Here is a 57671-nt window from a genome sequence, read left to right on the forward strand (position 1 = left end):
CACCTGGCTTGGGACCAGGGGGTCGCAGGTTCGAATCCTGCTGCTCCGACCATTTTTTATTATGCGGGTGTAGCTCAATGGTAGAGCCCCAGCCTTCCAAGCTGGTTACGAGGGTTCGATTCCCTTCACCCGCTCCATTTTTTTATGTGGACTTTTTAATTGTAAGCCTAACTGTAAACTTGTTTATGTAGATTTTAATATGTTTTATGTTTTCGACGACGTTTCGATTGGTGAGGATCTCTAGCTGTAAACTTGTTTATGTAGATTTTAATATGGCCTGATAGAGAGTTTCCATTATACAAGGTAATAAATAGAAAATGGAATGTGTTAAAGAAACATAATTGCATTTATCGTATCGTGTAGTGTATAATATATACGGTGAAAATTTCAATTACATATGGTCCAGTAGCTCAGTTGGATAGAGCAACGGCCTTCTAAGCCGTGGGTCGGGAGTTCGAATCTCTCCTGGATCACCATAAAAAATAAGCAACCATGCTAGTTTTCAAAGTTGTGAAAATCAGTGTGGTTGCTTTTTTGCGTTTTAGGTACTTGTTTTAGGTATTTATTTAACAAATAGCCGAGTATATAAGTAGTAAAGTATATAGGTAATAACTAATATAAACAGTAGATTAATATTCTTCGCTTTTAAAACGTAAAGCGAATTGTTTGGATTTTGGATAGAAGTCAATGCCCTGTCTTGTACCTTTATTTAATTTGTAAGGATTAAATAGTACTTCGTATTTTTTATTCATAAGTATCAACTTCTCATATATTGAAATAATAAACTAGAATTATTTTTTGCAGTTTAGTTTTAAACAAATTATTTGTGAGCTTAGTATACTGATTAGGAAAGAAAAATACAAGTACGCAGTTTTTTCTGCTTGGTTTAGATCCTCTTCAAAGTGGAGCCGTTTATATTCTCTCTTAGCTGATTCGGAGAATACAGAGGATTCGTATTTACTATAGTCATCAAATTGGACTGTGTTAATCTTTTCTAATACAGGGCTTAAATCATCGCGAATAATACAAGTGCCATGTTCCTTATCTTTTCGTTTACAATAAAAACAACTTACACAGCCACGATAATTGAGTGGTATAGGGAAATTAACTCAGTGTCAGCGCCAGCCTGTTGAGCGCCTTTAAGAGCTCGTTCTAATAATTGAACAGTATTACCACGAGGGCGTGGACTACCATTAATTGTAATGACTTTCATTGTTCCTCCTCGATTATATACAGATATAATTGGTACCATAAAGTTAGCTTTGGTTTATATATCTAATATACGATATATGTAGATACAATATAATAAAATTATTTATGAAGGTCATCGGTTGTAGTTATAACTGTGAGACGATAAGCAAAAACTGCCTTACTTGAGGAGCGCGCTTGAGCTATTAAAAGAAATAGATTTTGATATAATAAAGGTAAATAAAAATCACATAGGAGGTATATTATGAATAGTAAAACTATAAAACTTATATTGATGTTTGCAATAGTATTGGTGAGTACTGAGGCTCATGCTGCTACCGGTACCATTACGACATACGGCGACACAGCGTATAATAGCGATGGAACGACCTATACTTCGTATGGAGATACGGCCTATGACAGTAATGGTAATTCATATACTCTCTATGGTGATACGGTGTACGGCAGTGATGGCACGACGTATACACAATATGGCGATACGATTTATGGGAGTAATGGTATAAACTATACTACTTATGGCGATACTACCTATGGATCGGATGGTAGCACCTATACTCGTTATGGCGATACTATATACTATGATGTGCCTGATGACGAGAATGATGACGAGTATGCTGATTATGATTATGAAGGCTTGGTGTATGGTGGTGGTGAGGATACTTGGTAAGCACAGTAAAACATACATAAGTAATATATGACATAAGTAATATATGCCATTAGTAATATATAACTTATCAGTAATGAATACATTGTTAGAAATAAAGGCTATGAGCTCTATCTTGAGTTCATAGCCTTTTGCTGTGTTTTATTTATATGGAGTTTAATTTTACTATATAAGGTTTAGTTTTATTTAGGCGCCATTGCACGGGTGCATTGGCGAGAGCTTAATTGCTAGGCGTGACGCAGTAGAGGTTGTTTTAGAGGGGACAATGTAATAACTAATACTATAATAACTAAACGATTAGTTAATGATAAAAACTTTCAAGAAAATCGTTGACAAAATATATCCATGGATATAAAATGTATCCATAAGGAGATCGAAATATATGAAAATAACTAAGAGTTTAGAGCAGGCCGTATTTGTGTTGTTAATACTTGCTTTACAAGCGAACCATAAGCCTGTGAAAAGCTATGTATTAAGTGAGAAGTTAGGGGTATCTGATTCCTATTTGAAGAAGATTTTAAGAAAGTTAGTAGTTCAGGATTTAATTACCTCTACTGCTAGTAAAGACGGTGGGTTTCAACTGAAACAATCGATTGAAGAAATTACTTTATATGATGTATATGAGGCTGTAGAAGAGGATACTATTTCTCAATTTCATTCTTTCATAGCCCGTAATTTATTTAGTGATGAAGCGTATGTAGAAAATAGTGAAAAAAAGATAATTCACACCATGATGAAGGCGAAGGAGACATTGAAAGAGTTGACTTTGGCTGAATTGATTCGCCCTGATAAATATACTGATGGGGCTGTTGAGTGGTCTGAAGTAGAGGGACCCGTTTGAATTGTTAGGTAGTCATAAGGAGATATAATTATGAGTGATATTAAAGTACATGTGTTGCATACGGGTAGCGTAATTATTGATGAAGCATTACCTTATCATAGACCTGAAGACCGGCCCTTTGCTTGGACTGGATTATTTAGAAGTAAAAAGCATTTAGTAGAGGCTCCTGTATCGGTATATTTGATAGAGCATCCAGAAGGACTTGTTTTATTAGATACTGGTTGGCATACGGATAATCGGGAACATCAGATAAAGAATTTAAGACATCAGTATTTTGTAAATAAAGCCGTGTTACCAGAAGGGCAGGCTGTACATGAACAATTAGCTAAGATGGGCATTTCCCCTCGTGATTTAGACTTTGTCATGCTGAGTCATTTACATTGTGACCATGCCGATGGTCTTCGTCATGTAAAAGACGCTAAGCGTATTATGGTGAGCGATTTAGAATATAAGGCAGCTAGCCGTGACCATATTCGCTACTTATCGCATGAATGGTCTGGTGTAACCCTTGATACATTTTCATTTTCTGAAAGTAAAATAGGTGCATTTGGGTATTCCTATGATATGTTTGGCGATGGCCGCATTCAATTTGTTTTAGCTAAAGGACATAGTGCAGGCTTAGCGGCTACTGTAATTCGCAATAATGATGAATATATTGTCTTATCCTCTGATGTAGCCTATGGGCGTGAATCTTTAGAACATTTGTGGGAACCTGGCGTTGTGATCAATCGTCAAGATGCTATTTATTCTCTACAATGGCTCGTTCATATGAGTAAACAAGAAGGCTGTAAGGGCATTATTTCAAACCATGATCCGGAAATAAAGCCAGGGATTATTACGATTTAGGAGATGAAGCTATGACGTGCTAGGAGATAGCGACGCTCGTAATAAATGAAAAGCAATAAAGAAAAGTGATGGAATAAAAGCGACAGAGAAAAATAAAAGAAATACAGTAAAATAAAAGAACTGCGACCAGTCTTTAAATGGAGCTTGGTTGCAGTTCTTTTTTATACTACAGTATGTATTAAATTATGTGCTATTCATATAGCAGTGTAGATACAATATAGTAATATCATATCAATGTAATATTATATCAATGTAATATTATATTATTTATGCTCTTCATTAATACGTTGTACTTCTAATGCTTCTTCACGGTTGAATTTTGTGGAGATAACAAGTTTAACGAAGTATGCAATGGTAAGGATGAAGACGCCTAGGCCAAGCCATTCAGCTGTACGAGCAAAGTCTTTACCTACCATGGCAAGTGGATCTTCGCCACCACCAGAGGTTACAGAAATAACGATAATAATAGCGATAATAACGCCGATTAAGCTTTCCCCAACAATCATACCGGATGCAAAGAGTACGCCGCGACGATTGCATTGTTCTACATCAGCATCAGCTAGTTCACCACTGCGTTCTTTAGCGCGTTTAATTAGATATTTACCAACAAAATAGCTCATGAAAGAACCAATAACGAGTGGCATTTCAAGAGTTGGTGGCAAGTAAATGCCCATGCCAATAGCCAATGGAGGTAAGGTTAAATTAGCTGTAGTGCTCTTTAGAATTAGATTTACAATAATACCAATAATACCTACGCCAACGCCAATAAGGATATAGTTCCAGTCTAGATTAGAGCTGAAAATACCTTGTGCAATTGTAGTCATCAAGGTAGCTTGTGGAGCAGAAAGGGCTGCGGATGGGTCCATTTCGGGACGAGGCAAGGCGCCGGTAAAGCCATATGCTTCATACAAGAGATTAAGTACTGGCGCAATGGCAATAGCACCAGCTACAGAACCAATCAAAAGGGCTACTTGTTGTTTCCAAGGTGTTGCACCAACGAGTTGGCCTGTTTTTAAGTCTTGTAAATTATCATTGGAAATAGCGGCAATACAAACCACTACACTGGTCATGAAGAGGGCCATGGCAGTAGCAAATTTTACACCTTCTTCAGTAGCAAATAAGTCATTGGCTGTTGCAATAGCGAAGACTACTAAAGAAGAAATAATAATCCCTAGAATGCCGATACCGGAGATAGGACTAGCAGATGTACCGATAAGGCCAGCCATATAACCGCAAGCAGCAGCTACGAAGAAGCCGATGCAAAGGGCGATAACGATACCGCAAACTACAAGAGTCCACATGAGGACAGGACTAATATCTACGGCACTTACAAAGGAATAGAAACAAATTACAAGGCCAATTAGAATGGCTAAGAATACAAGACCTACAGTAGATGGCTTCATGTCTGTGTCCATGCGATGCGTTTCACGTTCTTCGTTGGACATTTTCATATTTTTAATAGAAATGCGCATACCATCTAAGATTGGTTTGGCTAAGGTAATTAAAGTCCAAATAGCCGCAATACCGATACAACCAGCACCGATGAAGCGAACTTTTTCTTTCCAAACTGTCATAGCAAAAGCTTCTACAGATTTAGCATCACCCATAGGTAATGTATTTGTTAAATATGGAACAAAGCCACCCCAGGCAATAATCATACCTACTAAAATAGCGATACCACTGGCGATACCGATTAAGAACCCAGCGCCTAATAAAGCGGTGGAGAAGCCTAGTGGGAACTGTGTTACACCGCGGCCTACGCCAAACCAGAAACTCATTTCACCAGCCAAATAGTGGAAGCCATTGGTAAAGAGGCTGATAATACCAGCAAAAATGCCGCCACTAACGATTTCTTTCATGCCATTCGCATTGCTTTTTGCGTCGGCACCTTCACCATGAGCTTGGCTGCCAACTTTTAAGATTTCAGCTGCTGCACGTCCTTCAGGATATGGTAAATCACTATTTACTACCATGGCACGGCGTAATGGAATGGTGAATAATACACCTAAAGCGCCACCACAGGCACAGAGTAATAGGGTTTCACTATAAGGGAAACCTTGCCAATAGCCTAGCATCAATAGGCCTGGCAACACGAAAATAACGGCCGATAAGGTACCTGCCGCTGATGCTTGTGTTTGAACCATGTTGTTTTCAAGAACATTGGAGTCCTTAAAAAAGCGTAAGATGGCCATGGAAATAACAGCTGCTGGAATAGAACTTGAGAAGGTTAAACCAACTTTAAGTCCAAGATATACATTTGACGCGGTGAAAATAATGGTAATAAGTGCACCTAAGAGCATACCGCGAAATGTAAGTTCTGGCAGATGTAGCTCATGACTCATAAAATCATGCTTCATACAAATCCTCCTTAATATGAAATAAGAATACATAATATCAGTACAGGACAATTGTATCCTAAATAAAGACGAAATTCAATATTTTGTCCATGTGAATATTGTATACATACATGTGTATTATGAAAGAGTACTTTTCAGAAGGACAAAAAATATAAAATGTATATAAATTCAATTAAAATTTGATAAAATTCAAAAAATGCAAGCGTGCTTGATATATTTTAACAGCTTACCATTCTCATATAATAGAAATCAAAGCGCTGAATAGTTTACTCTGTTGAGTGAAAAATATAAAAATGCCATTTTAGATGGAGGACTATTGATTGAAGTTAACTTCAATGTGGTACAATACATTGAAAAGTAAAATAGTCCAGCATATTACAGGATATAATGAGTTAAGATAGTAGTAATGAAGATAATGGCGTTGCGGTCCTGGCGTGAGGAGAATGTTGAGGCAACAGTAATGAAGCTAAGGCCATAGCGTGTGAACAGTGTTGATAAGTCCATAGTAATGAAGATAATGATACGATTAAGGAAATGACTGCAATGAAACGTATAGAAGGTATGAATTGTATAAAGGGAATAGAAAAATTAGAAGGAATGAAAAGCAGTAAAAGCGTGAAAAGAATGAGAGGAGTGGAACGTATAGAAAACATAGGAAGCATAAAAAGGCTGAAAGCCATATATAAACGACTTTACAGCGGCACCTTTTTTCTAGTATTAGTAGCTTTATTATTAATACAGCCTTTTACAATAGCGGGGCGAACAGAAAGGGTGTCTATGAAAGGGGACCATGGGGCTCTGGCAGGCAGTATGCAGATTCCTGATGCGGTACCGACCTATCCGATGGTCATTATTATGCATGGATTTTCCTCATCAAAGGATGCTAAGCTTTTGCAACAAATTGCTGATGATTTAGAAGCGGTCGGTATAGGCTCCCTTCGCTTTGATTTTAATGGTCATGGGGACAGTGAAGGTCGGTTTCAAGATATGACTGTGCCCAATGAAATTACGGATGCCAAAGCAGTGTATTCATATTTAAGAAGTGAGGCCGAGAACCGTGAAGCCATTACATCTATTTCCTTGATAGGACATTCGCAAGGTGGTGTAGTAGCTAGCATGTTAGCTGGTGAAATTGCAAAGTCAGAAGGTAACTCAGCCATACAGAGTATTGTATTGTTAGCACCGGCAGGGAATATTAAAGATGGTTTAATTGGAAGCTCTTTTTTTGGCTTGCAATTTAATGCCGATGAATTACCGGATGTGGTAGAGCTACCTAGTGGTCTTAAAGTAGGGCATCAGTATTTCCAAACGGCCTATGATTTACCCATTTATGAAGTAGCTAAAGCTTATACCGGACCGGTAGCAATTGTACAAGGTAGCGAGGACATGGTAGTGCCAACGCGCTATAGTCGCCGATTTGATCAGATATATGAAACTAGTGAGCTTCATATATTAGATGGATATGACCATGAATTTACACAAAACCCTACTGAAGTATCGCGGCTCGTACGGGATTTTATAGTAGAACATACGAAGGAACAGGCGCAGCCCACTGGCACCATTGATTCGTGGTGGCAGCGAATTGTGAGTTGGATAAAACAAATTTGGCTTAGTTGGATTCCTTAATGGCTATTAGTAGGATTACCAGAGTATTCGTAAAGTGATAGTAAAATACCAGAAAATTGATAGTAAAGTATCAGCAAATTAATCGTAACGTGTTTGTAGATAAAAAAAGACCATTAAGTATAAGCTGTGCCTACTCAGGCGGGGGAGCCGCGTAGGTTTAACTTATTACTCAATGGTCTTTTATTAGTAAAGAGAGCCGTTAAGGCAAAATATTATTTTGATAAATCAATAGTAAGGCCTAGTGCTTTGGCAATGCCTTCACCATAAGCTGTATCACATTGATAGCAGTGTTTAGCATGACGTTCTTTAATAAAATCAGGTACGCCATTCATTGCGCGAGCTGTATTTTCGAAGAGGACTTGTTGTTGTTCTTTCGTCATTAGCCGGAAGAGTTTGCCTGGCTGTGTATAGAAGTCAGAGTCATCCTCATAGAAGTCATATTGGTAGGCAGGGCCTGTTACATCGAGTGGTGGTTCCTTAAATTCCGGTTGATTAGCCCATTCGCCAAAACTATTTGGAGCATAGCCAATGGTGCCACCATGATTGCCATCAACACGGCCAATACCATCACGATGATAACTGTTGACTGGGCATTTTGGCGCATTGACAGGAATCTGATGATAGTTCGTACCTAAGCGGTAGCGTTGCGCATCGGCATAGGAGAAGAGGCGCCCTTGTAGCATCCGGTCAGGGGAGAATCCAATACCCGGGACTATAGTAGACGGTGCAAATGCTGCTTGTTCTACATCTTGGAAATAGTTTTCAGGATTGCGATTAAGCTCCATAACACCTACTTCAATGAGTGGGAATTCATCATGATACCATACTTTGGTGAGGTCAAATGGATTGTAAGGCATTGCCTTAGCTTGCTCCTCGCTCATAACTTGAATGTAGAGCTTCCATTTTGGAAAATCCTTCCTCTCGATGGCATCAAATAAATCGCGTTGGTGACTTTCCCGATCTTGCGCTACTATAGCGGCTGCTTCTTCATCGCTTAAGTTTTCAATACCTTGTTGGCAAACCCAGTGAAATTTGACCCATACGCGTTGGTTGTCACTATTGATGAGGCTATAGGTGTGACTGCCAAAGCCATGCATGTGGCGGTAAGATTTTGGAATCCCGCGGTCGCTCATGACAATCGTCACTTGATGGATTGCTTCGGGTAAACTTGTCCAGAAATCCCAATTGGCTGTAGCGTCACGGAGATTTGTTTTAGGATTGCGTTTTACGGCACGATTGAGATCAGGGAATTGTAAGGGGTCGCGAATAAAGAAAACCGGTGTATTATTACCTACTAAATCCCAGTTGCCCTCTTCAGTGTAAAATTTTACAGCAAAACCACGAATATCCCGTTCCGCATCAGCAGCACCACGTTCACCAGCTACGGTAGAAAAGCGAACGAATACATCGGTTTTCTTGCCGACTTCCGTAAATAGTCTAGCCGCCGTGTATTGTGTGATATCGTGAGTTACTGTAAAGGTGCCAAAGGCTCCAGAGCCTTTAGCATGCATGCGCCGTTCAGGGATAACTTCACGAGCAAAATGACCTAGCTTTTCCATAAGCCATACATCTTGCATCAAAACAGGACCGCGCTTTCCGGCTGTCATAGAATTATTATTGTCTGGCACGGGCGCGCCAAAGGCGGTAGTTAATTTGCGTTTGCCTTCAGGATTTTGTTTCTTGTCACTCATGTAATCAACTCCTTCTGTACACTTAGTACTGATACACAAATATATAATAGGTTATAGTCCAGTAGGACATAATAAAAGATTTTTATTATTAATAGTGGATAATTATTATCCATTAACTAAATTATAACATTACTGTTTGAGGCATACAAATGTCTTTTTGTGGAATTAACGAAAAGAAGAAGTTTATTTACCATATAGGCTGGACACTATGAGTATGTGTTAGTTAAAGGACTAGGTCATTATTTGAGTAGTATTAGATTATTAATTGATGTATTACTAGCGTGTTAACAGTTTAGTAATGGCCCTTAGTGAAAGAGTGCTTATATATACATAGTGCGATGGTTATAAAAGATATACTGTATACATGCGCTTTTAAGTCCCGATTTTATTGTAATTCATCCGCTTTTATGCTATTGTATAGAAATACAAATGTACACTGTATGAGGTATTCGGTGTGCGTGGAGGAGGTGTTTAGGTGTCAGAACACAGGATTAGGGATTTTCCAGTGTCATTAGGGTATTTACGAACAGGACCTAAGAATTCGATTGCCGATGTGCCAGGCGTTAGAGTAGGGCATAAGACAGTCAATAAGGGGGCGATTCGAACTGGTGTTACCGTAATTATGCCAGGTGATGATAATCCATTTATTAATAAGTATACGGCGGCAGCGTTTGTGCAAAATGGCTTTGGAAAAAGTGTGGGATTAATGCAAATTGAGGAATTGGGCACCTTAGAAACACCGATTGCTTTGACTAATACACTGAATGTGGGAAAAGTTAGTGATGCTCTTAATGCGTATATTATAGAAGAGACTAAGGCAAAAGGGACTATGGCGCGTTCCATTAATCCTGTAGTGGGTGAATGTAATGATAGTGTGCTTCACGATATTCAGCAGCGCTGTATTGGTTATGACGAAGTGATGGATGCTATCAATGATGTTTCGGAAGACTTTGCTCAAGGGGATGTAGGGGCAGGGCGTAGTACGATTTGCTTTGGTTTTAAAGGGGGCATTGGATCGGCATCACGAGTCATTACAGTGGGGCAGAACGAAGGCGGCACAAGTTCTCAAAGTGAAGATGTAGAAACCTCGTATACTATTGGCGTGTTAGTGCAGAGCAATTTCGGTGCTACTAAAGACTTCGTGCTAAATGGCGAATCCTTAGGCCGTTGGTGGATGAACCAAGGTCAGGTGAATGGTGGAACACAAAGGGAAGGCCGAGGTCAGATGACTGGAACTGGGCAAAAGGCTCACCGGCAGAGCGATGACGAATGGGCTTATAGTGAAAGTGATCAAGGTTCTATTATGGTCATCGTTGCCACTGACTTACCTGTGAATAGTCGGCAGTTAAAGCGTATTATAAAGCGGGCCGGTGTAGGGATTATGCGTACTGGTGCATATGTAGGGCATGGTAGTGGTGAAGTGATGATTGGTTTTACTACTGCCAATCGTGTGCCGCATGAGGGTCCTTTATTTAATACGCAACAGATTATACGTGATAGTGCATTGAATCCCGCTTTTTTAGGCGTTGCGGAGGCAACGTATGAAGCGATTTTAAATTCCTTAGTAGCTGCTGAAGGGGCGATGACCCAAGAGGGTAAGCGCTATGAAAGTTTATGTGAGGTCCTTAATTTGTATATGTCATGTGAGACGGATACAAACATTTAAACTTAGAAGACATCATGTTTTAATGTAGCATATATGAACATTTCAACTTAAAGGACATCATGTTTAGACGTAGCATATATGAACTATTTAAGTTAGCATATATAAACTTTTTAAGTTAGCAGATACGAATATTTTGAGTTAGAGAATAGGATGTAAACAGTATAGGTAGATGTGCGGATTAGGTTATGTGCAAAGGAGATGGGTGTATGAAGACGTTTAAGTGGAAGAGCTTATGTAGTTTAGCATTAGCAGCTACGCTGTTTATGGCCGGATGCGACGGTGATTCAAATTCAGGGTCAACTACAGTTCCTGAGGGAAAATCAGTATCACAATCTAAAGATGTGGTTGCTGCGATTCCCGTAGATATTACCACTATGGACCCAATGGATACAAGCGATACACTTTCTGGCGGTATTCAACGATTGGTCATGGATGGTCTCTATAGCTTTGATGATGATATGAAATTAAAGCCCATGCTAGCCACTGGCTACACAGCTAACAAGGAAGCTACAGAATACACTTTTACTTTGCGCAAAGGTGTAAAATTTACTGATGGTACCGATTGGAATGCCGATGCGGCTATTGCGAATGTAAATAAATGGACTGATAAGAGTTTGGGCCTAAAGCGCACTAATTTTATTTCGGGCGTTATTGAAAAGGTCGAAAAAATCGATGATTATACAATTAAATTTACCCTTAATAAGCCATTTGGGGCCTTTGTAAATAATATGGCACATCCTGCCATGGTTATGATGAGTCCAAAGCAATTAGCGCAGGGAGTAGATGTTACGGCTAAGCATCCAGTAGGTACAGGTCAATATAAATTTGTAGAATGGGTACCTGGTGACCATATTAAATTAGAACTCAACAAAGATTGGTGGGGCTATAATAAAGAGGTTTCTGGTGGCGAAACTATTGTAGCTACTGATGCAGGCTTTAAATCCATTAGTTTCAAACCAGTTATTGAAAGTGCCAGCCGCGTAGCTATGCTTCAATCTGGCGATGCACAAATGGTCTTTGATGTACCAACAGAAGGATTTGCAGCACTAAAAGATGACCCTAATATTAAGGCCGAAGAAATTGAAAGTATTGTAGTACGTTATTTATTTATGAATACACAAAAACCAGCGCTTAGTGATATTCGCGTGCGTCAAGCTATCGCTCATGGCATTGATAAACAAGCTTTTTTAAATGTAGTACGCAATGGATTAGGCACTGTAGCAACTTCAGTAATTGGTCCTAATGTGCAGTTCTACAAAGGCAATGACCCTGTTCCTTATGATGTGGCAAAAGCAAAAGCCCTTCTTAAAGAAGCCGGCTATGAAAATGGTTTAACTTTAAAAATGCTTATTTTTAACACAACGTCCAGTTTAAAACAAGCTGAATTCTACAAACAACAACTGGCTGAAATAGGTATTAATGTAGAAATCGTTTCTATGGAAAGTGCGATTGTAAACCAAAAAGTACAGGGTTTTAGAGGCGAAGGCAAGGACGCTGAATACGATTTATATATTGCTGGTTGGTCTCCATCTACTGGTGATGCGGACTGGGGGATTCGTCCATTGTTAGCATCTGAATCGATTCCACCGCTTAATTATAATTTATCGTACTACCAAAATCCTGAAATGGATGGTTACATTCAAGCGGCATTAACAACGTCTGATAATGAAGCCCGCAAAGCAGCATATGAGAAAGCGCAAGATTTGTTCTGGAAAGATATCCCTATGATTGCTGTATCTAATGAACCAGCGACTTGGGCGACATCGAGTAAGATTGTAAATGTTCGTCTCTACCCAGATAATGGCATTAACATGTCTAAGGCTCGCATGGCAGAGTAAGCTTGCTTGCACATAAATCAGATAGTTTGCTTGGATATAAGTTATATGGATTGTTTATATATAAGCTATATGGGGGTGTATATAAGCTATATGGCATGCTTGTATATAAGTCATATAACTTGTTTGGACATCATGTTTACAACTTAAATGAACATAATTCATACAATTAAGAATCTATTGTAATTGGAAAAATGTTTGTTAAGGGTAGAATGTGAATTTAATGTTTGGTAAAATAAAATGGAGAAGGACCACCAGTGCGTCTGGTGGTCTACTCGTTTATAAGGGCGCTTGTTATTTGAAAGGAGAAGGTCCTATGCTTAAATATACGTCACGCCGCTTACTTGGCATGATATTGACTTTATTTTTAGTGACGACCTGCGTATTTTTCTTTGTACGATTAATACCAGGTGATCCGGCCCGATTAGTAGCTGGTGAACAAGCTACCGAGGCCGATGTATTAGCGGTGCGCGCACAATTAGGTCTTGATGAACCGGTGACGACTCAATACTTAAAATATATTACCGGCGTAGTGCAAGGTGATTTAGGGACCTCTTTACGTACGAAACGCCCTGTAGCTGAAGAAGTGGGATATCGTTATGGTAATACTTTAAAATTAACCTTCTTGAGCCTTGGTTGGGGGACTGTAGCCGGGGTATTACTAGGTGTATGGTCTGGTCGCAATCGCGGTAAATGGCAAGATTATACCGGCATGGCTACAGCTGTATCAGGTATTTCCATGCCTGCTTTTTGGATGGGGTTTTTGCTCATCATGGTGTTCAGTGTGAAGCTCCACTGGTTGCCTACCACAGGGGCGGCGGGCTTTAAGAGTTATATTTTGCCAGCCATAACCTTGGGAACTAGTATTGCCGCCATCATTGCACGGTTTACTCGTTCGTCCATTGTGGAAACTTTGAAGGAAGATTATATTCGAACGGCTCGCGCAAAGGGCTTATCTGAAAATGTAGTAGTGTGGAAGCATGCATTCCGAAACTCCATGCTCTCTGTAGTCACTGTAGTAGGGTTACAATTTGGGTTCCTATTGGGCGGGGCCGTTATTGTAGAAGCGGTGTTTGCATTCCCTGGACTCGGTTCATTATTGATTCAGTCCGTAAACTATCGTGATTACCCAGCCATTCAATCATTGATTTTGATATTCTCCGCGCAGTTTATCATTATAAATACCTTAGTAGATATGTTATATGCTACATTAAATCCTGAAATTAAATTATCCTAGGAGGTTCCGTATGAGTGAAAAATTACAAACCATTCAGCCAGGAACGCCTGGTGTGATGGATATGCATGAAGAGATCAAAAGTCCTATTAAGGTTATGACGCAGCGCTTTTTTAAACAGCGCAACGCTGTGATTGCTTTATTCTTTATTTTGTTTTTGGTGGTGCTCGCCTTTGTGGGCCCATGGATCGTGCCCTTTGATGTGAATGAATATGATTATTCAGCGATTTTACAGGGACCTAGCAGCACGCATTGGTTCGGCACAGATGAATTTGGCCGCGATTTATTCTCCCGTGTTATTTTAGGTACCCCTATTTCCTTGGCCGTAGGCTTGTCGGCAGTAACGATTGGGGCTGTAACAGGGACTGTACTAGGCCTACTTAGTGGCTATTACCGGGGCTGGATTGATGCGGTAGTAATGCGTGTTTGTGACACCTTATTTGCTTTCCCTGGTATTATTTTAGCCATTGCCATTGTAGCTATTTTAGGTAGTGGTTTATATAATGTTGTCATCGCTGTTGCCGTATTCTCTACGCCAACTTTTGCCCGTATTGTACGAAGCCGGACCATGGCCATTAAAGAATCGGTCTTTGTAAAAGCGGCTATTAATTTAGGGGCTTCTGATGCGCGTATTTTATTTAAGCATATTTTACCTGGTGCGATTCCAGATATTATCGTGCAATATACGATGTCCATTGGCACGTCCATCTTGACGGCTTCGAGTCTTAGTTTCCTTGGCATGGGGGCGCAGCCGCCTACACCGGAATGGGGCCTTTTACTATCTAATGGACGTCAATATATAGCTACCAATATTTATACGACTATCTTCCCCGGGCTAGCGATTTTCTTTACTGTATTAAGCTTTAATACCTTAGGGGATGGTCTTCGTGATGCACTAGATCCAAAATTGACGGAATAGGAGGGATGCAGGATGAGTGAAAAAAAGAAGATTTTAGAAATAAAACATCTGCATACCCACTTTTTAACTGATGATGTGGTAGTAAAGGCAGTAGATGATGTGTCCTTAGTCCTCGAAGAAGGGTCTACCCTTGGTATTGTAGGTGAATCTGGGAGTGGCAAGAGTGTAACGGCTTTGTCTGTTATGAATTTGCTGATGGGTACAAAGGGCAAAGTTGTGGAAGGGGAAATTCTCCTTGATGGTCATGACATTGTTCATATTCCAGAAGAGCAGAAACGGGACCTTCGGGGTGGCCGTATTTCCATGATTTTCCAAGAGCCTATGACGAGCTTAAATCCCGTTATGACTATTGGGGACCAGCTTATTGAATGTATTAAAAATCACGAAAGTTTATCGAAGAAAGAGGCCTATGAACGAGCCCGTAACATTTTGGAAATGACCGGTGTGCCACGGGTCGATAAAATGATGAAGGAATACCCATTCCAATTATCTGGTGGACAGCGACAACGTGTTATGATTGCTATGGCGCTCATCTGCGAACCAGAAGTGCTTATTGCTGATGAACCAACAACGGCACTTGATGTGACGATTCAGGCACAGATTTTAGACCTAATGAACCGCTTAAAGGAAAAAATTGGTACATCTATCCTCTTTATTACACATGATCTTGGCGTAGTCGCTGAAACTTGTGACCATGTAGCTGTTATGTATTGTGGCCGCGTAGTAGAAACAGCAGATGTATATTCTTTGTTTGGCAATACGGCCCATCCTTATACACAGGGGCTCTTGGCTTCCATTCCTAAATTAGGGGAAAAGGTAGATGCTCTAACAGTGATTCCTGGTAATGTGCCTAATCCGCGACATATGCCGGTGGGTTGTAAGTTTGCACCTCGTTGTCCCCATGCATTTGAGCGTTGCTTACAGGAAGAACCGGGCTTTTTTGAAGTTGCACCAGGTCATCTGAGTCGCTGTTGGCTACATGAGTCTAAACAAACGAATAAAGGCAGTATGACGGAAGAAATAGTGCAAAATCAATCAAAACATGAAGGAGGTGAGGCATAATGGAATCTCATAGTGTGCAGAAAAAGGATATACTTACCGTAGAGGATTTAAAAATCTACTATCCCTTAGCCAGTGAAAGTTTCTTTGGCAAAGGGGGCGTCGTAAAGGCTGTAGATGGGGTAAGTTTTACAATTAAAGAGAATGAAGTTTTCGGTATTGTAGGCGAATCTGGTTGTGGTAAATCTACATTAGGCCGTGGCTTATGTCGTCTCGATCCTATTACAGAAGGTCAGGTTGTGCTCGATGGACAAGATATTTCCAATTTTGACCGCAAGCAAATGCGCCCCATTCGTAAGACCATTCAGATGATTTTCCAAGACCCTTATGCCTCGTTAAATCCTCGGATGAGTGTATTTGATATTATTGCAGAACCAATTCGCATTCATAATTTGGCAAAAGATGATAAGGATTTGGAACAACGTGTAGTTAATTTGCTGCGCCGTGTAGGCCTTGATGCATATCATGCGAATCGCTATCCTCATGAGTTCTCTGGTGGACAGCGTCAACGTATTGGCATTGCCCGTGCGTTGGCGGTGGAACCAAAACTTATTATTGCTGATGAACCGGTATCGGCCCTTGATGTATCGATTCAAGCACAGGTGTTGAATCTTTTGAATGAATTGAAAAAAGATTTAAATCTTACCTACATTTTCATTGCCCATGATTTAAGCGTAGTTGAGCATATTAGTGACCGTATTGGTGTTATGTATTTGGGGAATTTTGTAGAAGCAGGTGACAAAAATAAAATTTACAAGAACCCTCTTCACCCGTATACACAGGCACTCTTGTCGGCAGTTCCTATTGCAGATCCTACAGTCAAACGAAAACGCATTATTTTAGAGGGCAGTATCCCTTCGGCCACAAATCCGCCATCAGGTTGTAAATTTCATACCCGGTGTCCTAAGCGAATGCCTATTTGTGAAACTGTGGCACCAGAGCGATATGAGCCGAGTGCGGATCATTATGTATATTGTCATTTGTACGACGATAAAATTGGAACGGCTGATTCGAATAAAGGAAAATAGGTTAGTAGTGTTTATGTCATAAGTTTAGAGCGTCATGTGATTAGGGAGTCATAGATATGAAACTATTTATTAGCGCTGATATAGAAGGTTGTGCCGGTTGGGCCTTTCGTGAAGAAGGACATGTGGGGGAATTTGGTTATGACCACATGCGTCGACAAATGACCCATGAAGTGCGTTTGGCCTGTGAGGCGGCGGAACGCGCTGGGGCCTCTCAAATTGTAGTAAAGGATGGTCATGGTGGGGCGAATAATATCGATCCTTTAGAAATGCCATCCTATGTTACTTTGATTCGTGGTAAAAGTGGGCATCCATATAATATGATGGAGGGCCTAGATGAGAGTTTTGATGCGGTCGCGTATATTGGATATCATGCGGCCGCTGGTGATGTGCGTTTTAGTGGCAGTCACACCTCAACCGGGCAGAGTTTAATGATTCGTTTAAATGGCGAAGTATTGAGCGAATGTATGCTTAACTCCTATACCGCGCTTAGTATGGGCGTGCCTCCTATTTTTATTTCTGGAGATAGGGCCATTTGTGAGGCGGCTAAAAGGCTCTTACCGCATATGGTGACAGCGGAAACTAAGCATGGCGTAGGTGGCGCGACGTATTGTGAGGCACCGGTGATTGTGGAATGACGCATTCATAAGGGGATGTCATTAGCTGTGCAAAATTGGCAAAAAGTACCGGCCCTATCATTGCCGGAGTCATTTACTTATGAAGTGACCTTTAAGGATTGGCAAAGAGCCTATAAAATGTCCTTTTATCCAGGTATGAAACAGGTGGGCGATTTTACGATTCGCTTAGTAAGTCGTAATTGGTTAGATATTGTGACAGCCCATAGTTTTGTAGTGTATTGAATTAGCTCGGAGTAAAGTTGATATAGCTTGGAGTACAGTTGATATAGGGGGAGCGTTGACCTATATAGGGCAGTCTAGTAGGTAATTAATTTTGTGGAGGAGATGGATCTATGAAGGTGGAACTAATTCGCGATTTAAGCAATGCTTTTGGTCCTAGCGGTTTTGAGGAAGAGGTAGTACGGGCGATAGCTAAACATACTAAGGGCTATGCCATTGCCCATGATGCGATGCTCAATACGTATATTAGAAAGCCTAAAAATGAAGGGCGGAGCATTGTTGTTCAATTAGATGCACATTTAGATGAATGTGGCTTTATGGTTCAGTCAGTACAAGATGATGGAACCCTATCCATTGTTACCTTAGGGGGCTTTCATCCCACTAATTTACCGGCTCATACCGTGCTAGTACGGAATCGAAAGGGTGAACTCCATCGCGGCATTATTGCAGCCAAGCCAGTTCATTTTATGACGGAGCAGGAGCGTGCGTCTCAGCAGATTGCTATTGAAACTTTACAAGTTGATGTGGGCACTACGAGCCGTGAGGAAACAGAACAGGTCTTTGGCATTGCCCCAGGGGATCCGATAGTGCCAGATGTTGTATTTGACTATAATGAACAGACTGGCGTTTGTTTTGGTAAAGCCTTTGATAATCGCGCTGGTTGTGCTTGTATTATTGATACGATGGATAAGGTTTTTGCCGAAGGTGCTGAGGAGCCACCAGTGACGGTGGTGGGCGCTTTTGCAGCTCAAGAAGAAGTTGGCATGCGCGGTGCTAAGGTAACGGCTCAGGTTGTAAAACCTGATTTGGCTATCGTATTTGAAGGCTCTCCATCAGATGATTTCTTTGTGGCTGTCTCACAAGCCCAAGGCCGTATGAAGGAAGGGGCTCAGATTCGCCTCTTTGATAAGAGTTATATTTCTAATATTGCATTTGTACATATTGCAGAACAGGTAGCACAGGAATTGCAGATTCCTATACAAAAAGCTGTGCGCCGTGGTGGTAGTACCAATGCAGGGGTGATTAGTTTGACTGAAAAAGCGGTGCCAACTTTAGTTATTGGTGTACCATCACGCTATGTACATTCCCACTATAACTATTGTGCTCTCAGTGATTTAGAAGCCGCGTCTGACCTAGCCGCTGCTGTCATTGCGGCTCTTGATGAAGAGACGGTGCGCCATATTTTACGGCAAGATATATTGGTATAATATATCTGTTAGAATATATCCGTTAGAATATATTTATAAGAATAAATCTTTTAGAATAGCCTCTTTATAATAAATCCATAGCATAAGTCATTGACACTGTCTTGCCCAAGTAAGGGCCTATTGCCATAAAATATATATTGAAATAAATCCCTAAGGTAGAGATGCTTTAGGGATTTTTTACGCATATTAAAACTTGCAATTACTTCATGCATATGGTAATTTTATAAAAGAAACAATTACTATAAAACTAGTAGGAATAGAATGTAATAGCAAATATGAAGTTGTGTGTTGTGTAGTAGTTGTAGGGTTGAGAAAGAGGAGGAACCTATGAAAAAACGTAAGCTTGCAGGTCTTATTGGCCTAGCTATGATGGCCATGGTAGCCCTCGCTGGTTGTGGCGGTGGCTCTGGCGATAATGCGGTGGTAGATATTCCAGAAGGTAAATCAGTATCACAGCAAAAAGATGTAGTAGCCGCCGTAGCGGTTGATATTACAACAATGGATCCAATGGATACGAGTGATAATTTATCTGGCGGTATTCAACGTCTTGTTATGGATGGTCTGTATGGATTTGATGATGACATGAAATTAAGACCTATGTTAGCCACTGGGTATACAGCGAATCCTGAGGCGACTGAATATACGTTTACATTGCGCAAAGGTGTTAAATTTTCTGATGGCACAGATTGGAATGCTGATGCAGCGATTGCGAATGTGAATAAATGGATGGATAAGAGCTTAGGCTTAAAGCGCACATCCTTTGTTTCCGATATTATTGCCAAAGTAGAAAAGATTGATGATTACACTATCAAATTTACGCTTAATAAACCATTTGGTGCGTTTGTAAATAACATGGCCCATCCTGCTATGGTGATGATGAGTCCTAAACAATTAGCTGCCGGCCTTGATGCAGCGGCTAAACATCCAGTAGGTACAGGGCAGTACACATTTGTTGAATGGGTACCAGGGGACCATGTAACGTTAGCACTTAATAAAAACTGGTGGAGCTATAATAAGGATATCGCTGGTGGCGAAGCGTTGGTGCCAGCTGATGCGGGCTTCAAGACTATTACATTTAAACCTGTATCTGAAAGCTCAAGCCGTGTAGCTATGCTTCAGTCTGGGGATGCGCAAATGACCTTTGATGTGCCAAGTGAAAGCTATGATGCATTGGCTCAAAGTGGCAATGTACATGTAGATAAAGTACAGGGAATTAGTGTTCGCTATTTATTTATGAATACGCAAAAACCAGCGCTTAGCGATGTGCGTGTACGTCAGGCTATTGCCATGGCCATTAACAAAGACGACTATATTAAAGTGGTCCGCAATGGGCTAGCTTCTGTGGCAACCTCTGTAGTGGGGCCTAATGTACAATATTACAAAGCAAATGAACCAATTCCATATGATGTGGAAAAAGCTAAAGCCTTGCTTAAAGAAGCCGGTTATGCCAATGGTTTGAAATTAAAACTGTTCATGTATAATACAGGGACGAATGAAAAACAATCCCAATTCTATAAACAACAACTTGCTAATATTGGTATTGATGTTGAAATCAATGGTATGGAAAGTGCCATTGTAAACCAAAAAGTACAGGGCTTTAAAGGGGAAGGTAAAGATGCAGAATATGATTTATACATGGCTGCTTGGTCACCTTCCACAGGTGATGCAGACTGGGGTATGCGTCCTATCTTAGACTCCGCGTCCATTCCACCTAAGAGCTATAATCTTTCTTACTACCAAAATCCTGAAATGGATGCTTTATTGTTAGCTGGTCTTACTACTTCTGATGATAAAGCCCGCGCTGAAGCCTATGCGAAAGCACAAGATTTGGTGTGGAAAGATTTACCAATGATTCCTATGGTAAATGATTTCAGCACTTGGGCTACAGCGAATACAATTTCTGGCGTAAGAATGTACCCAGACAATAGTATTAACTTGTCCAAGGCACGGATGGCTGAATAATTTATAAACGTTTATAACAATAAAACCGTTAAAGTTAATGATGTAGAATTTGTACAGCTTAGGCTGAATGCAAAATACATCTAACTTTAGCGGTTTTTATTTTATAATAATACATATAGGGGGATACATAGGTCAGCGCTTTTAAGTGCTAATTTTTTTAACAAAATCTACTGTCATAGGGGGATTTTTATAGGGAGATGGAGAATATTAATAGGAGTAGGATAATTTTGAAACTTAGTACGAAATTGAAAGTGTGAGTGCGATGGCTAAGGATACGGGTACATTTCATCAATTAACAGCATATAAAGCGAAGGGGCCTTCTTATTATGTCATGAAAATAGGTCTGTATCACAATGTTATTGTTGAGACCGTAGAGGGCGTTCCTGTTGATAATATTAGCGAATATATACATCATTATATTTCTGAAGAGGGTCTTGCCATTAAAGAATTAGCGACCATTAAGGATTCTAAGAATAAAATCGTCTTAGTTTATGATGCCAGGAGTACGGACCCAATTAATCCAATGGCATCTAAATTATGGGACTTAAGTTCACCAGAGGGACCTGAACAAGTAATAAATGGGCGGGCCTTTATTTGTAGTGCCACATCATGTGAAGCTGGCGCGGTACACTTAGGTCGCGAAGGAAATGAAGGCCGTGAATCGGTTGATTTAAAAAGAACCGTGCCTATTCAAGAGATTCAGCAGTCGCTACAGCAGAAAATGAAGCAGCAGCCGCTACAGCCGGAATTGAAGCAAGAGATACAACGGCATGAACCGCAGCAGAGGCAACAGCTGAAGTCACAGAAACAGATGCAGCAGCCGTTAGTGCAGCAAGAGCGGCAACGGCAGCCACTGACCTATCAACTGCAAGGGGTGAGTGAAAGGGTAAAAGATGATTTAGTTCTATCTTTAAAAAAGACCTTTGAGCCACAACGTGAATTAGACTTTACTACAGGCCGTACGGTGAGAAAGCTAAGGTTTGGCAGTCCTTTTATGACGCGTGTATTTTGCAATATTATAAAACGCCTGGCAGGTAATGACGTGGATCTACATCTAGAATATGAGTATTGTAACAAGGATTTATCACGCGTTATGTACTATCGCAGCGTTCGGGGGCTATTTTTAATTGAGTGCGCTAAGATTCCTGACACAAACCGTCTAGAAGTAACCCTGTTTCGCCGTGTAAAAGTGTTTCATCAAAACTTTCCCTCGGAAGCTTTGAAAAAAATGGAGTTTATGGAAGCCTTAGGTATTTTAAATGGCCGCTTTGTAAATAAGCGGATTGCCATGAGCAAGGCATTGGAAGGCATTGTGAAAGACTATTTGACTAAGACAGGCTATGAATATAAAAAAGCCAATCCAGACGATCCTGATTGGAAGGAAGATTATGTGAGCATTCTACCTTACAAAAAGGATTATTATGCACGCATTTGGCTCGTTGATGACACGCAGGTTCACATCGATATAGAGGTAAAGAAGAAAATTATTCATATGAAAGTGTATGAGGAACTATTGACGAAACAGTATGAGGAATTATTGCCTAAAGAGGAGGAAGAACACTAGGAATATATGGTGTAAGATTACGTTGCAAGATTATGGTGTAAGATTACGCTGCAAGATTATGCTGTAAGGTTCATAGGGCTAAAGTGTTTTAGTGCGACTGTAGTGTGCTAGGAGTGCACGTTTTGGACGGATACCGACGACGCGAGCCTTCGCCTAAGGTGTTTTAGTGCGACTGTATTGTGCTAGGAGACTAGGAGACCAGGGAGATTAGGCTATTGGGGGATATAAAGCACGGCGTAGTGTGTTAGGCAAGAAACACAAGGTTGAGTGAGTCCTAGGTTGAGTAAAGGAGTGTGTTATAGGCGATGCAGGACAAGATGACGAAGAAGCACGTATTTCATCAATTACATGTAAATCCAGCAGGGCAAGAAAAATATTTTATTATTGCGCTAGGGCTAGAAGAGTCTCATCGAATCTTGTCGGTGATGGACTATGAGCCAAGTCGTATCCGCTCTTACATTGTGCAGCGGGTTAAAAGTTATGGTCTTGCCAGCCTTCCCGCTACAGCCTTGCAGTCCATTGATTCACGCCTAGTGGTTGTATATAATCGGGTCGATGATGGGGGCTATAATGAAGTGGCTTCACAATTAACAGGGCAAGCCGTTCATGGCTATGTGTTTATCTGCTTGGAAACTGATGCGGATGGCGAATACATGGCTTTAAACGAAGAGGAAACAAATGCTGTTGTAAAAGCTATTGAGGCTCTTGATTTAGGGGAAGACGTAGAGTTTAAAATACGTGATGCAGAATGGCGCATTACCTTTGGAAGTAAGGAAATGCATCAAGCTTTTGCGTATACATTAAAACGTGTATTTGGTGTTACTGCCTTAGAAGATGTAACCATGCGTTTAGAATATCGACATTTTGATATGGAATCCACAAGGGACGCCTATTATCGGAGTCAAAGTGGTCAGTTTTTTATTTATGCTTGTGATGATGAGACCTCTTGGAAAATCAAAGTCCGTTATTTTAAACGTGTAGAAGAGCTTAATTTAGCCTTAGATGAGGAGACCATAAATGCCTTGGTCATGTTGGAGCAGTCGGGGGCAAAAACAGTAGAGTACAAGGGGGCACCACGCAATGCCAGCGATATGGTAAAGCAAATTGTGACTCAATACCTTCATGAGCGAGGGTATGAATTTGGTGATGTGCAGGCCCATTCGTATACGAATGCCGGTGGACAATATCGTGTGTTCACTTTTTTAGGCGATGAAACTTGTGTGCATATAGATTATAAACGACTTGAAGATGTAGTTCAGCTTCAGGTTTATGAAGAAGGTGCTAGACGCGATTATGGTTCAAGATAAAATAGAGCCTATATATTATGTAATGAAATTAGGCGTTCATGATAAAGTGTATAATGAAATGGTAGAAGATTTTGAGCCACAGCAGATGGGGACATATTTACAGTACTTTTTCCCTAAGGGAATGTTAGACGTTAAAACTGTGCCTCAGCTTGAAATGATGGGGGCTGATTGTGGTGTTCAGATGGTTATTGTCTGCCATAAAGATCCGCAACTCGTAGCACAGGAACAGGCTTTGAGTGATAGGGCAGAAGGGCTATTTTTAAAAATAAAGAAGGGCCTAGCAGCCGTAGCGAAGATAGCTAATAAGGTAATGTGTAGTGCACTAGCTGGCCTTTGGAGTGCAGTACGGCTCATGTTTTTTACGGCTAATCGCGTAAGTGGCGGAGGGACCCATGTAATTACCTTTCGCCATCAAGTCGTACAACTTGAGCGAAACTCTTTGGCAGATGGCGAGGTTGTGAGTACAAGATATAATACCTTAGCCTCAAAACTGGTAGGCACTGATGTTTATGGGGAGGCTTTTTTGTGCTGTGTGCCTAAGGCCGCTACTAATCTATTAATGGCATTTACTGATACGGTGCGAATTAGACTAGAAGAGGAATTAAATACAATCTTTGAGCATCAACGTATTATTGAATTTGTGCCTAGCCATACAGTGCGGCGTTTGCACATGAAGAGCAAAGAAACAGAACAGGTTTTTACGAATGCTATTCGACGCTATTTAGGTGATGAGGAGCGATTGCGGATAGAATATAATCATATTAATGCTGATGAATCTTGGGATATTCATTATCGATCTATTAGTGGTAACTATTTTATTGCCTGTAATCAAGATGCATCGAAACTGAATGTGTTGGTTAGTATTTTTAAGCGCATAGATGATGTAACTTTAGATATAAACAAAATGGCCCGCGAAAAGCTCGAATATAATGAAGCCTTGGAAATCTTGAATGGCCGTTTTGGCAATGTGCGTATTGCCACATCTAAGATGTTGGAAGAGCTTATTATAGGCTATTTAAATGAGCGGCAGTATGAATATAAAAAGGCTATACCTTTGGAAGATTTTGAAAAACCACAAGAGTATACCGTGCTTCATAGCCGTGATCATGTATATGTTACGCCCTATGGTAAGCACTACTATGCCAGTGTGGAGCTAGTAGATAATACATGGTTACATATTGATTTAATAGAAAAACGCAAGACTGTACAGTTAGTAGTATATAGAGAAGTAATGCGAAAAATATATGATGGGAGTCATATAAAGTAAGGAGTGGAGATGTGAGGGGCGGCTGAGGTAGAGAACACAATGTATCATACCATTAATTGAAGATCTGAAGTAAAACCCATACAATAAAAACTCAATATAAAGAACTCAAAATAATAAGTTCAACAGAAAAAGCAACATTTTTAGCATAAAGTTTCAAATTTTGATAAAGTGGTATCAAATTTGATGTAATTCTACAAATTTATGTCTAAATATGTTGCTTTTTGATTTCCTTAGTATTACACAATTCGTGTAAATAGCTCGAAGTGTGCACTGTGAGGGGAGTATATATAAGTTGAATAAAACTAGATTTTGTGCGGCTTAAATTAGAAATGGATTTATAAAACTAGCTAATGTTTTTTTAGAGCGGACGTTTCGAATGGAAGCGTATTATTTTTTAGTTGACCTAATCGAATAATTTCGATTAATATATAAGAGTAGTATATATGAAATTTTAATTAATCTATAAAAATTTATAAATTAATTGAAATATAAAGATGAAATAAAGCAAGAAAAATCAAGGGTTCTGTTAGGTTTGAGGATTAACTAACAAGAATACTTTATGAAATATTTAATCCTTTAATTAAAATAATATAGTTAAAAATCAAGTTGTGATGAATTATTACGATTGTATGTTGAAAGTTGATTGTTGAAAGGAGAACTTTAGTGTCTCAGAATTTAAAACAAATTAAAAAATTAGGTTTAGCATTAGCAGTTACAGCAGTAACTGGTGGATTAACAACAGGTGTGTGGGCAGTCAATAATGTGGCGGGGACAGGTAATGGTGTTGCCTTAGGAACAGGCTCGGCTGCAATTCGTGTTGCTGATCGAACATCTATCGCTATTGGTGAGGCAGCAGCTGCTGCATATAGAGACTCCATTGCTATTGGTAATGGTGCGGATTCTGATGGAAATGGTGCTATTGCATTTGGTTTGAATACGAAGACGGTAGGCATGAATGCAATTGCAATAGGGACTAACGCAACAACTGTTCAGGAAAATAATGTGGCTATTGGTACTGGTGCTGAGGCAAGCGGGGCAGAAGATGTGGCCATTGGTAGAGGCGCAAAGGCTAATGGGTATTCCGTAGTTCTTGGTAGTGGTAGTCAAGCTTTGGAAGAGAAAAGCGTTGCCATTGGTAAGAATGTAAAGGTTGAAAATCCTCAAGGTATTGCTATTGGTAGTGATATAACGGCTTCTGGTAAGAGTTCGATTGCTATTGGTGACAAAGCTAATACAACGAAGGTTGGTGAAGTATCTGTCGCTATGGGGGCACTTGCGCAGGCTACTGTGAAAGGTGGCGTTGCATTAGGCTGGGAGTCTTTGGCTGATCGAGCATCTGGTACTGCCGGTTATGATCCATTAACAGGTACGGCGTCCAAATTAACAAATGCTACCTGAAAAGGTACAAGTGGTGCTATATCCGTTGGTGATGGCACAAATGGTTTAACTCGTCAAATTATCAATGTAGCAGCTGGTACACAGGATACTGATGCAGTTAATGTGGCACAGTTAAAAAAAGTTGAAACGCTTGCTAGAGATACAAGTAATGTGAATTTAAAATTCAGTGGCAATGTAGGGACAGGGACAGTTAATTTAGCAACACAAAACTTTAGTATTACTGGTGATGGTAATGTTACAACTACTGCGGCAGCCAATGGCATGATTGTAGGTTTGTCCAAAGAAGTTAAAGCTAAAATTGATTCCATTACGCCTGTGAAATATATGTCTATTAATTCGATTAAAACTGATGCGGATTTAACTAGCAAAGAAAAAGCAGCAGGTAAAATTAGTAATGCAGACAATAATGGCGCTACCGGCTCAGATGCTATTGCTATTGGCTTGATGGCATCTGCTACTGGCTCTTCTGGGGTGGCCATTGGCAAATCCACACAAGCAGGAGAAAATGGTGTTGCTTTGGGGAATGGCGCTAATGCTCTAGAAGGATATGCTATTGCTATTGGTTATAATGCAAAAGTGGAAAATGGGCCTCGTTATAAAGATGGTGTACTTGATCCAACTGCAAAGGTAACGACTCCTGATGGTGTGGCTATAGGTCGCTCGGCACAAGCATTTGGCTTAGGTGCTACTGCACTAGGTTATGATGCACGAGCAAAAGTAGAAGGCGCAGCTGCCTTAGGCTATGCTAGCTATGCTACTAAAGTTGATAGTTTATCACTTGGTAGAAAAGCGAATGCAATGCATGACTCTGGTGTAGCGCTTGGCTCTTATGCAAAAACTGATCGTCTTGCTGGGGCAAAGCTTGGTTATGATCCTCTTACTAATGCTGATTCCACGGATGAAAGTGCTACTTGGAAATCTACCTTAGGGGTAGTATCTATTGGTGATACAGCTAGTAACAAAACACGTCAAATTGCCGGTGTTGCCGCTGGTTCATTAGATACTGATGCCGTTAACGTGGCACAGTTGAAACAAGTGGTAACATTAGCTAATAATGCAACTGCTGCAGCTGGTGATGTAACATTAAACATCGCTGGCAATGACGATACAAAGGGTTCTATAAAATTGAGCGAAAAGGAATTAGCTATTACTGGGGAAGGTCCAATTGTAGCTACTGCTAGTGATTCTGGTTTTAATGTAAAACTTGACACAGAAAAATTTGATCAATTATTGCAAAACTCTGCATCTTGGAAAATTCAAGGCAATACAGACAATCCAATTACTGTGGCCCCTAGTGATACAGTACAATTTGTAAATGGCACATATACTTCTGTTACAGTTGCAAATGATCCGGCTACTAAAACAACAAGCGTAAAAGTTGATTTAAATGGAGATACTATAAACAAAATCAATAACATTGTTGATGATAAAGGAAATTTAAAACTCAATGTTAAAGGCGAAGATGGTATCACTGTAAATACTGATAATGACGGTAATACTGTAGTGGGGCTAGACGATAAAGTAAATGTCGGTCAAGTAGCTATCGATGGTAAAGATGGTAAAGGCGAAATTACTGGTCTTACTAATACTACTTGGAATCCAGAGAATATTGTTGAGAATCGTGCAGCCACTGAAGGTCAATTACAGGGGCTAGCTCAAGATATTGCTGGTGATATTTCTGACCTTAATAATGCAATTAAAAATAATGGTAAAGAGCTAAATACTGAAAAAGCAACTATTGGTGGTAATACAACTATCGACAAAGATGGTATTACAGTAAACAATCCAAATGGAGAAGGCTCCACTAAAATTACTGGTGATTCCATTACAACTGGCACAGTTAATACTGATAAAGTCGTTGTTGGTGGCAACACTTACATTACAGACAAAGGTTTAAATGCTAATAATAAAGTAATTACTGGTGTAGCACCTGGTGTAAATGGCACTGATGCAGTTAACATGAATCAATTAAACGAAGTCGCTCAAGGTGTTAACAATGTAGGCTCTGCTGTAAATCGTTTGAGCAATCGTGTAGACAAGGTTGCAGCTGGCTCTGCGGCATTGGCAGCATTACATCCATTAGACTTTGATTCTGATGACAAATTAAGCTTCGCTGTTGGTTTTGGTGGTTACAAAGGGGAACATGCTGCCGCTCTTGGTGCGTTCTACCGTGCTAACGATGACTTAATGTTCAGCTTAGGAGCTACTGTAGGTAACTCCAATGATCAATACAACGCAGGTGTATCCTTCCGCTTTGGCGAATCTTCTCCATACACTAACATGAGCAAAGCTGATATGGCAGCTAAACTTGAAACACAAGATAAAAACATGGCTGCATTACAAGCTGATAATGAAGAATTAAAAGCACGCTTAGCTAAGTTGGAAGCGTTAGTAATAGCTAAATAAGCTTTGAAGAAATAGAAAAAAACTGAATAAACACTAATAAAACTGAATATTATAGAATAATCTATACAGCCAATACGAGTCTTTACATTTCGTAAAATACGTATTGGCTGTATTTTTTATTTTCATATGCTATTTTACCTATTTGACTTATTTTACTTATTGCGCTTGTCGTATGTATTGTATGTATTTGTTGAGTATAAATCAAACTATTACTAATGTAGTGCCTGGTCGTATTGCACCAGATAGTACTGATGCAGTAAATGGGAGTCAATTATATTTAATAATCAATACAACGCAGGCGTATCCTTCCGCTTTGGCGAATCTTCACCATATACCAATATGAGCAAAAATGAAATGGCCACTAAATTAGAAACACAAGAAAAAGCCATGACATCTTTACAAGCAGACAACAATGAATTGAAAAACAATGTATCCTCCTTACAAGCTGATAACGAAGAGTTAAAAGCACGCTTAGCTAAATTAGAATCCCTCGTTTCGGCTAATTAATAGATTCTGTACTGTTTTATAGTAGGTTTATATAACTTTTATATAACTCACCTAAAGGCGCTTTGACAAAATAAATAGCATTATCAATTTAAAGCGTCATTTCTTTCTGAGGCTAGCTATACAAACACCAAAAGCCCCCTATAAGAAATACCATTCGAGCTAGACTCGAGGTTTTCGATAGGGGGCTTTTGGTTTGTCTGCTTACTGATTGAAATTAGAATGAGCCGTTTTATTTGCCTTCTGCAATGCGATCCATAAACTGCAAGTATTCTTCTTTAGTAAATACTGCTTTATATCCGGCTTTGACTTCGTCAGCACCTTTAGCTTCGCCATAGAGCAAGTCAACAATGGTCATAGCTAGGGCTTGGGCTGTTTTAGTAAATGCTACATCGTGGTTTACGATTTCATAGTCGGCACCATGAAGAACACCTTTAATGCAGCCAACCCAAGGGTGAATAACAGGGATTAAATGGGACACATCACCCATATCTGTACTAGCTGTAATATGTTCACCTTGGAATACATTGTCCTCACCAAAGAGTGGAATGGAGTTTTCCTTTAGAAAACGATTCATTACAGCATCATTTCTCATTGGTAAATAGCCAGGTAAATCATGGATTTCACAAGTGGCGCCGAGGGCATCAGCACCAGCTTTTAAGGCACGATTAACTTTGAAATTGCCATCTACCATGGCGTCTACTGTGGCAGCTCGTACATAGCTTTCCATGGAAACATAGTCAGGTACGACATTAACAAGATCACCACCGCTATTGATGATAGGATGGAAGCGGAAGTAGTCTGCTTCTTTGAAGGTGTCACGGATAGCATTGACACCCATAATACCCATCATACAGGCTTGTAGTGCATTGATTCCTTCGTGAGGGGCACCCGCTGCGTGCGCTGCTTTACCATGGTAATCGATGAGTTTGCCAATAAAACCATTAGAAGTTGAGCCAAGGCCCATTTCGCCAGTTGGTGTTGTTGCAGGGTTTACATGCATTTGCATGGCCATATCAATATCATCGAAGGCGCCTTCGTAAATGAGCTCTTGTTTGCCTCCTAGATAGCGAATTTTACCTTCTTCACGAAGTTTATTGCGATAGTCAATTTCTACATACTCTTCCGCAGGTACAGCAAAGAGAACTACATCACCATTAAGATTGTCCATTACGCCAGGTGCTTGAAGACCAAGGGCTACAGCAATTAAGTTGGCAATTTGTACATTGTGACCGCAGCAGTGGGCCGCGCCAGTTAGCTCGTCAGCGCGAGGATGTTTGGGACAAAGGATGGCATCAAGCTCGCCAATCATAGCGACTGTATATTTGCTATCTTTCCCTTTTAAACGACCCTTTACACCCGTAAGCGCATGGCCTGTGGTAAAGGGGATTTGTAGTTCCTTAAATACTTCTTGAACAACGGCAGATGTTTTTTGTTCTTTATAGCCTAGTTCAGGAGCGGCCATAATGCGTTCGGCAATCTCCATAAGACGAGGCATATTCTCTTCAATCGCTTTACATACACGGGCTTTGACTTCAGCAATAGGAAGTTGATTGGCAATTGTACTCATTTTGATATATCCTTCTTTCAATTAGTTAGTACATAACGGAATTATCTTATTTTTAAAGTGTAAGACTTCATGCGCTTATAGTATGCGACTTCATACGATTTTATATGCTTATAGCATGCCTTCCCAATGAAGCACAATTTGGGCCACAATAGTAGCGCAAATGAATGTACCTGTGGCAACGGCTAAAGCAACAGGCACGATGCACCACGATAATTGTTTGAAGGCACCTAAGTCTTTGCCCAAGGAAAGACCTGCATAAGCGAGTACTGGGGTAGTGGTGGCTAGGAAGGTAACTTCGGCTGTTTCCTGAGTAAACCATAACGCACCAGGTACGCCTGGAATTGAGAAAATAACACCTAAAATAGATACCCAGAATACCATTGGTAATTTTTTAAAACCTGGTAAATAAGAAATTACAGCACCTAAAAAGGCAATACCGGCTAAGATAAGGCAGCCTTGTAAGCTATCACTAAAGATATGTTTGCCATCTAAAATATTGCCAATAGAAGTAATGATAGCGGCGATTAGGGCAACAACGAAGAATTTTATACATTTTTGACTGAATGAAAGTGCAGGAGCAGCTGGTTTGGCACTACCTGCATTAGGTTCATAGACTTTAGACTCAGCTGTTTTGTTTGCTGTAGATGCCGCTGTTGTAGCTTGGTTAGTACCGCCCATTTCGTGGCTACTGTGTTTTAATTTATTGGCACAGAAGGTATATAGGCGTTCCATTAATGGTAACGAAACGAATAAACTAAAGTATACACCTACAACACTAGTTAATAGATTGGCTGCGCCGGCAATACTCATGATTTCTTTTTCAAATTCAGGATGAACTGCTACGATTGATCCTGTAGCAGCGGCCATCATACTGGCACTACCGATACCGGCCCCCATGGCTAAGGCTAAAGGATGGAACCAATTGAGCTGCGAAATAATACCAGATAAAATAGAAATCCACATAGCACCAAAAAGGGTACCACAAATATACATACCCATTACGCCACGTCCTTCAGGAGAATGGAAACCATAGCGATCAATAATAATGGCTACATTGGCTTCACGGTCGATGGAGTAGCATGCACCAATGGCTTCACGGCGCATGCCCACTAGTAAGGCGATAGGAAGACCACAAATAATGGTGCCCAATAAATGGCCTAACTCTTGCATAAGCAAGGCCCAACCAGAATTCATAATGATGTGCAAGTTAGGTCCGATGCCAAGGCCTATTTTAGTCATTAAGAGCATAATGGAAATATTTAAATAATCTGTAGCTGCTTCCATTTGTTCTTCTGACATAATCTTAAGTTTAGGAATTGAAATAATAAGACCAATTACTAGTGAATACAGTAGTGGTAAGAATACAACGATACCAAATTTGATGATACCAATTCCTTCAGCTAGTAATGTAATGAGTAAACAGAGCAGATGAATTTTCCAGTTTTTTAATAGACCCATCTTAGTGTCCTCCTGTGTTATAAAAATGTATTTATCGAATTTCGATATACACATTATACTCCTATTTTTTATTATGTAAAACGATTAAAAATGCGTATTTATCATATTTGTTATGAAATAAAGTGATTATTTGTTGAGGCGGAATGTAAAACATTGATAATTATACTAAATACTGTTAAAAGGCTATAGTTTTAGTTGGAATGAAGAAAGTTCAATAAATGTATTTTGGGAAGAGACTAAGAGTGCTTTCTGTGCATATTAAATGTTTCTTGTAATAGACAAAATGCGGTATATACAGAGGTTGAAGGGAGGAAGAAAAAGGGAGAAAGTGCTAAAATCTAGACAGAACTAAATATGAAATAAATACGAAATAGATATAAAATCAATATGATGTAGTTACGAAATCAATAAGAAATTAATAGGAAGTAAACAAGATAGATAAGTAAATAAAAAAATAGGCCCTATCGAGGATAGGACCTATTTTATATGGTTACCTTCTATGTACTAGTTAAAGTTTATAGATAGGTACGTGTCATATTATTGTTGTTCCATGGGTTTTGGAGCACCGTATTTTTTGAGGCTTTCAGCTTCAACTTCAGCTTGTGTTTTGTAGCTTTGAGGCATCTTAGCGAGACGAATCCAGCTGCGAACTGCTTCAACTAATACGATTACGATCATTAAGAACATAACAGCACTGAAGGCTACAAGAGTCCATTTGCCTGCAGGAACATAGCTGTAGAATACGTTTTCAAAGTCAGCAGCTACAGCGATGATTGCCATGAAGAAGCAAGGAACACCAGTTACCCAAGCGTAGCGTTTGTGACCAAGACGCATAATAACAGTAGTACCAACTGCCAATGTCATAGTACCTAATAATTGGTTAGATACACCGAATAGAGGCCAGATAATACCAATGTTACCTTGAAGAACTAGGTAACCCCACATTAAGCAGATAAGAGCAGCACAACCATAAACACCTGGTGTCCAGTTTACATTGCCCAATGGTTTGTAGAAGCGACCTAATAATTCTTGTAATAAGTAACGACCTACACGAGTACCAGCATCGATAAGAGTCATGATGAATAAAGCTTCGAACATGATACAGAAGTGATACCAGTAACCCATCAAGTGATCCATGTTTGGAAGACGGGAGAAGATATGAGCCATACCAACTGCTAAGGATACAGCACCGCCTGGACGATGCATTAAGTCTTCACCAACCATTGCGGAAAGTGTAGGTAATTCATGAACTTGTAAGCCTAGGGCTTTGAAAGTTTCAGTAGTAGAGTTGATTGCGAAATAATCATCTGGATGAAGTGCAGTTGCTGCGATTAAAGCCATCATAGCGATGAATGCTTCAGTAAGCATAGCACCATAACCGATAGGAAGAATTTCTTTTTCATTAGTAATCATCTTAGGAGTAGTACCAGTTGCGATTACTGTATGGAAACCAGATAAAGCACCGCAAGCGATAGTAATAAAGATGAATGGGAATACAGCACCTTTAAGTACTGGACCGCCACCCCAAATGAAAGGAGTAACAGCTGGCATTTGGATAACTGGCATTACGATAATAATACCTAATGCAAGGGCACCAATTGTACCAATTTTTAAGTAAGTTGATAAGTAGTCACGAGGAGCTAGTAATAACCATACAGGTAATGCAGCAGCGAAGAAGCCATATACAGCTAACATGATTTCGATTTCATGTAAGTCGTATAAGAACCAAGAAGCGTAAGGAGAAGCAGCAACTTCTGGGCCATAAAGAATAGCTGCGAAGATAAGTGCTACACCGATGATAGTAGCTTCTTGGATTTTGCCAGGACGTAACCAACGTAAGTAAATACCAACGAAGATAGCGATTGGAATTGTCATACTTACGGAGAAGAAGCCCCAAGCAGAGCCATGAAGTGCGTTAGCAACTACTACGGCCATACCAGCTAGGGTAATAATCAACAAGAATAATGTGGACAACATTGCCCCAACACTTGCAAGATTACTAATTTCTTCTTTAGCGATATCGGCGATAGATTTGCCATCGTAACGAATGGATGCGAAGAGGATTACCATATCGTGTACGGCACCGGCTACAACAGAACCAATTAAGATCCAAAGTAAACCAGGTAAATAACCAAATTGAGCGGCAATAACTGGACCAACAAGAGGACCAGCGCCAGCGATTGCAGCAAAGTGATGACCAAATGTAACCCATTTGTTAGTTGGTACATAGTCATGACCATCGTTGTGCACTACAGCTGGTGTAGGACGATATTGGTCAAGAGTTAGTACTTTGGCTGCAATAAATGCCCCATAAAAGCGGTACGCCAGGATTAATACACAGGCGGAGGCAATTACCAAATAAAGACCATTCATTTCCACTGAAAACACCTCCAGTAAATACTCGCACTGAAAGTGGACAAATGATAAGATAAATAAATTCAAAAAAAGATATCAACTTGTCCCTCAATGCGCTCGCGGGAAATATAGAAGAAAAGTAAATAAAATCTTAGAGCCCTATCTTCGCTTAGTGCTTTGAGATTATTTTATATACTTCATATGATTACACATTCCCGGTGCAATAAGGTTGAAGATTCAATCTATTGCTAAATGTAATCATTTCTTACGTCTTATTGTACTCTAAAAGCTCTATCTGTCAATTGAAAATTATTAAAAATCATGTAAGATATGCGTAAAAGTAAAAATGCGTAAAATAAAGCACTTATGTATTACAAAAATGAATTAAAAATGAAATAGCTTATATCATATAATGAATAGACTATAGAAAATGCATTGTAAATGAGAATGAATTGATTGTAAAATTTCAGTAAAAATTATAATTAATTTATCTGAAAAAATAGCAATAATGCTTAATTGTTATAATATATATTACTAATTTCGATAAATTGCACTCAATAAAATTGACAATATGAAGTAGGGGATATTGATAATAAAATTGAGAGTTGAGACGGATTTTCTATTTCGTAAATATGTTTACGATTTTAGATACGTGATTTTAGGTAACTAAAAATATAAAATGATTAACTAGTGTTAGCGACTCATGTGGAATTGAGATAGTCTTAGCAACTCATGTAGAGTTGAGAAAATGGTAAGGGATTTTTCAATTTGATTAAATAGCAATGTGAATATAAAAAAACTATTAGTTATTTGGGCATTTTATGTTATTATATAAAGGACGTAGTTATACGGCGAAGGTATATTAAATATGATTTTATATGATAAGGCTTATAAGGATAGGCGAGGCGTATAAAATTTTGAAAAATAATTTTATAATATATCATAGTTATAGTGTTAATACTGTATATTGGTAATGACGTTAGTATTGCTTTGTGGTAAAAGTACTAGTATGGCGTTATGTTAATGGTATTACTATGAAGAGAGATGTACATAAGCTGATTCAGAAAGGAAGTGTATTATGCGTCAGTTTCGTTGTGATTCGGAGACTATGAAAAAAGGATATATGGCTTTAGCCGCTCAGGTGAGTAAGGCCATTGAAAAGGGGACTTTATCCGTGTATGATACACTGCATTTAGTCGTAATAGATGATGTAGTTGTGAATTGGTATGGCAAGGGGCCTTTTGATGGCCGTTATGTAGAAGAACCTACTGATGTATTATTACAAATGGTAGCTAGAGCGCGGTACGAGTTTGAACGGCCTTATTTTGAAGAGCATTCTACGAGTACTTTGGCGGAGTTAGCGGTGCAGCCTGTTACAAATGATGGAGCCCCTAAATCTGTAGTTAATGAAGTATTTACAGATCGGGAAGCGGCAAAACTTTGGGAAGTGGGCTTAACTGCGGTAATCAAGGCCTGTCAAGGGATTGGCACGGATACCTTTAGTGAGCAGGAGTGTCGCGATAGTGATGGCACATTTTTAGTTAGTGCGGCCGGGATGGACCGGTTATTTGGAGTGCGCTTAGCTGATGAGGACATGAGCATTGTATTTTTACATATTGGTAAAGAAGAGGCCATGTTAGTACGCTCTAAATTGCGTGAACAATATGAACAGAAAGGTATTCACCAAGTAGAAGATGCATTAAAACATCGCTTAACTGAAGTTATTACATCTTGTGTGAAGGAAATCGCCAATGGGCGCACCGCAGAGCTTCTTCGTGTTATCGAGAAGGTCGCCAGCGAAGTAGGTATTAAGTCCCGCGTAGCTGAAGTGGTGACTGATTTTAGACGATACAATCGCATTGTATGGGCCTATTTATATGCCTTAGTTGATAGTGATGAAGTAGAGGTATGGCATAATACATTACATGAAAGTTTAAACGGTCAAGCGGAGGCTGTTGGCGCTGGAAGTGATCACAATCCACTACTTGATGCATATGATGATGAATTGCTAGAAGAACATGGCTTTAAGGCTGAAGCTAGAGAGCGCAGTCAAGGCCAATGGAAGCAAGGCGCAGTGGACGAATCAGCATTAACTGAGTCCATATCCTATGAAGATCTAATGGAAAATGTATTTGATACAGATTTATCCAATTTGACCACTAAGGAAACAAAAAAATAAAGAAAGTATGATTTTATATAAAATCAATATAGACGTTAAATATAGAATTAGACATTTAATATAGAATTAGATATTTAATATAAAATTAGTACTTTAAAATGAACTAGAGTCTCCATAGGGGCTCTAGTTTTTTTAGTTTAGTCTATATATAATAAAGCCATATATTCTATTCATTTAGAAGAATAGGGTGCTTAAAGAATCTATATATTAGTTTGAGAGAAAAAGAGTGAATGCATTAGTTTAGAGAGGATGATGGGGATGAAGATTAATAAGGTAGTTCTTCGAAGGATGAGACAGCCCTTGAAACAAGGGTTTCAAACGAGTTTTGCAGACATGCATGATAAGGCCTTTACTGTAGTGGAATTGTATACTGAAGATGGTTATATGACATATAGCGAATGTTCAGCCATAGAACATCCTTGGTATAATGAAGAGACTCGCGATGGCGCCTATGAAATCATTAAACGGTATTTAATACCTGCTTTATTTGATATGAAGTGTATAGAGCATCCAGAAGAATTTTATAATGCCACGCAGTGGATTCGTCGTAATAAAATGGCCCGTGCAGCTATTGACTGTGGGCTTTGGTCCTTATATGCGCAAGAACATGCTATGAGTCTCTCGCGCGCAGTAGGTGGCACGCGGGCTACTGTGGAAGTGGGCGTTAGTTTGGGTATACAAAAGAGTCCTGATGAATTATGCCGTGTCATTGAGGGCTATTTAGAAGCTGGTTATAAGCGAATTAAATGTAAAATTAAGCCTGGTTATGATGTGGACTATATTAAAAAAGTTCGTCACGAGTTTGGCCCTATTATGCTCATGGCGGATGCTAATTCGGCGTATACTTTAGAGGATATAGAGACATTTAAAGCCTTGGATGAATATAAATTACTCATGATTGAGCAGCCTTTGGCCAGTGATGATATTGTGGACCATCGTCATTTACAGCGAGCCATTCAGACGCCTATATGTCTTGATGAATCCATCGATTCCGTAGAGGATGCTAGAAAAGCCATTGAACTAGGCAGTTGTAAAACGATTAATATAAAATTAGCCCGTGTAGGAGGGATTACAGAGGCGAAGAAGATTCATGATCTTTGTGAAGCCCATGGAATTCCTGTATGGAGTGGTGGTATGTTAGATACGGGCATTGCCCGGGCCTATAACTTGGCTATCGCGTCGTTGCCGAATTACTCCTTGCCTCATGATATTCCCGCTTCAGAGCGGTATTGGGCGGTGGATTTGGTGGACAGTGCCGTAAAAGTAGGACCTGATTCATCCCTTGTGGTACCCACAGGCGTAGGTTTAGGTGTTAATGTGGTGAGCGCGCGTTTAGATCAATTCACGGAGAGTATAGAAGAGTTTACCATTTGACTATGTTCAGTTTGATACCAATCTTTGTTATTTGATTTTGCTGAATGTTTGTTGAATGTTTGTTATTTGATGTTAGTTATTTACTATTTTAAGTTTCTTATTTTATAGTTTTTATAAATGTTGCTATAGATTTTGCCTATAGCAGGCTATTGATTTTAGTTCATTGACAGTATACATATGGCAGTGTAGAATAATCCCATCAACTAAACAGGATATCATCAAGAGCAACTGAGGGACTGGCCCAATGAAGTTGCGGCAACCATTCGTAAGAAAAGGTGCCAAGTCCAGCGAATTCTATGATTCGACAGATGATTATGTGTATATAACATCTTCGTTTCAAACGGAGATGTTTTTTTTGAGAAGGAGAGAGAGCCCATGAAATTAAAACGTATATTGTTAATAGCTTTAAGCTTGATTACAGCCCTAGCTGTTCTAGTAGGTTGTGGATCTAATACATCTGAAGGCGGTGCGTCTGGTGAAAAGAAAGAAATTACTGTGGGGGTAACACCAGGGTCTAGCGAAAAAATTATGGAACTTGTGGCTAAAGAAGCAGAAAAACAAGGACTTAAAGTTAATGTAAAAGTATTCTCCGATTACATTACGCCTGACCAAGCATTAGCTTCTGGGGACATTGATGTAAATATGTACCAACATCAGCCATTCCTTAATGCTTTCAATGCGAAGAATGGTACTGATTTAGTTAGTATCGGCAAAACCTATTTGGCACCATTAGCGGCGTATTCTCATAAATATAAGAGCTTAAAGGATATTCCAGAAGGGGCTAGCATAGGGATTCCTAATGATCCTACTAATGAAAGCCGTGCCTTAGTACTTCTTGAAAAAGAAGGTGTTATTAAATTGGACCCTAATAAGGACCCATTGAAAGTAGTACCTCAAGATGTGGTAGAAAATCCTAAGAATGTAAAATTAGTAGAACTTGATGCAGCGCAATTGCCTCGTTCATTAGATGATACAGCAGCTTCTGTAATCAATGCTGGATATGCTATTGATGCAGGCTTAAATAGTGCTCGTGATGGCATTGCGGTTGAGTCGGATACAAGTCCTTATGTAAATATTATTGCCACACGCGCTAAAGACAAGGACGATGCTACGTACCAAAAATTTGTTAAAATTTTCCAATCACAAGAAGTAAAAGATTTTATTAATAAAGAATTTGATCGTGCCATTGTACCTGTATGGTAAGAGTTCAATCGACTTATGTCCGTAAAGGCATAAGTCGATTTTTTATAGAAGGAGGTCATTTCTATGGCAGCAGTACAAGACGTTGGAAGACGCAATTCATCTAATCCCGTTTTTACGATTACAGCGGAACAGGTGGAGCGGTTTAGAAAATTAATTCAATGTGAGACGGTTACGAACTCAGACCCAAGTGAAGTGAATTGGTCTGCCTTTGATGCCTTACATACAGTGTTTAAAGCGCAGTACCCAATGATATATGAGCACTTTCATTTAACGGACATTGGTGAGGCAGGCTTACAATTTTATTACGAAGCGCCAAATCCAACAGCCGCTCCTTTATTGCTTATGAGCCACCAAGACGTAGTGGAACCAGGCGATCTGGCACAATGGGAGGAAGCACCATTTTCGGCGGTTCATAAGGAGGGCCTTATATGGGGGCGTGGCACTACTGATTGTAAACATGTAGTCTTTGCTGAGCTAGAAGCAGTTGAATCCTTGTTATTGTCGGGGTGGAGACCTACCTATGATGTATATATTTCCTTAGGCTATAGTGAGGAAGTGTATCGTATTGATGGTGCCGATGGGGGCCGCTTGTTGGCAGAGAACCTAGAGGCGCAGGGGATTACATTGGGGTGCCTCATAGATGAGGGCGGTCGAATTGAGAAGACGCCTAATGGTCAGTGTGCGGCGTATATCGGATTAGGTGAAAAATCGGCTGTTAATTTTGAACTTCTTTGTCATACTGATGGGGGCCATTCGAGTAAGCCTGGTAAGGGGACGGGACTGGGTCAAATTGCACGGGCTATAGTGGCAATTGAGGAACATCCCTTACCCTATCGGTTGACACCTTTAGTTAAGGCTCATTTACAGGCTAGTGCAGCGCTTCAAGAGGGGGAACGTGCCAAAATATATGCCGATCCTGAAGGGCATTGGGAGGCACTTTGCGAGTTAGCTAGAGGGGACGTGGAATTAGATGCAATGCTTCATACCACCTTTGCTGTTACTATGGCGTCGGGGAGTGCTCAACCTAATGTAATGCCATCTCATGCGACAACGGGGATTAGCTGCCGCATATTACAGGGCGATACAGTAGAAAGCATTATTTCCTATTTAGAACGTATTATTCCAAAGACCGTAAGTGTACGTCATATATCCGGCGTAGACCCTCAGCCTACAGCTACCGTGGAAAGTAAAGAGTATGCTTTACTCGCTAAGACGGTGCAACATATATATGGGGATGACACTTATGTGATTCCCTATTTAATGTTAGGTGCTACGGATTCGCGCTATTATAAGAATGTGGCTCCTAATGCATTTCGGTTCAGTGGCTTCTTCCAAGATGAGCGTTGGGGGAAGGCGCATTGTGTGAATGAACGAATTCCTGTTGATGCGTTAGGTTCTGGCATTCAATATTTTAAAGAAATACTCAAAGCTTATGGTGAGACGATAGGTTTTTAGCCCTCTGTGGCTAAATCATGGATGTGCGTAATATGAGGCGAAATGATGGATGTTTTGCCTATGAAGTTAAGTCATGGATGGGGCGAATTTGGTGTGAAATGATAGCGTTTAACATATAAGAATATATTATAAAAGAAAAAAGCCAAGTGATAGTCGTTGAAAAACGTGCTGTCTTTGGCTTTTTTTCATGGTCGAAACCTACATGAGTTGATATGTAAAATTGGTATGATAAAAATGTAAAGTTTTAGTTGAAAATTTTATTAAAGTATGAAAAAATGTATTTGTAATGTATTTTCTTAAATAGTTTATTAAAGTGAGGAGCTAAGTGTTATGTCAGAATTGAGATGGAATCCTTTGCTTGGCACATGGACGATGGTAGCGTCAAACCGCAAGCACCGCCCTAATATGCCAAAAGATTGGTGTCCTTTCTGCCCAGGGGAAGGCAAGCATGTGCCAGATGATTTTACAGTTTTCAGCTATGACAACGATTTTCCAGCTTTGACTCAAAATCCTGAACCGCCAACGGTAGATAGTACAGGATTTTATAAAAGTGCAGAAAACTATGGGAAATGTGAAGTTATTTTATACTCCCCACGACATAATGTGAAGTTTTATGAATTATCGGTGCATCATTTAGTAGAGCTACTCAATTTAATTGCCGAACGATGCACAGAATTAAGTAAAGATAAAAAGATTAAGTATGTCTATCCTTTTGAAAACAAAGGGGAAGCTGTGGGGGTGACAATGCCTCATCCACATGGACAGATTTATGGCTATTCGTATGTGCCTCAAAAGCTAGAAGTTGAGCTCATGAACTCTAAGAAACATTATGAGGAAGAAGGGCGTTGCCTAATTTGTCATATTAACGAGACTGAGCTACGGGCAAAGAATCGCGTGGTATACGAAAACGATAGCTTTATGGCGTATATTCCGTTCTTTACAGATTATCCATATGGTGTATTTGTAGCACCAAAGCGTCATTTAGGGTATTTATCTGAATGTACGGCGCACGAACGGGCGGATTTAGCGCGACTTCTTAAAGTGCTAACACAGGCATTTGATGAGTTATTTCATATGCCATTCCCTTATATGATGGTATATCACCAACGACCTGTAAATAGTCCTGAATATGAAGATTCAAAAGACTATTATCATTTCCATATCGAATTTTACCCACCATTTAGGGATGCTAACAAGATTAAGTACTATGCATCGTCTGAAATGGGCGCTTGGGCGGCTGCTAATACAAGTGCCGTAGAAGAAACAGCACCAGTATTGCGCAAGCTAATTAAAGATATATTGGCCCGTGATTAGGATAAACAACGTGATTAGGAGCAACAATAGATTGTTTGGTGACGTATTGATATGAATTAGGCAGTATAGGAAGGATTTTAGATTGATGGATAATAGAATAAAAGAGGCTGGGTTGACTAAAGAGCTATTGAAGGACCGCTTTGCCAAGGTATTTGGCATAACAGAGGATCCGATTCAATACTTTTTTGCCCCTGGTCGGGTAAATATTATTGGAGAACACCAAGACTATAATGGTGGGCATGTATTTCCAGCGGCTTTAACGATGGGGACTTGGGGCGCCATTCGTGTGAATAGGAAAGCGTCTTCAGATAAAAGAACCATTCGCTTATATTCAGCTAATATGAATGGTGTACCAGAAACAGAAACTCAGTCATATAGCTTGGCTGAGACGAATGGTGAAGGGTTTAACTTTACTTATCATGACGAGGCTGGTTGGACTAATTACCCCTTTGGTGTTATTGATTATTTTGAAAAGCAAGGCTATACGATTCCGTCCTTAGATATATACTATGAAGGCAATTTGCCAGAAGGCGCAGGTTTATCTTCATCAGCTTGTATTTTAGATTTAACTGTATATATGTTGATGGCGGTACTGCATATTTCTGTGGATCGAACTAAGCTTGCTGAAATTGCCAAAGATGTGGAGTATGATTTTGTAGGTGTAAAAGTAGGCATCATGGATCAATTTGCCATTAGTCATGGTAAAAAGGGGCATGGTGTATTCCTCGATTGTACGAATATGACCTTTGAACATGTACCTGTTGATTTTGGTGACTATCAATTGGTAATTATGAATACGAATCATCAGCGCAGCCTGGTAGACTCTGTATTTAATGTGCGTAAAGCAGAATGTGATGCGGCTCTTGAGGACATTAGAAAGCATCATGAATTAGTGGGGCTTAGTTTGGGCTCGGTAGCTGATTTAGAGTTTGTTGAAGATGAAGTCAATCGTCGCCGTGCTAAGCATGCCATTACAGAAAACTTGCGCGTTGTAGAGTTTATGAAAGCCTTGCGTACTAAGGACATGGATAAAATTAAAGAGATTATTACCGCATCCCATGAATCGCTTCGCTATGATTATGAAGTGAGTGGTCCCCAATTAGATCGAATTGTACAAATTGCGCGCGCTCAAGAAGGTTGTTTAGCCTCTCGCATGACCGGTGCGGGCTTTGGTGGTTGTGCTATTGCCATTGTAGAGAAAGAAAAGCTTGAATCCTTTATGCAGGCTGTGTGTGACACTTATGAAGCCGCTGAAAACGTACGTCCAGATATGTACATGGCTGATTTAGGTGATGGAGTATGTGAGTTATAAAGTAGGAGGTGAGAGAATGCAGTCAAAGCAAGCCGCTAGTAATGATGAGATTATTTTGAATTATATTAGACGACATGGCTCAGTATCAAAAGCAATTATTGCACGTAATACAGGTATTACGCCACCAACTGTTACTAATATTTGTACTGTACTCGCTCAAAAAGGTTTGATTTATGAAGATCGTCAGGAGCGAAGTGCTTTAGGGCGACCATCTATGTTGTTGAAATTTAATGAGCAAAAGGAAATGATGCTCATTGTTCACGTACGAACTCATAAAATCGTTTTTTATGTAGTCCAAGCAGGCGGCATTATTCTCAATAAAGTAGAACATTCCATTATTGGCTCAACTATTGATGAAATTATGAACCAAATGTACAAGGGGATGGAAGAAATCTTAGAGGATATCCGCTGGAGCATTGCTGTAATTGGCCTAATTTTACGTGGTCCAGTAGATTCTCAAAAAGGTATTTCCATTTATTCCCCTAATGCAAAATGGAATAATATTCCGTTTAAATACATTATGGAAGAGCGTTTTCATTTGCCTACATATGTGGAAAATGATGTGCGTTGCTTAGCTAATGGGGAATATCATTTCGGGAGCGGCAAAGGTATTGATAATTTACTAGTTTTAAAATTCAGTTATGGTCTTGGCGTGTCCTTAGTATATAAAGGCAATATTTATCGTGGTTTTAATGATTGTGCTGGTGAAGTGGGCTATACAGTCATTGATATGGACGATTCTGACACAGATGGTGATGTGGTGTTCACGCGTTTAGAATCTGTTGCATCGGAAACAGCGATTCGAGAATATGTATTAGGGGAAATTAAAAAGGGCCGTCACTCCATGGTGGCTGACAATCAGGACATTTTAGCTGATGCCTTTAGAGTGGAACCTATTTATGAAGCCGCTGTTGAAGGGGATCCTATCTGTTTAGAAGCACTCAATCGAGTGGGTAAATACTTGGGCGTTACACTAGCTAATTTATACAATATTATTAATCCACAACGCATTGTGATTAGCTCGGTTATGGGGAATGCAGTGGGGACGATGGACCCAATTTTACGCAAAGTCTTGGAGCAAAACTTGAGACGCATACAATCAGTTGACCTTGTGTACTCTGGTAGTGGCAGTTATTATACCTTGTTAGGTATGGTGGATATTGTAAGCTCTCGAAGAGCCAGTGAAGTATGGCTTAATGAAAGATAAACGTATGATGTAGTGCAAGATAAACGTATGATGTAGTGCAAGATAAGACGTATGGCTTAGTGCAGGATAAGAAATATGGCTTAATGAAAGATACAGTGCAGTTTTATTTAATCGTAGGACCTATTATTTAGGTAGATACGCTATGAGAATATAGCGAATTAATAGAATCTACATTTTCTTTTCAAAGGAGGAGTTTCTCGTGAAAAAGTCATGGAAAGCAGCGTTATTAGCTACCTTAGCGGTAGCCACATTGGTGGTGAGTGGATGCGGCTCAAGCAGCAGCTCTGGTGGTGACCTTCCACAAGTAGGCGTGGCCATTTACAAATTTGACGACACCTTTATGAGTGGTGTACGAGCTCGTATCGAAGCTGATGCTAAAGATAAAGCTAAGGTAGATATTGTAGACAGTCAAAACTCTCAACCAACACAAAATGAAAAGATTGATCTTTTCTTAAACAAAAAGTACAAAGCGATTGGTGTTAACATTGTAGACCGTCCAGCTGCTGGCGTTATTATTGACAAAGCAAAAGCGGCTAATGTACCAGTTGTATTCATGAACCGTGAACCATTAAAAGATGATATGGCTAAATGGGACAAAGTGTTCTATGTAGGTGCTAAGGCAGAACAAAGCGGCGAAATGCAAGGTAAAATCTTAGCTGATTATTTCAAAGCACATCCAGAAGCATATCGCAGCAAAGATAATGTACTTCACTATGTATTGATCAAAGGTGAACCAGGGCACCAAGATGCAGAACTTCGCACAAAATATGTAATTGAATCCCTTAAAAAAGAGGGTATTCAAGTTGAAGAGTTAGCACAAGATACAGCTATGTGGGACCGTGTAAAAGGTCAGGAAAAAATGGCTGCTTTCTTAGCTAGCTATGGCGATAAAATTGATGCAGTAATCGCTAATAATGATGACATGGCCTTAGGCGCTATCGAAGCACTTAAAGCAGCTGGTTACTTCCAAAATGGCAAATATATGCCAGTAGTAGGTGTTGACGCTACAGCACCAGCAGTACAAGCACTTAAAGATGGTACTTTATTAGGTACAGTATTAAATAACTCTAAAAAACAAGGGGATGCTGTATTTAACTTAATGTTAGTACTATCTAAAGGCGAAACTCCAACAAAAGAAAATGTAGGCTTTGATATTGTAGACAATCAATATATTTGGGTTCCTTATGAAATCGTAACTAAGGACAATGCAGATAAAATTTTAGGCGATAAATAATCGTAAGCTTTAAGGGCTCGTAATATGTATGACTCGTAACAATAGATTCTTTAGAATTGCTAGTTTTAAAGTCTCTAGATTTAGGACTTCTAGTTTTAAAATCTTTAACGCTGTAGCATACATATTACATTAGGTAGTCAGGAGGTGGCACGTATGCCATCTCCTAGACTTACCAGTTGGTAGGAGGGCAACATGAGTGAATATATTTTAGAGATGCAACACATTACTAAAACCTTTCCCGGCGTAAAAGCGCTTAATGATGTATCTCTACAGCTCCGTCCTGGCTCCGTACATGCGCTCATGGGCGAAAATGGAGCAGGTAAATCGACCTTAATGAAATGCCTATTTGGTATTTATAAGCAAGATGAGGGGCAGATTATATTAAATGGTGAACCAGTATCTATTACGGATTCTAAGAAGGCCTTAGATTTAGGGATTTCTATGATTCACCAAGAGTTATATCCTGTATTACAACGAAGTGTTATGGAAAATCTTTGGTTAGGCAGATTTCCAGTAAAAAAATGGGGTCCTATTAAATTAGTAGACCATGACAAGATGAAGGCCGATACACTGGCTTTATTTAAAGAGATTGACGTAGATATTGACCCAGAAGAATTGGCGGGACATTTATCAGTATCAAAATTGCAGAGTATAGAAATTGCTAAGGCTGTTTCTCACAACTCTCGTATTATTGTAATGGACGAACCTACGTCTTCACTGACAAGTGATGAAGTTGAGCATTTATTTAAAATTATTGAAGGCTTGAAGGCAAAAGGGGTTGCCATTGTTTATATTTCTCATAAAATGGAAGAAATCCTCCGCATTTCCGATGAAGTAACGATTATGCGTGATGGTAATTATATAGGAACTTGGCCAGCTAGCGAATTAACTACAGATCTTATTATTAAGCGCATGGTGGGCCGTGAAATGACGCAGTTATTCCCAGAGAAAACTAATGAACCTGGGGAGGAAGTACTTCGGGTGGAAGGGATTACCTCCATTCGAGAGAATTCCTTTAAAGATGTAAGTTTCTCTCTTAGAAAAGGGGAAGTTCTTGGTATCGGTGGGCTCGTAGGGGCACAGCGTACTGAGGTTATTGAAGCGTTGTTTGGGCTGAGACATTTATCGGCAGGTAAAATATTTTTACATGACCAAGAAGTTAAGATTAAAAGTCCGCGAGATGCTAAAAAACATCACATTGCCTTACTCACTGAAGAGCGGCGGGCAACGGGGATTTTTCCGATGTTAAATATTGTGGATAATAATACGATAGCATCTATGCAAAAATACCGTGGCAAAACAGGCTTGTTAAATGATAAATTGCGTGAGCTTGATACGGAAGAAGGCGTAGCCTCTCTTCGCATAAAAACTCCAGACACCAAAACACGGATTCAATCCCTGTCCGGTGGGAATCAGCAAAAAGTGCTAATTTCTAGATGGCTAAATACAGCGCCAGACATCTTGTTATTAGATGAACCGACGCGCGGTATTGACGTAGGGGCAAAGTATGAAATTTATACAATTATTAATCGCCTTGCCTCTCAGGGAAAGAGCGTGATTATGATTTCTTCAGAAATGTCAGAATTACTCGGCATGAGTGACCGTATTATGGTTATGAGTAATGGCATTATGGAAGGTATACTGGACGCTAAAGAAGCAACAGAAGAAAAAATAATGGAGCTTGCTACGGCAGGCTTAGTGTAGGAGGAGTTAGATATGAGTAGAAATCGCCTTAGTCAGTTTATGACGCAAAATGCTATTTATATCGTGCTAGTTGTGCTAGTGGCAGCAATATCTATTTATAACACTAATTTTTTATCATTAACTAGTTTTCGCGATATTTTAATTCAGTCATCACCACGTGTTATTATTACCTTGGGATCCGCTATGATTTTAATTACCGCCGGCTGTGACTTGTCAGCTGGTCGTGTAGTAGGTCTTACCGCCGTTGTTTCGGCTTCTTTGTCTCAGATGCCGACTTATCCGCATCCTTTCTTTGAAACGGCGCCTGATTTACCAGTTTTATTACCTATTATTATTGCTATTGCGGTAGGTGCTTCAGTAGGCTTAATTTCAGGACTTATTGTGGCCTATTTAAAGATTGTGCCATTTATTGCAACCTTAGGTACGATGGTTATTACCTATGGTATTTGTTCCTTGTATTTTGATATGCCGCCAAATAATTCGCAACCAGTTGGTGGTTTGCGCCCTGAATTTACTGTGTTCGGGTCCGGTGCTCTTGACCTTGGATTCATGAGTATTCCTTACATAGTAATTATTGCAGCGATTATTTCTTTAGTTATGTACATCGTGTACAATAAAACTGTATTGGGTAAGAACATGTTTGCCATTGGTGGCAATCCACAAGCCGCTGTTGTATCAGGTATCAATGTGGCTACTACATTAATTTGTATTTATGTAATTGCTGGTGCTCTTTATGGTTTAGGCGGCGTACTTGAAGCAGCGCGTACTGGTGGTGCTACTAATAACTATGGTAATATGTATGAATTAGATGCCATCGCGGCAGCCGTAGTGGGTGGCGTATCTGTTACGGGTGGTATCGGTACTGTGCCTGGCATTATTGCAGGGGTACTTATTTTTACAGTTATTAACTATGGTTTAACCTTCGTTGGTATGGGACCTTATTGGCAGCTCATTATTAAAGGTTTAATCATTGTAATTGCTGTAGCTGTAGACGTACGTAAGTATTTAGCACGCAAGTAATGCATAAGCAGTTAATTAGTGGATAGTAAATACAATTGTAAGAGTCTAAATACTATATAGTAGGTAAAATAGTATTTTGTAGGGTAAAATTGTATTTAGTAAGTAAAATCGTATTGAGTAAGTAAGATAGTATATAGTGAGTAAAATCGTATATAGTAAATAAAATAAACAGCTGAGGCCTGCGAATCGTCTAGACACATGGATTACATGGTTTAAGACTTCGAAGATAAGCCTCAGCTTTTATATTGCCAGTCAGATATTTATAAATTATAGTTTTTATAGTATTATATATATGAGTATAAATAATAAATAAAGCGTAATAATAAAAGGAACAACATACAAGGAACAATATATAAGAGATAATATAGACGGAATAATATAAAAAGGACGATAGATGAAACAAATATATAAGCTAGGAAGAACCGGGCTTATTCTAGGTGTAATAGCCATAGTGGGATTATTGCTTGTAATTGTGCTGACGAATATGAAGAGTTTGGCGCAAAATGGTGTGCAATGGAGTGTTCAACTTCATCGATATATGGGGTATGAGTTTTCGCCTCACCATGTGCGACAGTTAGTTACCGAGGATATGGCTCATTCAAGAGTGATTATGTGGGATACGCAGGATTTGGTAGTCAACTCATCATTGGAGCTAAGAAAAGTCGGTGACGAGGCGGCGAGTATAAGGCGTTACGCGGCCATTTCAGAATGTTCTACTCATGATAATAAAACACAATATTTATATAAAGTAGTATTACATGATTTAGAGCCTAACACATCCTACCAATATAGAGTGGGAGAAGGCTTATATGTATCGGAGTGGTATCCCTTGCAAACGGGACCTGGACAGGATGTACAGTTTTTAGTATTTCCCGACTCACGGTCGCACAACTATACGACCTGGCGCAATGTAGCACAGGGGGCGTATAAGCAATTTCCAAAGGCCGATTTCTTTGTGAATTTAGGCAATCTTGTGGATAATGGCGAAGCCCATGATCAATGGATGGCTTGGTTTGATGGGGCGGGGCCATTGCTAAAATCTATCCCCTTAGCGCCTATGACGGGTTCACAATAGTATGTTAGTTTAGATGCCCATAAGCAGGCAGCACATATGTTTAATCATTTATTTGCTTGGCCGAATCAGCAAAGCGATATTGTAAGAGCGCCATTTTACTCTTTTGATTATGGTGACATTCATTTTGTTGTACTGGATACACAGTTTGAAGCATTACCAACGACCCAGCAAAGCCTTGTTAAAGAAGGACAAGCGCAATGGCTTAAAGAGGATTTACATAGTACGAAGAAAAAGTGGAAAGTCGTATTTATGCATCATGACAGCTTGGCATATACCAGTGAAGCACTAGGCCAGGTCAGTGAAAACTTTAGTAATGTGGGGCGCTTATTTATGCCGATTTTTGAAGAAGGACAAGTCGATTTAGTTTTATCAGGTCATTTAGAAACGTATAGACGGCGTGGCCATATTAAAGAATTTAAGCGCAGTGAAACGGGACCTTATTATATAGTCAGTGGTAAAGCGGGTGATTGGCAAGGGGAAGACTCTTGGGGACCTCATAGACTGGATGAATATGTTCTTACTAATAATAAGGAGCCCAATTATTTGGTAGTTACAGAACAGGGGAACACACTTCTCATTAGTGCTTATTTTATGAATGGCACTCAATTTGATGCGGTTCGGTTAAATAAAACGTCAAATGCCAATCAGTAAGCTACGAAATAGCATGGCAGAAACCGGTAGGGGATACATTGGTGAAATCCAAAACGATGAGATAGGAACGCATAAATAGTGAATTAGTAGCCCATGGATATGACATAGTATACCTAGCATATACGTACAAGGCGGCGTTATTAGCCTCTATAGGACTCTAAGAGCTGAAGTAATTCTTGCTTGAATACATTAGCAGCTGATGAGAGCGGCGTATTTTTTCGCCATAAGCAGTACATGTAGGATGGTGCTACATTTTCGATTGGAATAAAGGTAAGATTGCTAGATATAGTGGTGTTGGCAATTTTATCGAAAGTTAGAGCATAACCTACTTTTTCTTGTACCATAATAATGACATTAAATAAGAGATTATAGGTACCCACAATATTTAGCTCCTCTGCTTTGGGACCAAACCAGCTAGGAAAGTCTATAATCATATTTTGTCTTGAACAAATTAAAGGAAGATCTATTAAATCTTCAAGGCGTAGACTTTTACGGGCGGTTAGGGGATCATCCTTGGGCACGAGGAGGCCCCAGGTGTCAGTGGAGGGTATGAAAATGCTATCATACTTGGTAGATTCTTGGTAATCCATAATTAGAGCAAAGTCTAAGAGATTTTTCTCCAGTTTTTCTAATACATCTTCTACATTGCCGCTGTATAGGTGGACTTGAATCTTGGGAGAAATTTTTTGCAAATTGTGAATTGTTTTCGCCACAAAGGAAAACGAGTGGGATTCGGCACTACCCACGTAAATGGTGCCTTCATATAGGGACGAAAAATCTTTAAATTCGAGCTCAGTTTTATTGACTAAGTCAATAATATCCTGGGCTCTTTTTTGTAGCAAAAAACCAGCTTCTGTAAGTTCAATATTATAGTTCGTGCGATTGTACAATTTAACGCCTAACTCATCTTCTAGTTCGCGAATTTGTTTTGACATAGTGGGCTGTGTAATATGTAAATTTTGAGCGGCCCGTGACATATTGTTTTCCCGTGCCATTTCGAGAAAATAGCGAAGTACGCGTAATTCCATAAGATATCCTTTCTATGAATGGGAGTACTAGCTGTAGTGATTTTACTGTTAATGCTGTGTGGTATGTACTCCTAATACTATATGCCTTTTACCTGTATTATACGGCACGAATCTCATACACATCAAGATATAGATGAAAAGAATATCTGGATATAATATATAAATAATTGTTATATTTAATGATTTGAATATAATAAAGATATTGAAAGCGTTGATGAAAAGGAGAGGCGGGATACAAAGTATGGATACGTCAACTAAAATGGTTGGTATATTAGCAGTTGGTGTATTTGGCATATTGAATACAGAAATGGGAATTATTGGCGTGCTACCATATATAGCAGAAAGCTATGATGTTTCATTAGTCATGGCAGCTAGTTTATTAAGTGTATTTGCTTTAGGGGTAGCCTTATCAGGGCCTACTATGCCACTGCTATTGTCTAAAATAGCTAGAAAGCCTTTAATGTTGTTAGTATTAGGAATTTTTACAATTACTAGCATAATAGCAGCTTGGGCACCGTCCTTTGAAGTGTTATTGATAGCCCGTTTAGTGCCGGCCTTGCTCCATCCAGTCTATTGTGCCATGGCCTTTGCCTTGGCAGCTTCGTCTGTAAAAAAAGGCGATGGACCTAAAGCAGTGGCTAAAATAAACATGGGCGTTGCCGCAGGTATGGTTGTAGGCGTACCGATTAGTAATTTTTTAGCAGCGCAATGGGGTCTATCTTTTGCCTTTTTGTTTGCTGCTTTAGTAACAGCCATCGTGTTTGTGCTCACTATTTGGCAAATACCAAATGACTTGCCAGTAGAGGCTATTTCTTATGGTGACCAACTTAAGGTGCTAAAAAAGGTCAATGTATGGTTAGCCATTATATTTGTAATGGCTCTAAATGGCTCTATTTATGGCGTATATAATTATTTCGTTGAGTATGCGACTACGGTCATGGGTTTTAATGCATCTTTAGTAAGTGCCGTTCTACTTGTATATGGTGCACTTAATATTGTAGGTAGCTTTATGGCGGGACACTTACTCAGTAAATTTGCGCTAAAAACAATTCAGGCCACCCTTGTTATATTAGTGGCTTTATATGCTGTGTTTATTGCTATTAGTCAAAGCCCTTCACAGGGGGATGTTAATGGTTTATCTCAAGTCATAACTTTAGGTATTGGCGTAGCATTAGTTGTTATTTGGGGCGTATTAGCTGGCTTATCTGCTAATATTACACAGTACTGGATCACCACTGCCGCGTATGAAGCATTAAACTTTGCCAATGGGCTATTTTTAACGGCTGCTAATGTAGGTGTTATTGTAGGCACGACCTTGTGTGGTGTCATTATTAATGCGTGGGGCCTTGAACGAACTATGTATGGTGGCATTATTATGCTAGCGGTCGCTATGGTAGTAGGCAGCATACAGCTTTTGTATGAGCGACATGTAATGAATGGAATACAAGTTCCTGTGTCCACAAAAAGTTAATAGGTGCATGCTAAATTGCATGTATATATAAAAATTATATTAATTAAACTATTATAAATATTGTAGTTGAAGGAGAGATAATATGAAACAGAATGTATCAAAACGAATGATGAAAAAAGCCTTAGCATTAGCGGCAGTAGCTGCTTTATATGGAGCGGGCAGTTTTGCTAATGTACATGCTGCTGATGCGGCAATTCCAGCCTTTGTGCCAGTAGCAAGCAATGCAGCTCATGTAGCGGAAGCACAGAAAACTGTAGTGCCTACTACGAATGCACAGGATAAAATTAATTCCCCAATGAATAAACCAGAAGATTTGAAATTAACGCAGAGCTGGGATAAAGTATTCCCTAAGAGTGATAAAGTAGATCATAAAAAAGTAACATTTGTAAATCGTTATGGCATTACATTAGCTGGCGATTTATATATTCCTAAAAATGCAGAAGGCAAATTGGCAGCTATTGCTGTAAGTGGCCCATTTGGTGCTGTTAAGGAGCAGGTATCTGGTTTATATGCTCAAACATTAGCGGAACAAGGATTTATTACAGTAGCCTTTGACCCTTCTTATACTGGTGAAAGTGGTGGCGAACCACGCAATATGGCATCTCCTGATATTAATACAGAAGATTTCAGTGCCGCTATTGACTTCCTAGGCTCTTTAGAACAAGTTGACCGCGACAATATTGGTCTTATGGGCATTTGTGGTTTCGGTGGCATGGCTCTTTCTGATGCGGCTATGGATAAACGTGTTAAAGCAGTAGCTACCTCCGTTTTATATGATATGTCCCGCTCCATTGGTTATGCATTAAACGACTCTTATACACCAGCTGATCGCGAAAAAGTATTACAATACTTAGCAGATAAACGCTGGGACATGGTGGATCGTGGTACAACAGCACCAGGCTACCATGAAGTACCTGTTGTTAACGGAGAAGTTGTAACTTTAGAAGATGGTCATTTATTGCCTGAAGTAGCACCAGCTAATATGGATCCAGTAGGAAAGCAGTTCTTTGACTACTATCGTACTGAACGCGGCTATCATCCACGTTCTATTAACTCCACAACTGCTTGGGTAGACATCATGCCTTATGGTTTCATGAACTTTAGAATGGATGCTCATTTAGATGAAATCGCTCCACGTCCTGTACTTATGGTAACAGGCTCTGATGCACATTCTCGTTACATGTCCGAAGATGTAATGAAGAAATTAGTTGGTGATAATAAAGAAATCATTATCGTACCAGGTGCTAATCACGTAGATTTCTATGACAAAACTGATGTAATACCATTCCAAGCAATTACAGAATTCTTCCACAAAAATTTAAAATAGAATCTATCATTTAAAATAGAATCTATGGTGTGAAAGTATGTAAAGAGTTTGTATATACAATTCGTTTTATTACTTTCTTAGGCCTGTGTTTTAAAGGAGCTGCATTAGCGGCTCCTTTAGCATTTTTATAGATTTTTATAGATTTTTATAGGAGTTATATAGGAGTTATACTTTCGGAGGTAATATGTATGTTTTTTAGAAAACAGCCTTTGTTTATTTATATTGCTTGCTTGTTCTTGATTTTAGGGTTAAGTGGCTGTAGTACGACTAAGAGTAATGCCGAATCAGAACAAATGAGTCAAGTCCGTACGGTGCAGGCTGGTGATGAAACTAAAGGGGTGGCAGTTAGTCAGGACGGAGCAGAGAACGAATCCTCAAAGAGCTTTAAGGAGGAACGTATACACATTACAATTAATGGACAGCTTTATATATTACAACTAGCTCGCACAGAAGCAGCGGCAGCATTTAAAGCTAATTTGCCAAGAACTCTTACCATGAAAGACGTAAATAGTAATGAAAAATATGCAGAGATTTCTGAATCCTTACCAACGCAAGCTAACGTAGCAGGCCATATTGTGCCTGGTCAGGTAAAGTTATGGGGCAAAAATGGCATCGTTATTTTCTATAAAGAGTTTGATAGCTCGTATTCGTATAGAGTTTGATAGCTCGTATTCGTATACAGATTTAGGTTATATCGAAGGTCCTGTAGACTGGGAGGCCTTAAGTCAACAAGGAGATATAGAAGTAGTATTTTTCACTCCCTAAGCTTTTTTAGTTCTTTGGGATATTTGCCTTTAAATTCTTTAAGTTCTTTGGGCGCTTCGAATTCCTTTAAATTCTTTCAGCTCTTTAAGTCGTTTACGTCCTTTGCGAGTCGATTTAAATTGCGAATTGTATAAGTAGTGGCTTGACTTAAAGTTAACTTTAAGTTTTATAATTAAAACATAGAGAGATATAGATATTTTGTAATTGAAATTTAGTTATAGCCTTCTATTGATGTATAGGTAGAGGTATTTACCTATAAGTAATGCACGGCGTAGCGTAGGTTATAAAATAGCATAGAGTTAATTTTGAGAAAGGAGTCAGACTGTATTGAAACAAAGCAAGTCAAAATTTATTTGGGGTGGTATATTAGCTGTTATTGTGGTGCTTACTGTAGCTGTAATAGCTACGCCTTGGGGGCGCGCCTTAGCTCATTATGTAGTCCGTGAAGGGCGCAGTGCCGTGGTATCCACTGTGCCAAGTGCGGGCCTAACCCCTAAGTATATACGTCAGTTAGTTACGCCTGATATGAGTACATCCCGTATTATTATGTGGGAAACGGAAAAGCCACAAGAAGATCCTGTAGTGCTATACAAAGAGAAAGGCGCTGCTGATACGACGATTATTACTGTGCCGGCTACGATGGATACTTTTACAGAGGATGGTGTGACTCGGTATATTTATCGCGCTCATATAAAAGATTTAACCCCTAATAAGGAATACGCCTATCGCGTAGGGCCTAATATGGTGGGACCAGACTGGAGTGAGCTCAATACGCGTGTGAATGGTGAGTTTACAGCCTTAGTATTTCCTGATTCGCAATCCTCAGATTATAGGGGCTGGAAAGAGTTAGTAAAAACAGCTTATGCGCAATATCCTGAAGCTGCATTTTACGTTAATATGGGCGATTTAGTAGATAATGGAGAATCTGCTTACCAATGGGACTCTTGGTTTGATGCCGTAGAACCTATGGCGGCAAGAATTCCATTGGCTGCTGTTATGGGCAATCATGAATACTATTCCTTGGATTGGAAAGTGAAGACACCGAATGCATTTGATCATTTTTTCCGCTATGACTCGCCTATATTGGGAGACGGTACGTCTTCAGTGACAGCTAATGGCACTTCAGGGGGGCGCCTTACAGATAATAGCGGTGTGAGCCAGGATACGGCGACTCGTAGTAATACGTCTTTAGCGGGCGTGGTGCTTACAGAAGAGCAGCAAGTGGCTAGCAATATGTCGCGCCGGGCGTATTATTCATATGATTATGGCGATGTTCATTTTGTTGTTTTGAACACACAATTTAATGAAATGGATGAAGCCTATCGCGACGCCGTAATGAATGAAGAATTAGCTTGGCTAAGATCTGATCTAGCTGCCACAACTAAGCCTTGGAAGGTTGTGTTAATGCATAAGGATACCTTCCGTTATCCATACACCAAAAATCCTAATATTGAGCCTGGGTTTAATGAACTAGCCCATATGTTTATGCCTATATTTGACGAATATAAAGTGGATTTAGTGTTATCGGCTCATCTTCATATGTATCGTCGTCGTGGTCATGTAGAAGATTTTAAACGAAGTGAAACGGGTCCCTCCTATGTGTTGACCGGTGTGGCAGGGGATGTAAAATATGCGAATATTTGGCTATCGCATCCATTCGATGAATATGTGTCCCCTTATGTAGATGGTGATAACTATTTAGTACTTGAACGAAAAGGGGCTGATTTAACCGTCAAAGCCTATTTACAAGATGGTACCTTGTTTGATGAAATGACTCTTTCAAAATAGATTGTATGTATCTAAAAAACTCATGAATGATAATATGAAGAGATATAACAAGTGCCCCTTTAATCTAAACGCCTTAAATGATATAATTTAATCGTAAAGGCCTTGTTAGAAAAGGCGATTCACTATCTAGGAGGATGATATTGTGGAACTCGTGCAAAATTTAAAAGCAAAAGTAAAACCATTAGGCAAAAAAATCGTATTACCTGAGTACAAAGACGAACGTGTACTTGAAGCAACGGCTCTTATTTTAAAAGAAGGCTTTGCTCATCCTGTACTTGTAGGTAAAGTAGAAGACGTAAAAGCAGCAGCTCAAAAAGCTGGTTTTAACATTGATGGGGCAGAAATTATTGATCCTGAAACTTTCCCACAATTAGATAAAATGGTGGAAATTTTCACTGAAAAACGTGCTAAAAAAGGCATGACTCCTGAAAAAGCGCGCGCTACAATGCTTGGCGATTGCTTATTCTTTGGTGCTATGCTTGTACATTTAGGCGTAGTTGATGGCATGGTAGCTGGTTCTGCTAGCCCAACTGCTAATGTACTTCGCGCTGCATTACAAGTTGTTGGTACAAAACCAGGTCTTAAAACTGTATCTAGCTCCATGTTCGTATTCACTGACAAAGCACAATATGGTGATGAAGGCATGTTAGTATTCTCTGACTGTGGTGTTATTCCTAACCCAACTTCTGAACAATTAGCTGATATTGCAGTATCTACAGTAGAAAAAGCACGTAAA

44 protein-coding genes, 2 tRNA genes, 1 pseudogene and 1 riboswitch (1 of these 48 running past the window's edge) are annotated in these 57671 nt (G+C 39.6%); of the genes and pseudogenes, 39 read left to right on the forward strand and 8 right to left on the reverse strand.

Features of this window, described 5'->3' with window-relative positions; all coding sequences use genetic code 11:
- The first annotated feature begins 63 nt into the window (after nt 1–63).
- Nucleotides 64–137: transfer RNA gene (locus Q0376_RS00545), tRNA-Gly, on the forward strand.
- Between the two features lie 262 nt (nt 138–399).
- Nucleotides 400–476, forward strand: a tRNA-Arg gene (locus Q0376_RS00550).
- Between the two features lie 153 nt (nt 477–629).
- On the opposite strand, the gene Q0376_RS00555 is transcribed toward Q0376_RS00550, so the two are convergent.
- On the reverse strand, nt 630–752 hold the full coding sequence (locus Q0376_RS00555) for a hypothetical protein (RefSeq protein ID WP_298703033.1): 123 nt from the start codon (nt 750–752) through the stop codon (nt 630–632).
- A 317-nt stretch (nt 753–1069) separates the two neighbouring features.
- The gene (locus tag Q0376_RS00560) at nt 1070–1213 is read right to left on the reverse strand and encodes an NAD(P)H-dependent oxidoreductase (RefSeq protein ID WP_298703034.1); all 144 of its coding nucleotides are present in this window, start codon (nt 1211–1213) and stop codon (nt 1070–1072) included.
- A gap of 240 nt (nt 1214–1453) precedes the next feature.
- Between Q0376_RS00560 and Q0376_RS00565 the strand changes: the two genes are divergently transcribed.
- The 3 genes from Q0376_RS00565 (at nt 1454) to Q0376_RS00575 (ending at nt 3560) form a co-directional block, all read left to right on the forward strand.
- On the forward strand, nt 1454–1876 hold the full coding sequence (locus tag Q0376_RS00565) for a hypothetical protein (protein ID WP_298703035.1): 423 nt from the start codon (nt 1454–1456) through the stop codon (nt 1874–1876).
- Between the two features lie 379 nt (nt 1877–2255).
- Complete coding sequence (locus Q0376_RS00570) at nt 2256–2714, forward strand: Rrf2 family transcriptional regulator (protein WP_298703036.1); 459 nt, start codon at nt 2256–2258, stop codon at nt 2712–2714.
- Nucleotides 2715–2744: 30 nt separating this feature from the next.
- On the forward strand, nt 2745–3560 hold the full coding sequence (locus Q0376_RS00575) for an N-acyl homoserine lactonase family protein (protein ID WP_298703037.1): 816 nt from the start codon (nt 2745–2747) through the stop codon (nt 3558–3560).
- A gap of 263 nt (nt 3561–3823) precedes the next feature.
- On the opposite strand, the gene Q0376_RS00580 is transcribed toward Q0376_RS00575, so the two are convergent.
- The gene (locus Q0376_RS00580) at nt 3824–5917 is read right to left on the reverse strand and encodes an OPT family oligopeptide transporter (protein ID WP_298703038.1); all 2094 of its coding nucleotides are present in this window, start codon (nt 5915–5917) and stop codon (nt 3824–3826) included.
- Nucleotides 5918–6694: 777 nt separating this feature from the next.
- On the opposite strand from Q0376_RS00580, the gene Q0376_RS00585 reads away from it, so the two are divergent.
- Nucleotides 6695–7543, forward strand: coding sequence for an alpha/beta hydrolase (locus tag Q0376_RS00585; RefSeq protein WP_298703039.1), 849 nt, complete (start codon nt 6695–6697; stop codon nt 7541–7543).
- 212 nt (nt 7544–7755) lie between these two features.
- Here Q0376_RS00585 and Q0376_RS00590 read toward each other — a convergent pair whose 3' ends face one another.
- A complete protein-coding gene (locus tag Q0376_RS00590; protein ID WP_298703040.1) occupies nt 7756–9234 on the reverse strand; it encodes a catalase in 1479 nt (492 codons plus the stop codon).
- Nucleotides 9235–9709: 475 nt separating this feature from the next.
- Between Q0376_RS00590 and Q0376_RS00595 the strand changes: the two genes are divergently transcribed.
- From Q0376_RS00595 to Q0376_RS00670, 16 genes and pseudogenes are all read left to right on the forward strand, one after another.
- Nucleotides 9710–10900 (forward strand): P1 family peptidase, encoded by a 1191-nt coding sequence (locus Q0376_RS00595; RefSeq protein ID WP_298703041.1) that lies wholly within the window; start codon nt 9710–9712, stop codon nt 10898–10900.
- Nucleotides 10901–11106: 206 nt separating this feature from the next.
- A complete protein-coding gene (locus Q0376_RS00600) occupies nt 11107–12738 on the forward strand; it encodes an ABC transporter substrate-binding protein (RefSeq protein ID WP_298703042.1) in 1632 nt (543 codons plus the stop codon).
- A 220-nt stretch (nt 12739–12958) separates the two neighbouring features.
- Nucleotides 12959–13972, forward strand: a complete 1014-nt coding sequence (locus tag Q0376_RS00605; protein ID WP_298703084.1) for an ABC transporter permease — start codon at nt 12959–12961, stop codon at nt 13970–13972.
- 10 nt (nt 13973–13982) lie between these two features.
- Nucleotides 13983–14888, forward strand: coding sequence for an ABC transporter permease subunit (locus Q0376_RS00610; RefSeq protein WP_298703043.1), 906 nt, complete (start codon nt 13983–13985; stop codon nt 14886–14888).
- A gap of 12 nt (nt 14889–14900) precedes the next feature.
- Entirely contained in the window at nt 14901–15950 is a 1050-nt protein-coding gene (locus Q0376_RS00615) for an ABC transporter ATP-binding protein (protein ID WP_298703044.1), read from the forward strand.
- Nucleotides 15950–16975 (forward strand): ABC transporter ATP-binding protein, encoded by a 1026-nt coding sequence (locus Q0376_RS00620; RefSeq protein ID WP_298703045.1) that lies wholly within the window; start codon nt 15950–15952, stop codon nt 16973–16975. The genes Q0376_RS00615 and Q0376_RS00620 overlap by 1 nt, the downstream gene beginning before the upstream one ends.
- Before the next feature lie 56 nt (nt 16976–17031).
- A pseudogene (locus tag Q0376_RS00625) lies at nt 17032–17832 on the forward strand (M55 family metallopeptidase).
- A 110-nt stretch (nt 17833–17942) separates the two neighbouring features.
- Nucleotides 17943–19037: a M42 family metallopeptidase gene (locus Q0376_RS00630; protein WP_298703046.1), complete on the forward strand. Its 1095-nt coding sequence runs from the start codon at nt 17943–17945 to the stop codon at nt 19035–19037.
- Between the two features lie 327 nt (nt 19038–19364).
- Nucleotides 19365–20999: an ABC transporter substrate-binding protein gene (locus tag Q0376_RS00635; protein WP_298703047.1), complete on the forward strand. Its 1635-nt coding sequence runs from the start codon at nt 19365–19367 to the stop codon at nt 20997–20999.
- A 262-nt stretch (nt 21000–21261) separates the two neighbouring features.
- Nucleotides 21262–22563: a hypothetical protein gene (locus tag Q0376_RS00640; RefSeq protein ID WP_298703048.1), complete on the forward strand. Its 1302-nt coding sequence runs from the start codon at nt 21262–21264 to the stop codon at nt 22561–22563.
- A 317-nt stretch (nt 22564–22880) separates the two neighbouring features.
- Nucleotides 22881–23870: a hypothetical protein gene (locus Q0376_RS00645; RefSeq protein ID WP_298703049.1), complete on the forward strand. Its 990-nt coding sequence runs from the start codon at nt 22881–22883 to the stop codon at nt 23868–23870.
- Nucleotides 23857–25137 (forward strand): hypothetical protein, encoded by a 1281-nt coding sequence (locus tag Q0376_RS00650; RefSeq protein WP_298703050.1) that lies wholly within the window; start codon nt 23857–23859, stop codon nt 25135–25137. The genes Q0376_RS00645 and Q0376_RS00650 overlap by 14 nt, the downstream gene beginning before the upstream one ends.
- A 663-nt stretch (nt 25138–25800) precedes the next feature.
- Nucleotides 25801–26535, forward strand: coding sequence for a hypothetical protein (locus Q0376_RS00655; RefSeq protein WP_298703051.1), 735 nt, complete (start codon nt 25801–25803; stop codon nt 26533–26535).
- 60 nt (nt 26536–26595) lie between these two features.
- On the forward strand, nt 26596–28941 hold the full coding sequence (locus Q0376_RS00660) for a YadA-like family protein (RefSeq protein ID WP_298703085.1): 2346 nt from the start codon (nt 26596–26598) through the stop codon (nt 28939–28941).
- 190 nt (nt 28942–29131) lie between these two features.
- A complete protein-coding gene (locus Q0376_RS00665) occupies nt 29132–29284 on the forward strand; it encodes a hypothetical protein (RefSeq protein ID WP_298703052.1) in 153 nt (50 codons plus the stop codon).
- The gene (locus tag Q0376_RS00670) at nt 29281–29448 is read left to right on the forward strand and encodes a hypothetical protein (RefSeq protein ID WP_298703053.1); all 168 of its coding nucleotides are present in this window, start codon (nt 29281–29283) and stop codon (nt 29446–29448) included. Before Q0376_RS00665 ends, Q0376_RS00670 begins: the two co-directional genes overlap by 4 nt.
- Nucleotides 29449–29677: 229 nt before the next feature.
- Here Q0376_RS00670 and Q0376_RS00675 read toward each other — a convergent pair whose 3' ends face one another.
- From Q0376_RS00675 to Q0376_RS00685, 3 genes are all read right to left on the reverse strand, one after another.
- Nucleotides 29678–31015 carry an amidohydrolase gene (locus Q0376_RS00675; protein ID WP_298703054.1) on the reverse strand — a complete coding sequence of 446 codons (1338 nt, stop codon included), beginning with the start codon at nt 31013–31015 and terminating at the stop codon, nt 29678–29680.
- A 108-nt stretch (nt 31016–31123) separates the two neighbouring features.
- Nucleotides 31124–32473, reverse strand: a complete 1350-nt coding sequence (locus Q0376_RS00680; protein WP_298703055.1) for a DUF3100 domain-containing protein — start codon at nt 32471–32473, stop codon at nt 31124–31126.
- Nucleotides 32474–33010: 537 nt separating this feature from the next.
- Entirely contained in the window at nt 33011–34852 is a 1842-nt protein-coding gene (locus tag Q0376_RS00685) for a carbon starvation protein A (protein ID WP_298703056.1), read from the reverse strand.
- A 1054-nt stretch (nt 34853–35906) separates the two neighbouring features.
- Between Q0376_RS00685 and Q0376_RS00690 the strand changes: the two genes are divergently transcribed.
- The 12 genes from Q0376_RS00690 to Q0376_RS00745 all read left to right on the forward strand — a co-directional run bounded on the left by Q0376_RS00690 (nt 35907) and on the right by Q0376_RS00745 (nt 50556).
- Entirely contained in the window at nt 35907–37007 is a 1101-nt protein-coding gene (locus Q0376_RS00690) for a helix-turn-helix domain-containing protein (protein ID WP_298703057.1), read from the forward strand.
- Nucleotides 37008–37295: 288 nt separating this feature from the next.
- The gene (gene menC, locus Q0376_RS00695; RefSeq protein WP_298703086.1) at nt 37296–38381 is read left to right on the forward strand and encodes an o-succinylbenzoate synthase; all 1086 of its coding nucleotides are present in this window, start codon (nt 37296–37298) and stop codon (nt 38379–38381) included.
- Nucleotides 38382–38593: 212 nt separating this feature from the next.
- Nucleotides 38594–38696, forward strand: a riboswitch (SAM riboswitch).
- A 60-nt stretch (nt 38697–38756) separates the two neighbouring features.
- On the forward strand, nt 38757–39584 hold the full coding sequence (locus Q0376_RS00700) for a MetQ/NlpA family ABC transporter substrate-binding protein (protein ID WP_298703058.1): 828 nt from the start codon (nt 38757–38759) through the stop codon (nt 39582–39584).
- Nucleotides 39585–39647: 63 nt separating this feature from the next.
- Entirely contained in the window at nt 39648–41039 is a 1392-nt protein-coding gene (locus Q0376_RS00705) for a M20/M25/M40 family metallo-hydrolase (protein WP_298703059.1), read from the forward strand.
- 330 nt (nt 41040–41369) lie between these two features.
- On the forward strand, nt 41370–42353 hold the full coding sequence (gene galT, locus Q0376_RS00710) for a galactose-1-phosphate uridylyltransferase (protein ID WP_298703060.1): 984 nt from the start codon (nt 41370–41372) through the stop codon (nt 42351–42353).
- A gap of 85 nt (nt 42354–42438) precedes the next feature.
- Nucleotides 42439–43665, forward strand: coding sequence for a galactokinase (locus Q0376_RS00715; RefSeq protein ID WP_298703061.1), 1227 nt, complete (start codon nt 42439–42441; stop codon nt 43663–43665).
- 16 nt (nt 43666–43681) lie between these two features.
- Nucleotides 43682–44872: an ROK family transcriptional regulator gene (locus Q0376_RS00720; RefSeq protein ID WP_298703062.1), complete on the forward strand. Its 1191-nt coding sequence runs from the start codon at nt 43682–43684 to the stop codon at nt 44870–44872.
- 199 nt (nt 44873–45071) lie between these two features.
- On the forward strand, nt 45072–46106 hold the full coding sequence (locus Q0376_RS00725) for a galactose ABC transporter substrate-binding protein (protein ID WP_298703063.1): 1035 nt from the start codon (nt 45072–45074) through the stop codon (nt 46104–46106).
- 192 nt (nt 46107–46298) lie between these two features.
- On the forward strand, nt 46299–47810 hold the full coding sequence (locus Q0376_RS00730) for a sugar ABC transporter ATP-binding protein (protein WP_298703064.1): 1512 nt from the start codon (nt 46299–46301) through the stop codon (nt 47808–47810).
- 12 nt (nt 47811–47822) lie between these two features.
- Nucleotides 47823–48830 carry a galactose/methyl galactoside ABC transporter permease MglC gene (gene mglC / locus Q0376_RS00735; RefSeq protein ID WP_298703065.1) on the forward strand — a complete coding sequence of 336 codons (1008 nt, stop codon included), beginning with the start codon at nt 47823–47825 and terminating at the stop codon, nt 48828–48830.
- 394 nt (nt 48831–49224) lie between these two features.
- The gene (locus Q0376_RS00740; protein WP_298703066.1) at nt 49225–49905 is read left to right on the forward strand and encodes a fibronectin type III domain-containing protein; all 681 of its coding nucleotides are present in this window, start codon (nt 49225–49227) and stop codon (nt 49903–49905) included.
- 36 nt (nt 49906–49941) lie between these two features.
- Nucleotides 49942–50556 carry a metallophosphoesterase gene (locus tag Q0376_RS00745; protein ID WP_298703067.1) on the forward strand — a complete coding sequence of 205 codons (615 nt, stop codon included), beginning with the start codon at nt 49942–49944 and terminating at the stop codon, nt 50554–50556.
- 140 nt (nt 50557–50696) lie between these two features.
- Here the strand turns inward: Q0376_RS00745 and Q0376_RS00750 are convergent, their stop codons facing one another.
- Entirely contained in the window at nt 50697–51584 is an 888-nt protein-coding gene (locus tag Q0376_RS00750; protein ID WP_298703068.1) for a LysR family transcriptional regulator, read from the reverse strand.
- A gap of 241 nt (nt 51585–51825) precedes the next feature.
- Here Q0376_RS00750 and Q0376_RS00755 point away from each other — a divergent pair, with 241 nt between their 5' ends.
- From Q0376_RS00755 to pta, 5 genes are all read left to right on the forward strand, one after another.
- Complete coding sequence (locus Q0376_RS00755) at nt 51826–53055, forward strand: MFS transporter (RefSeq protein WP_298703069.1); 1230 nt, start codon at nt 51826–51828, stop codon at nt 53053–53055.
- Nucleotides 53056–53137: 82 nt separating this feature from the next.
- Nucleotides 53138–54382 carry an alpha/beta hydrolase gene (locus Q0376_RS00760; protein ID WP_298703070.1) on the forward strand — a complete coding sequence of 415 codons (1245 nt, stop codon included), beginning with the start codon at nt 53138–53140 and terminating at the stop codon, nt 54380–54382.
- A gap of 188 nt (nt 54383–54570) precedes the next feature.
- Nucleotides 54571–55044, forward strand: coding sequence for a cyclophilin-like fold protein (locus tag Q0376_RS00765; RefSeq protein WP_298703071.1), 474 nt, complete (start codon nt 54571–54573; stop codon nt 55042–55044).
- A gap of 430 nt (nt 55045–55474) precedes the next feature.
- Nucleotides 55475–56935 (forward strand): metallophosphoesterase family protein, encoded by a 1461-nt coding sequence (locus Q0376_RS00770; protein WP_298703072.1) that lies wholly within the window; start codon nt 55475–55477, stop codon nt 56933–56935.
- A 142-nt stretch (nt 56936–57077) separates the two neighbouring features.
- A protein-coding gene (gene pta / locus Q0376_RS00775) for a phosphate acetyltransferase (RefSeq protein ID WP_298703073.1) crosses the window boundary here: on the forward strand, nt 57078–57671 show its 5' portion. The gene runs 408 nt beyond the window's last position; the window shows 594 of its 1002 coding nt (coding positions 1–594); the start codon lies at nt 57078–57080; the stop codon falls past the right edge of the window.

It is taken from the genome of uncultured Veillonella sp., assembly GCF_937981445.1.
GTDB lineage: Bacteria > Bacillota > Negativicutes > Veillonellales > Veillonellaceae > Veillonella_A.

Coding starts and splice junctions, on each gene's coding strand:
- Q0376_RS00555 (WP_298703033.1), bottom strand. CDS start 752: ATGAATAAAAAATACGAAGTACTATTTAATCCTTACAAATTAAATAAA.
- Q0376_RS00560 (WP_298703034.1), bottom strand. CDS start 1,213: ATGAAAGTCATTACAATTAATGGTAGTCCACGCCCTCGTGGTAATACT.
- Q0376_RS00565 (WP_298703035.1), top strand. CDS start 1,454: ATGAATAGTAAAACTATAAAACTTATATTGATGTTTGCAATAGTATTG.
- Q0376_RS00570 (WP_298703036.1), top strand. CDS start 2,256: ATGAAAATAACTAAGAGTTTAGAGCAGGCCGTATTTGTGTTGTTAATA.
- Q0376_RS00575 (WP_298703037.1), top strand. CDS start 2,745: ATGAGTGATATTAAAGTACATGTGTTGCATACGGGTAGCGTAATTATT.
- Q0376_RS00580 (WP_298703038.1), bottom strand. CDS start 5,917: ATGAAGCATGATTTTATGAGTCATGAGCTACATCTGCCAGAACTTACA.
- Q0376_RS00585 (WP_298703039.1), top strand. CDS start 6,695: ATGAAAGGGGACCATGGGGCTCTGGCAGGCAGTATGCAGATTCCTGAT.
- Q0376_RS00590 (WP_298703040.1), bottom strand. CDS start 9,234: ATGAGTGACAAGAAACAAAATCCTGAAGGCAAACGCAAATTAACTACC.
- Q0376_RS00600 (WP_298703042.1), top strand. CDS start 11,107: ATGAAGACGTTTAAGTGGAAGAGCTTATGTAGTTTAGCATTAGCAGCT.
- Q0376_RS00605 (WP_298703084.1), top strand. CDS start 12,959: ATGTTTGGTAAAATAAAATGGAGAAGGACCACCAGTGCGTCTGGTGGT.
- Q0376_RS00610 (WP_298703043.1), top strand. CDS start 13,983: ATGAGTGAAAAATTACAAACCATTCAGCCAGGAACGCCTGGTGTGATG.
- Q0376_RS00615 (WP_298703044.1), top strand. CDS start 14,901: ATGAGTGAAAAAAAGAAGATTTTAGAAATAAAACATCTGCATACCCAC.
- Q0376_RS00620 (WP_298703045.1), top strand. CDS start 15,950: ATGGAATCTCATAGTGTGCAGAAAAAGGATATACTTACCGTAGAGGAT.
- Q0376_RS00630 (WP_298703046.1), top strand. CDS start 17,943: ATGAAGGTGGAACTAATTCGCGATTTAAGCAATGCTTTTGGTCCTAGC.
- Q0376_RS00635 (WP_298703047.1), top strand. CDS start 19,365: ATGAAAAAACGTAAGCTTGCAGGTCTTATTGGCCTAGCTATGATGGCC.
- Q0376_RS00640 (WP_298703048.1), top strand. CDS start 21,262: ATGGCTAAGGATACGGGTACATTTCATCAATTAACAGCATATAAAGCG.
- Q0376_RS00645 (WP_298703049.1), top strand. CDS start 22,881: ATGACGAAGAAGCACGTATTTCATCAATTACATGTAAATCCAGCAGGG.
- Q0376_RS00650 (WP_298703050.1), top strand. CDS start 23,857: ATGGTTCAAGATAAAATAGAGCCTATATATTATGTAATGAAATTAGGC.
- Q0376_RS00670 (WP_298703053.1), top strand. CDS start 29,281: ATGAGCAAAAATGAAATGGCCACTAAATTAGAAACACAAGAAAAAGCC.
- Q0376_RS00675 (WP_298703054.1), bottom strand. CDS start 31,015: ATGAGTACAATTGCCAATCAACTTCCTATTGCTGAAGTCAAAGCCCGT.
- Q0376_RS00680 (WP_298703055.1), bottom strand. CDS start 32,473: ATGGGTCTATTAAAAAACTGGAAAATTCATCTGCTCTGTTTACTCATT.
- Q0376_RS00690 (WP_298703057.1), top strand. CDS start 35,907: ATGCGTCAGTTTCGTTGTGATTCGGAGACTATGAAAAAAGGATATATG.
- menC (WP_298703086.1), top strand. CDS start 37,296: ATGAGACAGCCCTTGAAACAAGGGTTTCAAACGAGTTTTGCAGACATG.
- Q0376_RS00700 (WP_298703058.1), top strand. CDS start 38,757: ATGAAATTAAAACGTATATTGTTAATAGCTTTAAGCTTGATTACAGCC.
- Q0376_RS00705 (WP_298703059.1), top strand. CDS start 39,648: ATGGCAGCAGTACAAGACGTTGGAAGACGCAATTCATCTAATCCCGTT.
- galT (WP_298703060.1), top strand. CDS start 41,370: ATGTCAGAATTGAGATGGAATCCTTTGCTTGGCACATGGACGATGGTA.
- Q0376_RS00715 (WP_298703061.1), top strand. CDS start 42,439: ATGGATAATAGAATAAAAGAGGCTGGGTTGACTAAAGAGCTATTGAAG.
- Q0376_RS00720 (WP_298703062.1), top strand. CDS start 43,682: ATGCAGTCAAAGCAAGCCGCTAGTAATGATGAGATTATTTTGAATTAT.
- Q0376_RS00730 (WP_298703064.1), top strand. CDS start 46,299: ATGAGTGAATATATTTTAGAGATGCAACACATTACTAAAACCTTTCCC.
- mglC (WP_298703065.1), top strand. CDS start 47,823: ATGAGTAGAAATCGCCTTAGTCAGTTTATGACGCAAAATGCTATTTAT.
- Q0376_RS00740 (WP_298703066.1), top strand. CDS start 49,225: ATGAAACAAATATATAAGCTAGGAAGAACCGGGCTTATTCTAGGTGTA.
- Q0376_RS00745 (WP_298703067.1), top strand. CDS start 49,942: ATGTTTAATCATTTATTTGCTTGGCCGAATCAGCAAAGCGATATTGTA.
- Q0376_RS00750 (WP_298703068.1), bottom strand. CDS start 51,584: ATGGAATTACGCGTACTTCGCTATTTTCTCGAAATGGCACGGGAAAAC.
- Q0376_RS00755 (WP_298703069.1), top strand. CDS start 51,826: ATGGATACGTCAACTAAAATGGTTGGTATATTAGCAGTTGGTGTATTT.
- Q0376_RS00760 (WP_298703070.1), top strand. CDS start 53,138: ATGAAACAGAATGTATCAAAACGAATGATGAAAAAAGCCTTAGCATTA.
- Q0376_RS00765 (WP_298703071.1), top strand. CDS start 54,571: ATGTTTTTTAGAAAACAGCCTTTGTTTATTTATATTGCTTGCTTGTTC.